At 57.0% G+C, this 57,082-nt stretch carries 50 protein-coding genes and 2 pseudogenes (1 of these 52 cut by a window edge); 21 read left to right on the top strand and 31 right to left on the bottom strand.

Going from position 1 to position 57,082, the window contains the following annotated elements; genetic code table 11:
* The 4 genes from moaC to HMPREF3143_RS06845 all read left to right on the top strand — a co-directional run.
* A protein-coding gene (moaC, locus tag HMPREF3143_RS06860; protein ID WP_070532377.1) for a cyclic pyranopterin monophosphate synthase MoaC crosses the window boundary here: on the top strand, positions 1–368 show its 3' portion. It extends 118 nt beyond the left edge of the window; the window shows 368 of its 486 coding nt (coding positions 119–486); its start codon lies off the left edge, out of view; the stop codon is at positions 366–368.
* Positions 361–606, top strand: a complete 246-nt coding sequence (moaD, locus tag HMPREF3143_RS06855) for a molybdopterin synthase sulfur carrier subunit (RefSeq protein WP_008501143.1) — start codon at positions 361–363, stop codon at positions 604–606. Before moaC ends, moaD begins: the two co-directional genes overlap by 8 nt.
* A gap of 1 nt (position 607) precedes the next feature.
* The gene (gene moaE / locus HMPREF3143_RS06850) at positions 608–1,060 is read left to right on the top strand and encodes a molybdopterin synthase catalytic subunit MoaE (protein ID WP_059362980.1); all 453 of its coding nucleotides are present in this window, start codon (positions 608–610) and stop codon (positions 1,058–1,060) included.
* Between the two features lie 64 nt (positions 1,061–1,124).
* Positions 1,125–1,832 carry a Bax inhibitor-1/YccA family protein gene (locus HMPREF3143_RS06845; RefSeq protein WP_008501145.1) on the top strand — a complete coding sequence of 236 codons (708 nt, stop codon included), beginning with the start codon at positions 1,125–1,127 and terminating at the stop codon, positions 1,830–1,832.
* An 89-nt stretch (positions 1,833–1,921) separates the two neighbouring features.
* On the opposite strand, the gene HMPREF3143_RS06840 is transcribed toward HMPREF3143_RS06845, so the two are convergent.
* From HMPREF3143_RS06840 to HMPREF3143_RS06830, 3 genes are read right to left on the bottom strand one after another with little or no spacing between them, the layout of a single operon-like run.
* Entirely contained in the window at positions 1,922–2,884 is a 963-nt protein-coding gene (locus HMPREF3143_RS06840; protein WP_023292958.1) for a lysylphosphatidylglycerol synthase domain-containing protein, read from the bottom strand.
* Complete coding sequence (clsB, locus tag HMPREF3143_RS06835; RefSeq protein WP_023343620.1) at positions 2,884–4,122, bottom strand: cardiolipin synthase ClsB; 1,239 nt, start codon at positions 4,120–4,122, stop codon at positions 2,884–2,886. Before clsB ends, HMPREF3143_RS06840 begins: the two co-directional genes overlap by 1 nt.
* Positions 4,119–4,880 carry an endonuclease/exonuclease/phosphatase family protein gene (locus HMPREF3143_RS06830; protein ID WP_008501148.1) on the bottom strand — a complete coding sequence of 254 codons (762 nt, stop codon included), beginning with the start codon at positions 4,878–4,880 and terminating at the stop codon, positions 4,119–4,121. The genes clsB and HMPREF3143_RS06830 overlap by 4 nt, the downstream gene beginning before the upstream one ends.
* Before the next feature lie 133 nt (positions 4,881–5,013).
* Between HMPREF3143_RS06830 and HMPREF3143_RS06825 the strand changes: the two genes are divergently transcribed.
* A complete protein-coding gene (locus HMPREF3143_RS06825; RefSeq protein ID WP_008501149.1) occupies positions 5,014–5,424 on the top strand; it encodes a YbhQ family protein in 411 nt (136 codons plus the stop codon).
* On the opposite strand, the gene HMPREF3143_RS06820 is transcribed toward HMPREF3143_RS06825, so the two are convergent.
* The 5 genes and pseudogenes from HMPREF3143_RS06820 to cecR all read right to left on the bottom strand — a co-directional run bounded on the left by HMPREF3143_RS06820 (position 5,386) and on the right by cecR (position 11,026).
* Positions 5,386–6,492: an ABC transporter permease gene (locus tag HMPREF3143_RS06820; protein WP_008501150.1), complete on the bottom strand. Its 1,107-nt coding sequence runs from the start codon at positions 6,490–6,492 to the stop codon at positions 5,386–5,388. The genes HMPREF3143_RS06825 and HMPREF3143_RS06820 overlap by 39 nt on opposite strands.
* 9 nt (positions 6,493–6,501) lie before the next feature.
* Positions 6,502–7,635, bottom strand: coding sequence for an ABC transporter permease (locus HMPREF3143_RS06815; protein ID WP_070532373.1), 1,134 nt, complete (start codon positions 7,633–7,635; stop codon positions 6,502–6,504).
* Positions 7,625–9,364 carry an ATP-binding cassette domain-containing protein gene (locus HMPREF3143_RS06810; protein WP_070532370.1) on the bottom strand — a complete coding sequence of 580 codons (1,740 nt, stop codon included), beginning with the start codon at positions 9,362–9,364 and terminating at the stop codon, positions 7,625–7,627. Before HMPREF3143_RS06810 ends, HMPREF3143_RS06815 begins: the two co-directional genes overlap by 11 nt.
* Positions 9,357–10,352, bottom strand: coding sequence for a secretion protein HlyD (hlyD, locus tag HMPREF3143_RS06805; protein ID WP_047745315.1), 996 nt, complete (start codon positions 10,350–10,352; stop codon positions 9,357–9,359). The genes HMPREF3143_RS06810 and hlyD overlap by 8 nt, the downstream gene beginning before the upstream one ends.
* Positions 10,349–11,026: pseudogene (gene cecR / locus HMPREF3143_RS06800) on the bottom strand (transcriptional regulator CecR). Before cecR ends, hlyD begins: the two are co-directional and overlap by 4 nt.
* A gap of 205 nt (positions 11,027–11,231) precedes the next feature.
* On the opposite strand from cecR, the gene rhlE reads away from it, so the two are divergent.
* Both rhlE and dinG read left to right on the top strand, forming a co-directional pair.
* Positions 11,232–12,611, top strand: coding sequence for an ATP-dependent RNA helicase RhlE (gene rhlE, locus HMPREF3143_RS06795; protein WP_023292954.1), 1,380 nt, complete (start codon positions 11,232–11,234; stop codon positions 12,609–12,611).
* A gap of 97 nt (positions 12,612–12,708) precedes the next feature.
* Entirely contained in the window at positions 12,709–14,886 is a 2,178-nt protein-coding gene (gene dinG, locus HMPREF3143_RS06790; RefSeq protein ID WP_070532363.1) for an ATP-dependent DNA helicase DinG, read from the top strand.
* Here the strand turns inward: dinG and HMPREF3143_RS06785 are convergent.
* From HMPREF3143_RS06785 to HMPREF3143_RS06765, 5 genes are all read right to left on the bottom strand, one after another.
* The gene (locus HMPREF3143_RS06785) at positions 14,873–15,376 is read right to left on the bottom strand and encodes a fimbrial protein (RefSeq protein ID WP_021240983.1); all 504 of its coding nucleotides are present in this window, start codon (positions 15,374–15,376) and stop codon (positions 14,873–14,875) included. The two genes, dinG and HMPREF3143_RS06785, sit on opposite strands and share 14 nt — an antisense overlap.
* A gap of 5 nt (positions 15,377–15,381) precedes the next feature.
* The gene (locus tag HMPREF3143_RS06780; protein ID WP_023292952.1) at positions 15,382–16,371 is read right to left on the bottom strand and encodes a fimbrial protein; all 990 of its coding nucleotides are present in this window, start codon (positions 16,369–16,371) and stop codon (positions 15,382–15,384) included.
* 22 nt (positions 16,372–16,393) lie between these two features.
* On the bottom strand, positions 16,394–18,937 hold the full coding sequence (locus HMPREF3143_RS06775; RefSeq protein ID WP_139145857.1) for a fimbria/pilus outer membrane usher protein: 2,544 nt from the start codon (positions 18,935–18,937) through the stop codon (positions 16,394–16,396).
* Between the two features lie 26 nt (positions 18,938–18,963).
* Positions 18,964–19,638, bottom strand: coding sequence for a fimbrial biogenesis chaperone (locus HMPREF3143_RS06770; protein ID WP_008501161.1), 675 nt, complete (start codon positions 19,636–19,638; stop codon positions 18,964–18,966).
* Positions 19,639–19,707: 69 nt separating this feature from the next.
* The gene (locus HMPREF3143_RS06765) at positions 19,708–20,244 is read right to left on the bottom strand and encodes a fimbrial protein (protein WP_070532360.1); all 537 of its coding nucleotides are present in this window, start codon (positions 20,242–20,244) and stop codon (positions 19,708–19,710) included.
* A 256-nt stretch (positions 20,245–20,500) separates the two neighbouring features.
* On the opposite strand from HMPREF3143_RS06765, the gene ybiB reads away from it, so the two are divergent.
* On the top strand, positions 20,501–21,463 hold the full coding sequence (gene ybiB, locus HMPREF3143_RS06760; protein ID WP_008501163.1) for a DNA-binding protein YbiB: 963 nt from the start codon (positions 20,501–20,503) through the stop codon (positions 21,461–21,463).
* Between the two features lie 119 nt (positions 21,464–21,582).
* On the opposite strand, the gene ybiJ is transcribed toward ybiB, so the two are convergent.
* The 3 genes from ybiJ to mcbA form a co-directional block, all read right to left on the bottom strand.
* On the bottom strand, positions 21,583–21,843 hold the full coding sequence (gene ybiJ, locus HMPREF3143_RS06755; protein ID WP_013097471.1) for a DUF1471 family protein YbiJ: 261 nt from the start codon (positions 21,841–21,843) through the stop codon (positions 21,583–21,585).
* Positions 21,844–22,128: 285 nt separating this feature from the next.
* Positions 22,129–22,395 carry a DksA/TraR family C4-type zinc finger protein gene (locus tag HMPREF3143_RS06750; protein ID WP_021240978.1) on the bottom strand — a complete coding sequence of 89 codons (267 nt, stop codon included), beginning with the start codon at positions 22,393–22,395 and terminating at the stop codon, positions 22,129–22,131.
* A 121-nt stretch (positions 22,396–22,516) separates the two neighbouring features.
* Positions 22,517–22,783, bottom strand: coding sequence for a DUF1471 family periplasmic protein McbA (mcbA, locus tag HMPREF3143_RS06745; protein WP_021240977.1), 267 nt, complete (start codon positions 22,781–22,783; stop codon positions 22,517–22,519).
* Between the two features lie 243 nt (positions 22,784–23,026).
* Here mcbA and rlmF point away from each other — a divergent pair, with 243 nt between their 5' ends.
* Positions 23,027–23,938, top strand: a complete 912-nt coding sequence (gene rlmF, locus HMPREF3143_RS06735; RefSeq protein WP_008501167.1) for a 23S rRNA (adenine(1618)-N(6))-methyltransferase RlmF — start codon at positions 23,027–23,029, stop codon at positions 23,936–23,938.
* Positions 23,939–23,986: 48 nt separating this feature from the next.
* On the opposite strand, the gene ybiO is transcribed toward rlmF, so the two are convergent.
* The 6 genes from ybiO to rhtA form a co-directional block, all read right to left on the bottom strand.
* Entirely contained in the window at positions 23,987–26,200 is a 2,214-nt protein-coding gene (ybiO, locus tag HMPREF3143_RS06730) for a mechanosensitive channel protein (RefSeq protein WP_023292946.1), read from the bottom strand.
* Between the two features lie 124 nt (positions 26,201–26,324).
* A complete protein-coding gene (gene glnQ / locus HMPREF3143_RS06725; protein ID WP_008501169.1) occupies positions 26,325–27,047 on the bottom strand; it encodes a glutamine ABC transporter ATP-binding protein GlnQ in 723 nt (240 codons plus the stop codon).
* Entirely contained in the window at positions 27,044–27,703 is a 660-nt protein-coding gene (glnP, locus tag HMPREF3143_RS06720) for a glutamine ABC transporter permease GlnP (RefSeq protein ID WP_003858462.1), read from the bottom strand. Before glnP ends, glnQ begins: the two co-directional genes overlap by 4 nt.
* Before the next feature lie 93 nt (positions 27,704–27,796).
* Positions 27,797–28,540, bottom strand: coding sequence for a glutamine ABC transporter substrate-binding protein GlnH (gene glnH / locus HMPREF3143_RS06715; RefSeq protein ID WP_008501170.1), 744 nt, complete (start codon positions 28,538–28,540; stop codon positions 27,797–27,799).
* A gap of 362 nt (positions 28,541–28,902) precedes the next feature.
* Positions 28,903–29,406 carry a DNA starvation/stationary phase protection protein Dps gene (dps, locus tag HMPREF3143_RS06710; RefSeq protein WP_008501171.1) on the bottom strand — a complete coding sequence of 168 codons (504 nt, stop codon included), beginning with the start codon at positions 29,404–29,406 and terminating at the stop codon, positions 28,903–28,905.
* A 299-nt stretch (positions 29,407–29,705) separates the two neighbouring features.
* Positions 29,706–30,593, bottom strand: a complete 888-nt coding sequence (rhtA, locus tag HMPREF3143_RS06705) for a threonine/homoserine exporter RhtA (RefSeq protein WP_008501172.1) — start codon at positions 30,591–30,593, stop codon at positions 29,706–29,708.
* A 354-nt stretch (positions 30,594–30,947) separates the two neighbouring features.
* On the opposite strand from rhtA, the gene ompX reads away from it, so the two are divergent.
* A complete protein-coding gene (ompX, locus tag HMPREF3143_RS06700) occupies positions 30,948–31,466 on the top strand; it encodes an outer membrane protein OmpX (RefSeq protein ID WP_008501173.1) in 519 nt (172 codons plus the stop codon).
* A gap of 159 nt (positions 31,467–31,625) precedes the next feature.
* On the opposite strand, the gene HMPREF3143_RS06695 is transcribed toward ompX, so the two are convergent.
* Both HMPREF3143_RS06695 and mntS read right to left on the bottom strand, forming a co-directional pair.
* Entirely contained in the window at positions 31,626–33,209 is a 1,584-nt protein-coding gene (locus tag HMPREF3143_RS06695; RefSeq protein ID WP_070532357.1) for a phosphoethanolamine transferase, read from the bottom strand.
* 283 nt (positions 33,210–33,492) lie between these two features.
* Positions 33,493–33,621, bottom strand: coding sequence for a manganase accumulation protein MntS (gene mntS, locus HMPREF3143_RS06690; RefSeq protein WP_008501175.1), 129 nt, complete (start codon positions 33,619–33,621; stop codon positions 33,493–33,495).
* 183 nt (positions 33,622–33,804) lie between these two features.
* Here mntS and mntR point away from each other — a divergent pair, with 183 nt between their 5' ends.
* The 6 genes from mntR to HMPREF3143_RS06660 all read left to right on the top strand — a co-directional run bounded on the left by mntR (position 33,805) and on the right by HMPREF3143_RS06660 (position 40,816).
* Entirely contained in the window at positions 33,805–34,278 is a 474-nt protein-coding gene (gene mntR, locus HMPREF3143_RS06685) for a manganese-binding transcriptional regulator MntR (protein ID WP_008501176.1), read from the top strand.
* Complete coding sequence (locus HMPREF3143_RS06680; protein ID WP_021240969.1) at positions 34,275–35,384, top strand: anion transporter; 1,110 nt, start codon at positions 34,275–34,277, stop codon at positions 35,382–35,384. The genes mntR and HMPREF3143_RS06680 overlap by 4 nt, the downstream gene beginning before the upstream one ends.
* Positions 35,385–35,485: 101 nt before the next feature.
* Entirely contained in the window at positions 35,486–36,580 is a 1,095-nt protein-coding gene (locus HMPREF3143_RS06675) for an HlyD family secretion protein (protein WP_021240968.1), read from the top strand.
* Positions 36,577–38,148: a DHA2 family efflux MFS transporter permease subunit gene (locus tag HMPREF3143_RS06670; protein ID WP_008501179.1), complete on the top strand. Its 1,572-nt coding sequence runs from the start codon at positions 36,577–36,579 to the stop codon at positions 38,146–38,148. Before HMPREF3143_RS06675 ends, HMPREF3143_RS06670 begins: the two co-directional genes overlap by 4 nt.
* Positions 38,148–39,671, top strand: a complete 1,524-nt coding sequence (locus tag HMPREF3143_RS06665; protein WP_070532354.1) for an efflux transporter outer membrane subunit — start codon at positions 38,148–38,150, stop codon at positions 39,669–39,671. Before HMPREF3143_RS06670 ends, HMPREF3143_RS06665 begins: the two co-directional genes overlap by 1 nt.
* Positions 39,672–39,775: 104 nt before the next feature.
* Positions 39,776–40,816 (top strand): aldo/keto reductase, encoded by a 1,041-nt coding sequence (locus tag HMPREF3143_RS06660; protein ID WP_070532351.1) that lies wholly within the window; start codon positions 39,776–39,778, stop codon positions 40,814–40,816.
* A 114-nt stretch (positions 40,817–40,930) separates the two neighbouring features.
* On the opposite strand, the pseudogene HMPREF3143_RS26230 reads toward HMPREF3143_RS06660, so the two are convergent.
* Positions 40,931–41,824: pseudogene (locus tag HMPREF3143_RS26230) on the bottom strand (succinylglutamate desuccinylase/aspartoacylase family protein).
* Between the two features lie 510 nt (positions 41,825–42,334).
* Here HMPREF3143_RS26230 and HMPREF3143_RS06650 point away from each other — a divergent pair.
* From HMPREF3143_RS06650 to HMPREF3143_RS06640, 3 genes are read left to right on the top strand one after another with little or no spacing between them, the layout of a single operon-like run.
* On the top strand, positions 42,335–43,711 hold the full coding sequence (locus HMPREF3143_RS06650) for a glycoside hydrolase family 1 protein (protein WP_008501183.1): 1,377 nt from the start codon (positions 42,335–42,337) through the stop codon (positions 43,709–43,711).
* A 51-nt stretch (positions 43,712–43,762) separates the two neighbouring features.
* The gene (locus HMPREF3143_RS06645; RefSeq protein WP_070532347.1) at positions 43,763–45,085 is read left to right on the top strand and encodes a PTS sugar transporter subunit IIC; all 1,323 of its coding nucleotides are present in this window, start codon (positions 43,763–43,765) and stop codon (positions 45,083–45,085) included.
* 15 nt (positions 45,086–45,100) lie between these two features.
* Positions 45,101–45,817 (top strand): GntR family transcriptional regulator, encoded by a 717-nt coding sequence (locus tag HMPREF3143_RS06640; RefSeq protein ID WP_045336705.1) that lies wholly within the window; start codon positions 45,101–45,103, stop codon positions 45,815–45,817.
* An 8-nt stretch (positions 45,818–45,825) separates the two neighbouring features.
* Here HMPREF3143_RS06640 and HMPREF3143_RS06635 read toward each other — a convergent pair whose 3' ends face one another.
* Positions 45,826–46,635, bottom strand: coding sequence for a glycosyltransferase (locus tag HMPREF3143_RS06635; protein ID WP_052686633.1), 810 nt, complete (start codon positions 46,633–46,635; stop codon positions 45,826–45,828).
* A 242-nt stretch (positions 46,636–46,877) separates the two neighbouring features.
* Positions 46,878–47,798: a L,D-transpeptidase gene (gene ldtB, locus HMPREF3143_RS06630; RefSeq protein ID WP_008501186.1), complete on the bottom strand. Its 921-nt coding sequence runs from the start codon at positions 47,796–47,798 to the stop codon at positions 46,878–46,880.
* A gap of 222 nt (positions 47,799–48,020) precedes the next feature.
* Here ldtB and HMPREF3143_RS06625 point away from each other — a divergent pair, with 222 nt between their 5' ends.
* A complete protein-coding gene (locus HMPREF3143_RS06625) occupies positions 48,021–49,616 on the top strand; it encodes an ABC-F family ATPase (protein WP_008501187.1) in 1,596 nt (531 codons plus the stop codon).
* 83 nt (positions 49,617–49,699) lie between these two features.
* Here HMPREF3143_RS06625 and HMPREF3143_RS06620 read toward each other — a convergent pair whose 3' ends face one another.
* Positions 49,700–52,063: a glycoside hydrolase family 31 protein gene (locus HMPREF3143_RS06620; RefSeq protein WP_070532344.1), complete on the bottom strand. Its 2,364-nt coding sequence runs from the start codon at positions 52,061–52,063 to the stop codon at positions 49,700–49,702.
* 17 nt (positions 52,064–52,080) lie between these two features.
* Positions 52,081–53,382, bottom strand: coding sequence for an MFS transporter (locus HMPREF3143_RS06615; protein ID WP_008501189.1), 1,302 nt, complete (start codon positions 53,380–53,382; stop codon positions 52,081–52,083).
* Between the two features lie 288 nt (positions 53,383–53,670).
* Here HMPREF3143_RS06615 and HMPREF3143_RS06610 point away from each other — a divergent pair, with 288 nt between their 5' ends.
* Entirely contained in the window at positions 53,671–54,744 is a 1,074-nt protein-coding gene (locus HMPREF3143_RS06610) for a LacI family DNA-binding transcriptional regulator (protein WP_008501190.1), read from the top strand.
* On the opposite strand, the gene HMPREF3143_RS06605 is transcribed toward HMPREF3143_RS06610, so the two are convergent.
* Positions 54,741–55,997, bottom strand: a complete 1,257-nt coding sequence (locus HMPREF3143_RS06605; protein ID WP_070532341.1) for a DUF1479 domain-containing protein — start codon at positions 55,995–55,997, stop codon at positions 54,741–54,743. The two genes, HMPREF3143_RS06610 and HMPREF3143_RS06605, sit on opposite strands and share 4 nt — an antisense overlap.
* A gap of 151 nt (positions 55,998–56,148) precedes the next feature.
* Positions 56,149–56,964 carry a Cof-type HAD-IIB family hydrolase gene (locus HMPREF3143_RS06600; RefSeq protein WP_008501192.1) on the bottom strand — a complete coding sequence of 272 codons (816 nt, stop codon included), beginning with the start codon at positions 56,962–56,964 and terminating at the stop codon, positions 56,149–56,151.
* Positions 56,965–57,082 lie beyond the last annotated feature (118 nt).

Below are 57,082 nucleotides of genomic sequence, written 5' to 3'. Positions count from 1 at the left end.
CGCTGGCGATGATCATCGACGGCAGCCATCACAAGGGAGACGTCTTTGCCACCGCGCGCATCGCAGGGATTCAGGCCGCCAAGCGCACCTGGGATCTCATTCCGCTGTGCCATCCGCTGATGCTGGGCAAGGTGGAAGTGAACCTGCAGGCGCAGCCGGAGCAGAGCCGCGTGCGTATTGAATCGCTGTGCCGCTTAACCGGCAAAACCGGCGTGGAGATGGAGGCGCTGACGGCAGCGTCCGTGGCCGCGCTGACCATCTACGACATGTGCAAAGCGGTGCAGAAAGACATGGTGATTGGCCCGGTTCGCCTGCTGGCAAAAAGCGGCGGCAAATCCGGAGATTTTAAGGTGGACAGCCATGATTAAGGTGCTCTTTTTTGCGCAGGTGCGCGAGCTGGTGAATACCGACAGCCTGACGCTGGATGCGTCTTTTGAAAACGTTGCGGCCCTGCGTGCGCATCTGGCGGCACAGAGCGACCGCTGGGCGCTGGCGCTCGACGAAGGCAAGCTGCTGGCCGCCGTTAACCAGACGCTGGTGGAGCTTACCCATCCGCTGAAGGCCGGGGATGAAGTGGCCTTCTTCCCGCCGGTCACAGGGGGCTAATATGAGTGAAACCCGCATTCTGGTTGGCCCTGAGCGCTTTAACGTAGGGACGGAATACAGCTGGCTGGCGGAACGCGACGAAGACGGTGCGGTCGTGACCTTTACCGGCAAAGTGCGCAATCACAACCTCGGTGACAGCGTGAAGGCGCTGACGCTGGAGCACTATCCCGGCATGACGGAAAAATCGCTGGCGGAGATAGTGGACGAGGCGCGGGACCGCTGGCCGCTCGGGCGCGTCACGGTGATTCACCGTATCGGCGAGATGTGGCCCGGCGAGGAGATTGTCTTTGTCGGGGTGACCAGCGCGCACCGCGGCAGCGCGTTTGCGGCAGGGGAGTTCATTATGGATTACCTTAAAACCAAAGCGCCGTTCTGGAAGCGCGAAGCCACGCCGGAAGGCGACCGCTGGGTGGAATCTCGCGATAGCGATAAACAGGCCGCCAGCCGTTGGTAGTCGGTTTACGTGGATGTGTTACTCTTAACGAGTGTGTCTACTTAATCTTAATCAGGAGTGAATCATGGACCGATTTCCGCGTTCCGATTCAATAGTGCAGCAGACCCGTAGCGGCCTGCAGACGTATATGGCGCAGGTGTACGGCTGGATGACGGTTGGCCTGCTGCTTACCGCGTTTATCGCGTGGTATGCGGCGAATACGCCGGAGCTGATGATGTTTATCTTCTCCAGCAAAATCACCTTCTTTGGGCTGATTATCGCGCAGCTGGCGCTGGTGTTTGTGCTTTCGGGTCTGGTGCATAAGCTAAGTGCCGGCATGGCAACGACTCTGTTTATGCTCTATTCAGCGCTAACGGGGCTGACGCTTTCCAGTATTTTCATCGTTTACACCTACTCATCCATCGCCAGCACCTTCGTGGTCACCGGCGGGATGTTTGGCGCGATGAGTCTGTACGGCTACACCACGAAGCGCGATCTGAGCGGTTTCGGCAGCATGCTGTTTATGGGGCTGATCGGGATTGTGCTGGCGTCACTGGTGAACCTGTGGCTCAAGAGCGACGCGCTGATGTGGGCCGTGACCTATATCGGGGTGGTGCTCTTCGTCGGGTTGACGGCTTATGACACGCAGAAGCTGAAAAACATCGGCGAGCAGATCGACGTGCGCGACAGTTCCAACCTGCGCAAATACTCGATTCTGGGCGCGCTGACGCTCTATCTGGACTTCATCAACCTGTTCCTGATGCTGCTGCGGATTTTAGGCAACCGTCGCTAAGGTTGCTTTGCCGGGTGGCGGCTTCGCCTTACCCGTCCTGCGAATCGCGAACCGTAGGTCGGGTAAGGCGAAGCCGCCACCCGACTTATTCACTTCGCTAGCATCCTCTCATTCTTCGCCCGCAGCTTTTTCGCCCGACTTTCCAGCACCAGATAGCAGATCGTTGCCAGCGCCAGCGGCAGGAAGTAATACAGCATCCTGTACGCCAGCAGGGCGGCGATAATCGTTCCCTGAGAAACATGCTCCCCGGCCAGCAGGGCAATAAACACCGCCTCCAGCACGCCGATCCCCGCCGGAATGTGCACAATCACCCCGGCAATGCTGCTCACCAGCAGCACGCCCAGCACGAAGAAGTAATTGACGTCCTCGCCAATCAGCAGCCAGATGATGGCCCCCATGGCCATCCAGTTGGCGCTGGAGACCGCCATCTGCAGCACCGCAAACTTCCACGAGGGCAGGACCAGCTTTTGCCCTTTGATGGTCATATGGCGGCGCTTTGCAAACGCGCAGGCCCAGAGATAAACGGCGATAATCAGCAGCAGCACGATGCCCAGAATGCGCAGCGTGGCCTCGTCGATATACCAGTGCGCGGGCAGCTGCACGACGCCGATGGTGAAGATCACCCCGCCGAGCAGGATATAGCCCAGCCAGTTGGTGGTAATGCTCAGGGAAAAAATACGCGTGATGGTCCCGCCCGGCAGGCCGAGCCGCGAGTAGAGGCGATAGCGCATGCCAATCCCCCCGACCCAGGTGCTCAGCGTCAGGTTAAAGGCGTAGCAGATAAACGACACCAGCATCACCTGACGTTTGGCCAGCTTGTGGCCGCAGTAGGCCCGACCCAGCAGATCATAGCAGCCGTACATCAGGTAGCTCACGATAACCAGCCCCGTCGCGCCCAGCAGCACCATCCGGTTATAGTTGCGGATGACCTTCCACACCTCTTCCCAGTCCACTTTCTGCGCGTAGACCACCAGCAGCACCGCGACGGCAATAAAAAACACCCAGGTGAGGATCTTTTTTGCCAGTCGCCAGCGTGGATGCGATTTTGACATCAGGGTTTGCCTCCGTCTTCCGCTTCTATGCGGTCCTGGGTTTCCATTTCGGGTTGTACCGGCGGGTCCACCTGCGCCAGCTTCGGCGTATGCGCCGGCAGCCAGCCGACCATCGCCGGGAAATGCCGCAGGAAGTGGAACACCACCACGCTGATGCCCAGGTTCCACCAGGTGCGTTTGGGAACCATAGACTCATCCACGCGCACGCAGTCGTTAACGATCAACGCCTGCAGGTTATCCCGCAGGGTCTGATTAAACTGGCGATCGTGAATGATCAGGTTGGCTTCAAGGTTAAGCGACAGGCTCAGCGGATCGAGGTTGCTGGAGCCCACGGTGGCCCAGTGATCGTCCATCAGCGCGACTTTGCCGTGCAGCGGTCGGCGGCGATATTCGTAGATCTGGACGCCGCCCTTCACCAGGTAGTTGTACAGCAGCCGCGCCCCGACTTTGACGATCGGCATATCCGGCTCGCCCTGGACAATCAGCTTCACGCGCACGCCGCGTCTTGCAGCATTTCGCATGGCATGCAGCAGTCGATAGCCCGGGAAAAAGTAGGCGTTAGCGATGATCACTTCGCGCTTGGCGTTGGCCAGCATCTTGAGATAGTGACGTTCAATGTCGTCCCGGTGCTCGCCGTTGTCGCGCCAGACGAAAAGCGCCTGCGCTTCGCCGGGCTTCCGGTTCTCTTCCGGGCGATGGCGGCGTCGCCACCAGCGGCGTACGGCCTCTTTCCCCGGCAGGTTCTCCAGCTCAAACAGCAAGATATCCTGCACTACCGGGCCTTCAATGCGAATGGCGTAATCCTGCTTCGCTTCCGGGCCGTAGTCGGACATATGTTCCGCCGAGTAGTTAATGCCGCCGACAAACGCTACCGTCTCATCCACCACCACAATTTTGCGGTGCATTCGGCGGAAAAGGTTGGTCCGCATGCCGAACAGGCGAGGGCCGGGATCGTAGTAGCGGAATACCACGCCTGCGGCGGTCAGTTCATTGACGAACGCATCGCTGAGGTCCGGCGAGCCGTAGCCATCCAGCAGTACTTCAATTTTGACGCCGCGCTGTGCGGCGCGCAGGAGCACGCTGTGCAGCTGCTTGCCGACGTTGTCTTCGAACCAGATAAAGGTTTCGAGGATCACTTTCTGCTGGGCGTTATCAATTGCCTTAAACACGGCCGGGTAATACTCGTCCCCGTTGACCAGCAGCGTAATCCGGTTGCCTTCCTGCCAGGAACATTTCATAAGTGGATCTCCGCGCTGAGCGGGGCATGGTCGGAAAGATGCCGCCAGTTGAGAAGCGCCAGGGCGGTCGGGCTGCTGGCGTGGGCATTTTTCACGTAGATGCGGTCAAGCCGCAGCAGCGGGAAACGGACCGGAAAGGTGCGCGCAGGCCTGCCGTTCGCCCGGGTGAAGATCTCCTCCAGCCCGGCATCCACCTTCAACGGATGGTTTGCCCGCTGGCGCCAGTCGTTGAAATCGCCTGCCACGACAACAGGTTCACCGTCAGGCAGCGCGTTGGCCCATTCGGCCAGCATTTTCAGCTGCGCCTGACGATGGGCTTCGCGCAGTCCCAGATGAACGCAGCCGACGTGGATGGGCAGCTCAAGGTCGGGCGGGGTAATGCGGCAGTAGAGCAGGCCGCGTTTTTCGCTCTCCCCGACGGAAACGTCGCGGTTTTCATAATGTTCAATGGGATAACGCGACAGCACCGCGTTGCCGTGATGACCTTCAGGATAGACCGCGTTGCGGCCGTAGGCGTAATCGCTCCACATGGTATCGGCCAGAAATTCATAGTGCGGCGTGTCGGGCCAGTTCTCAAAGTGAAGCGGATGTACTTCGTGCGCGCCCATCACCTCCTGCAGGCAGACAATATCCGCGCTGACGGTGCGCACCGCGTCGCGCAGCTCCGGTAAAATGAAGCGGCGGTTAAATGCTGTGAAGCCCTTATGAATGTTTATCGTCAGCACTTTAAGCGAGAAATGCTGCATTTTTTTCGTCATAAGCTCCTTCCTGAGTGACTATCCCGATGAAAATAAAGTGTAGTCGTCGTCACAAAAAGATGCGGCGTTACGGAATTTTCCGTAAAGTGCGGTAGTCTGATTAAGCAGAGAAAAATCCTTCAGGAGAGAAGCCATGAAGTGGCAACAACGTGTTCGTGTCGCAACTGGCCTGAGTTGCTGGCAGATAATGTTGCATTTACTGGTCGTGGCCGTACTGGTGATGGGCTGGATGAGCGGCACGCTGGTACGTGTTGGCCTGGGGCTATGCGTCCTTTACGGCGTCACCGTGCTGTCGATGCTGTTTTTACAGCGCCACCATGACGCGCGCTGGCGCGAGGTGGGTGACGTGCTCGAAGAGCTCACCACCACATGGTACTTTGGTGCGGCGATGATTGTTCTGTGGCTGCTGTCACGCGTGCTGCAAAACAACCTGCTGCTGGCCCTGGCGGGTCTGGCAATCCTCGCAGGGCCTGCGGTGGTCTCGTTGCTGACCAAAGAGAAAAAGCTACGCGATGTTGCGTCTAAACATCGCATAGGCCACTGAGCCTGTCGTGGCCGCGATGACCAGTAGCGGCCACAAACTTCCCCAGACAATATCCAGACTCGCATCCTTCAGATAGATTTGCTTGGTGATATCCGTAAAGTGCCGTATCGGGTTTATCCACGTCAGATCCTGGAGCCACACCGGCATATTCTCAACCGGCGAGACGTACCCGGAGAGCAGGATCGCGGGCATCATAAAGACGAATACTCCGATAAACGCCTGCTGCTGCGTCGAGCAGAGTGCGGAAATCAGCAGCCCAAACCCCACCAGCGACAGCCCGTAAATCACCATCGTGAAGTAAAACAGCGCCAGCGATCCGGCGAACGGGATCTGGTAAGCCCATATTCCCACGCCCAGCACGATGGTGGCCTGGAAGGTGGCGACAATTAGCGCCGGTACCGCTTTGCCGACGAAAATTTGCCAGGTGGCGAGCGGAGAGACCAGCAGCTGATCCAGCGTGCCCTGTTCGCGCTCGCGGGCGACGGAGAGAGAGGTCACAATCATCACCCCGATGGTGGTGATCATGGCGATCAGCGACGGCACCACAAACCACTTGTAGTCCAGATTCGGGTTATACCAGTTGCGCACCACCAGTTCGCTGTTGTTGGGCTTCGGTTTGCCGTCCATCAGCTCCTGCTGGTAATCCTTCACCACCTGCTGGAGGTAGTTGGCTGCGATCTGGGCGCTGTTGGAGTTACGCCCGTCGAGGATCAGCTGCATCGGCGCGGTCTGGAAGGTATCCAGATTGCGGGAGAAATCCGCCGGGAATCGCACCAGCAGCAGCGCTTTTTGCGTGTCGATGGTGGGCTGAATGTCCTGCGGACTTTTCAGCAGCAGGATGTGGGTAAAGGCCTTCGCACGCGCAAAGCGCTGCGTCAGCTCGACGGAGTGTTTGCCGTTGTCTTCGTTGTAAATGGCAATGGTGGCGTTGGTCACCTCAAGGGTGGCGGCAAACGGGAACAGTAAAACCTGGATCAGCACCGGCAACACCAGAATGGCGCGGGTTTGCGGCTCGCGCAGCAGGGATTGCAGCTCTTTGCGTATTAACGTCCATAAACGGTGAAACATGCGCGCTCCTTAATCTAACCGCCGTTTGGTTTTCATCCACGTCAACCCGATAAACATCACCGCCGACACCATTAAAAACAGCGTGTTGATAATCAGCACTACCGGAATATTCCCCGCCAGGAACAGGCTTTGCAGGGTGCTCACGAAGTAGCGCGCCGGGATAATGTAGGTCACGGCGCGGATGACGGCAGGCATGCTGTCTATCTGGAAGATAAACCCGGACAGCATAATCGACGGCAGGAAAGCGGCGTTCAGCGCCACCTGCGCGGCGTTAAACTGGTTGCGGGTGATGGTGGAGATGAGCAGCCCCATCCCCAGCGTGCTGAGTAAAAACAGGCTGGTGATAAAGAACAGCACCACCAGCGAGCCGCGGTACGGCACGCCGAGGATAAAGACGGACACCAGCATGCAGAGCAGCATCGCCAGCATGCCGAGGAAGTAGTAGGGAATAAGCTTGCACAGCAGCAGCTCGACGCGCGTCACTTCGGTTGAAAGCAGCGCCTCCATGGTGCCGCGCTCCCACTCGCGGGCGATAACCAGCGAGGTCAGAATCGCGCCAATGACCGTCATAATAATCGTCACCGCGCCCGGAATAATAAAGTGCTGGCTGATGGCGGCGGGGTTAAACCAGTAGCGCGTCTGCACGTCGATGAGCGGCTTAAATTCTTCACCCCGATCTTCGGCGCGCTGCATTTGCCAGAGCTGCCAGCTCCCCTCCGCGTAGCCCTGCACGAAGTTCGCGGTGTTTGGCTCGCTGCCGTCAGTGATGACCTGGATCGGCGCATCGGTATTCGCCCGCGCCATGTTGGCGGCAAAATCCACCGGAATGACGATCAGACCGCGAATCTTCCCGGCCTGCATCTTCTGGATCAGCTCCTGGCGGTTGTCGCTGATGGTGGCATCAATGTAGGGCGAACCGGTCATGGCGTGGGTAAAGTCCAGCGCCTCTTCGCTCTGCTGTTCGAGTAAAATCCCGACCCGCAGCTTGCTGGAGTCCAGGTTAATGCCGTAACCAAAGATAAACAGCAGCAGCAGGGGGATCACCACCGCAATCAGCCAGCTGCTGGGATCGCGCACGATCTGCCGCGTCTCTTTAACGCACAGCGCGCGCACCCGGCGCCAGGAAAGGGCGTTACTGCGCATGGGCATTCTCCTTATCCCAGTCGTGGATGAGGGTGATAAACGCCTGCTCCATGGTCGGGTCCGGGACCTCATCGTCGGCGGCCTGGTTTTTCAGGTCGTCCGGCGTGCCGTGGGCAATCAGCTTGCCGCGATACACCAGCCCGATGCGGTCGCAGTACTCCGCCTCGTCCATAAAGTGGGTGGTCACCATGACGGTTACCCCTTTTTCCACCATGCTGTTGATATGCAGCCAGAACTCACGGCGGGTTAGGGGATCAACGCCGGAGGTCGGCTCGTCCAGAAACAGAATATCTGGCTCGTGCATCAGCGAGCAGGCCAGCGCCAGCCGCTGCTTAAAGCCGAGCGGCAGTTCGTCGGTGGCGTGGGAAGCGATAGTTGTTAACCCGAAGGCGTCGCTCATGCGGCGGATTTTCTCGTTCTGCGCCCGTCCGCGCAGGCCGTACACGCCGGAGAAAAAGCGCAGATTCTGCTCGACCGTCAGGTTGCCGTACAGCGAGAACTTCTGCGCCATATAGCCCAGGTGCTGGCGCGCCTTGCCGGAGCTGACTTTGAGATCCATATCCAGCACCAGCGCTTTGCCGGACGTCGGCACCAGCAGGCCGCACATCATCTTAAAGGTGGTTGATTTTCCCGCGCCGTTCGGTCCGAGGAGACCAAAAATCTCGCCGCGCTTCACCGCAAAATTGACGTTGTCGGTAGCGGCGAAATCCCCGAACTTTTTGGTGAGGGATTTGGCTTCGATCACCGTTTCGCCTGGCGTACCTTCCACCGTGTGCAGGATCGCCCCAAGCGGCGACTCGGAGGTCCCCGCGCCGCCCAGCAGGTCGATGAACGCATCTTCAAAACGCGGCGCCGTCTCTTCCATCTCAATCGTCGGCATTCCAGGCGCCCGGCGAATATCGTCGACGGTGGCCTCTTTTTTGAGGATGACCCGCACCGAGCGGCCCTGAATCATCCCGTCGCTGACCTGCGGCAGCCTGAGCACCCGCTGCAGCAGCGAGCGGTTGGACGCCTGCGGGCTGTGCAGCAGGAAGCTGCGCCCGGCCATGCTCTGCGTCAGCGTCGTCGGCTCGCCCTGATAGAGCAGCTCGCCTTCGTTCATCAGCAGCACGTCCCGGCACTGCTCGGCTTCGTCGAGGTAGGAGGTGCTCCAGAGGATCAGCATCCCGTCGCCCGCCAGCTCGTGCACCATCTGCCACAGCTCGCGGCGGGAAATCGGGTCCACGCCGACGCCGGGCTCATCCAGCAGCAGCACCTTCGGCTCGCCCACCAGCGTGCAGGCCAGACCCAGCTTCTGCTTCATCCCGCCGGAGAGCTTGCCCGCCAGCCGGTCGGTGAACGGGCCGAGCGAGGTAAATTCCAGCAGGCGGGCGAAGGTTTTCTCCCGGGTTTCTCCGGTGACGCTGCGCAGGTCGGCGTACAGGTTCAGGTTTTCCATTACCGTCAGGTCTTCATACAGGCCAAACTTCTGCGGCATATAGCCGAGCATGGCGTGGAGCGGGCCGTCGTCCTTAATCGGATCCAGGCCCAGCACGCGGGCCGAGCCTTCATCCGGCTTCAGCAACCCCGCCAGCATCCGCATCAGCGTGGTTTTCCCCGCGCCGTCCGGACCAACCAGCCCGGTCACATAGCCTTTCCGGATGGTGCAGTTCAGCGGCGCGACCGCAGGCTTATCCATCCCCTTAAAGCGTTTAACCAGACTGTTGAGCTGAATAACCGCGTCATTCATGTCGTTCCCCGCTGTTCACTTTTACGGTGACGGGCATGCCCTGGCGCAGGGCGTCGTCCGCATCGGTCACGATGATGCGCAGGCGATACACCAGGTCGGTACGCAGGTCCGGCGTTTCTACCGTTTTCGGCGTGAATTCGGCGGTAGGGGAGACGAAGCCCACCTTGCCGTGATACGGCTTGTCCGGGCGACCGTCGGTATAAAGCAGCAGCTCGCGGCCCGGCTGCATCTGGCCGAGATTAGGCTCATCAATGTAGGCACGTACCCAGACCGGGCGGGTCAGGGAGAGGGTTAACACGGTGCTGCCCGCGCTGAGCATGCTGCCCGGCTCGACGGCGCGGGTCATCAGCGTGCCGTCAGACGGTGCGATGAGCGTGGTGTCGTGCAGATCCAACTCTGCCTGCGCCAGCTGGGCCTGCGCCTGTTCAAGGCTGGCTTTCGCCTGGGCGATATCCTGCGGGCGGTTACCGGTGTGGTACTGGCTTAATTTATCCTGCGCGGACTTCAGGGTTGCCTGCGCCTGGTCGCGGGAGGAGCGCGCATTTTCCAGGTCATTCGCGGAAATGGTGCGGCTTTTCCAGAGCCCCTGCTGGCGAGCGTAGAAGTTCTGCGCGTAGTCATAGGCCGCCTGCGCCTGTTTGACGGCGGCAGCGGCCTGGGCGATCTCTTCGTCGCGATAGCCGGCCAGCATCAGGTCATACTGCGCCTGCGCAACGGAGACGCCCGCTTTGGCCTGCAGCAGCGCGTTCTCATAGGGCGCTTTGTCCAGCATCCCCAGCGTCTGCCCGCTTTTAATGGCATCGCCTTCGTCCACGTTCAGCGAGGCGAGACGTCCGCCGACGCGGAAGCTCATGTTCACCGTGCGAATATCCACGTTACCGTACAGCGTCAGGCCTTTATCCTGATGGCTCTGATACCACAGCCATCCACCGACGCCCGCGGCAAGCAAAACAATGACCACCAGAATGATGGCGACAGGTTTTTTCATGACTTCAGGCTCCTTTGCGTTAAGCCTTGCAGGATCAGATCGAGATGACAGGCGATCACCTCACCGATCTGCGCGGCTTTATCCTCATCAAATTGTGTTCAGCCGGTGCGTAACAGGATGGTTTCCCGGCCCAGACGGAAGGCCAGGATTTCACCCAGCAGGGCGTGGGTATGCAAAATTGTCGCGGTATCGCCGGCATCCCGCCCGGTATAGGCGGCGATCAGCCGGGTCAGGTGGGTATGCATCGGGGCAATCACCCGATCGTGTACCCGCTGGTAGGCGGCAGTGGGGGAGAGCTGCTCGCGGGAGATAAACTTGCTCAGGTTGAGCGTATCGTCGTGCGTCAGCACGCGGATCATGTTGTGGCAGGCACTGAGGATCAGCTGGCGGATGGCCTCGCGATCGGGCGACGGCTGGCCGAGCAGCGCGGTGGCCTCCTCAACGTGCGGGTGAAACTGCGTGCCGATAAAATCGGCGATCCACTCGGCGCAGGCGAGATATAAATCCTCTTTTGAGCCAAAATAGTAGGTAATCGCCGCAATGTTTTGCCCGGCCAGCGCGGCGATATCGCGCGTGGTCGCGTGCAGCCCATACTCACCAAACTGCGCCAGCGCGGCGGCAATAAGCTGGTTTTTGGCCTGTTCACCTTTGGTTGTTGTGGGTGTTGTATTCATGGCGGCATTAAAAATTAATCAATCGATTGATTAAGATTATGCCTGATTCGCATCCCCGTCGAGGGAACGCGGAGGGATATTTTATGCGCCACGTCACAAAAGCTGCTACACTCCGCCCCTTCGCGACATTGTGGTTTTTGTCCTCTCAATTGTTATATCTCCCTGAAAACTACACCTGTGATGGTCGGGGCGGTTCGGAGTTTTTATGTCTTTTGATTCCCTTGGCCTGAACCCGGAAATTCTGCGCGCGATCGCAGAGCAGGGCTACGTTGAGCCAACCCCAATCCAGCAGCAGGCTATTCCTGCCGTTCTTCAGGGCCGTGACCTGATGGCCAGCGCCCAGACCGGCACCGGTAAAACCGCGGGCTTTACGCTGCCGCTGTTAGAGCTGCTGGTAAAAAACCAGCCGCACGCCAAAGGCCGTCGTCCGGTTCGTGCCCTGATCCTCACCCCAACCCGCGAGCTGGCCGCGCAGATTGGCGAGAACGTGCGTGACTACAGCCGCTATCTCAACATTCGCTCGCTGGTGGTGTTCGGCGGGGTCAGCATCAACCCGCAGATGATGAAGCTGCGCGGCGGCGTGGACGTGCTGGTGGCAACGCCGGGCCGTCTGCTGGATCTGGAACACCAGAACGCGGTGAAGCTGGATAACATCGAAATTCTGGTACTGGACGAAGCCGACCGCATGCTCGACATGGGCTTTATTCACGACATTCGTCGCGTGCTGGCCAAGCTGCCGCCGCGTCGTCAGAACCTGCTCTTCTCCGCGACCTTCTCCGACGAGATCAAGGCGCTGGCGGAAAAGCTGCTGCATAACCCGCTGGAAGTGGAAGTGGCGCGCCGCAACACTGCCTCTGAGCAGGTGACGCAGCACGTTCACTTTGTGGATAAAAAGCGCAAGCGCGAACTGCTCTCCCAGATGATCGGTCAGGGTAACTGGCAGCAGGTGCTGGTCTTTACCCGCACCAAGCACGGCGCGAACCACCTGGCGGAACAGCTGAACAAAGACGGCATCCGCAGCGCGGCGATCCACGGCAACAAGAGCCAGGGGGCGCGTACCCGTGCGCTGGCGGACTTCAAGTCTGGCGACATCCGCGTGCTGGTGGCGACCGACATCGCCGCCCGTGGCCTCGACATTGAAGAGCTGCCGCACGTGGTGAACTACGAGCTGCCAAACGTGCCGGAAGACTACGTGCACCGTATCGGCCGTACCGGTCGTGCGGCGGCCACCGGTGAAGCGCTCTCTCTGGTGTGCGTGGACGAGCACAAGCTGCTGCGCGACATCGAACGCCTGCTGAAGAAAGAGATCCCGCGCATCGAAACCCCGGGCTATGAAGTGGATCCGTCGATCAAAGCCGAGCCGATTCAGAACGGTCGTCAGGGCGGTCGCGGTCAGGGCGGCGGTGGTCGCGGCCAGCAGCCGCGCCGTGCTGAAGGTGGCGCGCCGAAGACAGCGGGCAAACCGCCGCGTCGTAGCAACGACAGCAAACCGGCCGGTGACAATCCGTGGCGCAGCGGCGAAGGCAAGCCGGCAGGGGAAGGGCAGCGCCGACGCCGCCCGCGCAAGCCTGCTAACCCGCAGTAATCTGGAAGCCCGGTCGTAAAGCCGGGCTTTTCTTTTTGCGGCAGCGAAGAGAAAGTGCCACAATAGTGGCTGTTTATACAGTATTTCAGGTTTTCCAATGGCTTTAACCGCGGCGCTGAAAGCGCAAATAGGCGCCTGGTATAAGGCGCTACAGCAGCAGATCCCCGATTTTATCCCCCGAGCGCCGCAGCGGCAGATGATTGCCGACGTGGCAAAAACGCTCGCCGGGGACGACGGGCGACATCTGGCGATTGAAGCCCCGACCGGCGTCGGGAAAACCCTGTCGTATCTCATTCCCGGCATCGCCATCGCGCGGGAGGAGGACAAAACGCTGGTGGTCAGCACCGCCAACGTGGCCTTGCAGGACCAGATCTTCAGCAAAGATTTGCCCCTGCTGCGCAAAATCATCCCCGACCTGCGGTTTACGGCCGCCTTTGGCCGCGGGCGCTACGTCTGCCCGCGTAACCTGGCAGGGCTTGCCAGCAGCGAGGCGTCGCAACAGGATCTGCTGGCGTTCCTCGACGACGATCTCACGCCCAACAACAAAGCCGAGCAGGAGCTCTGCGCAACGCTGAAAGGCGATCTTGATGGCTATAAATGGGACGGCCTGCGCGATCACACCGATAAAGCCATCAGCGACGATCTGTGGCGCAGGCTCAGCACCGACAAGGCCAGCTGTCTGAACCGCAACTGCCACTACTACCGCGAATGCCCGTTCTTCGTCGCGCGGCGCGAAATTCAGGAAGCCGAAGTGGTGGTGGCTAACCACGCGCTGGTGATGGCGGCGCTGGAGAGCGAAGCGGTGCTGCCGGAGCCGAAAAACCTGCTGCTGGTGCTCGACGAAGGCCACCATCTGCCCGACGTGGCGCGCGACGCGCTGGAGATGAGCGCAGAAATTACCGCGCCCTGGTTCCGCCTGCAGCTGGATCTCTTCTGCAAGCTTGTCGCCACCTGCATGGAGCAGTTTCGCCCGAAAACCACGCCGCCGCTGGCGGTGCCGGAGCGTCTGAGCGACCACTGCGAAGAGGTTTACAGCCTTATCTCGTCTCTGAACAACATCCTGAATCTTTATCTTCCCGCTACCCAGGAGGCGGAACACCGCTTTGCGATGGGCGCACTGCCGGACGAGGTGATGGAGATTTGCCAGCAGCTGGCGAAGCATCTTGAAAAGCTGCGCGGGCTGGCGGAGATGTTCTTAAACGATCTCAGCGAGAAAACCGGCACCCATGACGTTGTTCGCCTGCACCGTATTCTTTTGCAAATGAACCGTGCGCTCGGCATGTTCGAAGCGCAGAGCAAGCTCTGGCGGCTGGCCTCGATGGCGCAGGCGTCGGGCGCGCCGGTCACCAAATGGGCCACGCGTGAAGTGCGCGACGGCCAGGTCCACCTGTTTTTCCACTGCGTGGGCATCCGCGTGGCCGATCAGCTGGAAAAGCTCATCTGGCGCAGCGTGCCGCACGTGGTCGTGACCTCCGCCACGCTGCGCTCCCTGAACAGCTTCTCGCGGCTGCAGGAGATGAGCGGCCTGAAAGAGAAAGCGGGCGATCGTTTTGTCGCGCTGGATTCGCCGTTTAACCACTGCGAGCAGGGGAAGCTGGTGATCCCGCGCATGAAGTATGAGCCGCTGATCGACAACGAAGAGCAGCACATTGCGGAAATGGCGGCCTACTTCCGCGAACAGGTTGAGAGCAGAAAGTACCCCGGTATGCTGGTGCTGTTTGCCAGCGGACGGGCGATGCAGCGTTTTCTGGAACATGTGACCGACCTGCGCCTGCTTCTGCTGGTCCAGGGCGACCAGCCCCGTTACCGGCTGGTGGAAACCCATCGCAAGCGCATCGATAACGGCGAGCGCAGCGTGCTGGTGGGATTGCAGTCCTTCGCAGAAGGTCTGGATTTGAAGGGCAATTACCTGACGCAGGTGCATATTCATAAAATTGCCTTCCCGCCCATCGACAGCCCGGTCGTTATCACCGAGGGCGAGTGGCTGAAGAGCCTCAACCGCTATCCGTTTGAGGTGCAGAGTTTACCTGCGGCGTCGTTTAACCTTATTCAGCAGGTCGGGCGTCTGATCCGTAGCCACGGCTGCTGGGGGGAGGTGGTGATTTATGACAAGCGTCTGCTCACTAAAAATTACGGCCAACGGTTGTTAAACGCGCTGCCGATCTTTCCGATTGAACAGCCAGAGGTCCCCGAGGTAAAAAAACGCCCGGCAACACTGACCGCCGGGCGCAGGAAAAGCATCCGTGCTAAGGGGCGCGGTCCTACTGGTAAGTGAAGGTCACCTGCACCACGCTGCTGAACGTCCCTGCGCTTACCGGCATGGAGGTGGCGTAGTAGCGTGCGGCGAGTGGGAAGGTGGCCGTGTGATCGTTTTGATTAATCACCGCGTTAAAGCTCGCCTGCGGAGCGATGAGGATATTGTCCTGCCGGTCCGCCAGCTCCAGCGCCAGCCCCTTTGCGCTGCCGATATTGGCGAATTTAGTGGGGTGCGTGCTGTCCGCCTGGCCGTAGAAATAGGCGGTGGCAAGCGCGAGGCTTGGCGGGCAGTGGGATACTGACAGGGAAAAGTCTTTCCACTGGCCGGTATCGCCCACGTCTTTAAAATCACCGGATGCCGCCTGACCTAAATCCACCGTCAGGTTCCGGCTGGCGCTGTCGATGATGCAGGTATTGGCGTAAATGTTGCCCGTCATCTGGATCTGAATATCCTCGGCGTGTGCCTGGGCGATCAGCCCCAGCGCCAGAAACGCAATTATCTTCTTCATGTCAGTTACTTATAAGCAAGCGTGATGGTGGCAACGGTGTTGGCCGGACCGGGAGTGACCACGTCGCTGACCTGCTCGTAGCGCACCTCAAACGGTATGGTCAGCGTTTCGTTGGCAATGGCTTCGCTTCGGGTGTTAACGTAGGTATCAAAGGTGGCGATATTGTCGTCGAACAGCATTCGGACACCGACGCCCGTCGCGACGCCAGTCTGCTGCGTGAGTTTCAGCACCCCTTCGAAGGCCGTTTCATAGCCGTTTGAGCTGGTAATTTTCACTTCAGGCTGTACGGTGCTGTTGCAGTTCACCGTGACGTCAAAGTTTCGTGCCGGGGAAGAGAGCATCCCCACGCTGATAAAATCGCTGACCGGGAAATCCCCCAGATTGACCGTCAGGTTTTTCGGCAGGACGGAGCAGGTGACCTCTTTCAGAATAACGTTGCCAGCATAGGAGATGGTGTTGGGATCGCCCAGCCCTTCGTGGTGATAAACCCCGATCCCAAAACGGGTCTGACTTTGATTCAGCGTGCCTGACGCTACGGTATCGCTGGTTTTGACCAACTCCAGCGTAACGTCGAAATTAAAGGTCTGTTTGCCATCGCTGGAAACATAACCCAACGGCGTTCCTGTGGAAATGCAGTTAACGCCTCCGGCTCCGCTGATGCGCTGCCCCTGATCGTTCATCAGGGCCACACCGATCCCAGGAACTCCCGAATCGTAGACACCCTTCAGGCCTGGAATCTCAGACCCTGTGCCGTAGTAACAAGAGACAATTTCCAGCCCCTTATCTTCCGCATTGTCACAATTACCGGCGATATGGGCGATTTGCTCTGTACCCGGGATCGTTTCGCCAACGGCCAGCGTCGTGGGAACGGAGATAGAGGCCACGTTGATCATTTTCGGCAGGTCTGGCGTAGTACAGGTCGCCTTCGCATGCGGCATAAATAACGCGGCGGTTCCCAGAACCAGTAAGAAAAAGCACTGTTTAATCATTTGCATAATCGTTAGCCTGAACGGTGGATCAGTGACACTGCGCGGCAGCGTTAATGATGCTGGTTTTCTCTTTCTCATCCGTTAGCGCATAGTCAGCGACGCAGTGCTCGTCCGCCCCCTGTCCCCAGGAAACGTAGAGATGCCCTTGCTGCGGCAGACCAGAGAGGTAGGTCTGGCCGTCATTCCCGACAATAAATTCGCTGTCCTTATCCTCGGTGGTGACCGTTGCGCCGAAGGGCAGCGGTTTACCCTTTTGCGTAAGCGTCATCAGGACGCGGTTACCCACGCGGGTGTTAAAGCTGGCGCGCACCACGGCCCCGCGGGTTGGCGTCACGATCTGCGCCGCGTGGGTGACGTCGGCGTTGTCCGGTAGCGTTTCGGTATCCAGCGCGATGGTGTTGTGGCGATACGCGGTAACAAACGGCACGACGGTGTAGCCGCGGAAGTCGGTCTCGACGCCCGTCTGGTTTGTGATATGGGTTCCGTGCGTGCCCGGCGCTTTCACCAGCGCGATGGTGTCACCGAGCGGCTGGCTCAGGGTTATTCCGTTCGCATGGGCAACCACGCCACCCTGCAAACCGACGTTCACGGTCTGCTGATATTTATCCTGACTGACGCCTGCGCTCACTTCACCATAGGTCGCTTTATAATCGGCGTTGATGCTGGTGGAGTTACCGCTGCCGGTGCTGCTCAGCCCTTCCTGGATGTTCCAGTTCAGGTTGTCCTCTTTCAGCGCCGTGCCGTTCAGGCCGATGTTCTGCGTCGTGCCGTCTTTGGAGTTGTTCAGGTTGTAGGTGGCCCAGGTGTTATGCATCCAGCGGTCCAGCGGCACCGAGACGCTCAGCGAGAACTGGTTGTCGTTAGTCACCTCGTTACCGTCTTCATCGCTGTCCTGGGTGTTTTTGTTCATGCTGTAGCTGAGGCTGTAGCTCACCCCGTGCCAGCTATTGTTGTAGCTGACGCTCATCGAGGTCATGTTCTGGCTCTGACTCCAGTACGTCTCTTTCACCATGCTCAGGGTGACGGATCCCCAGCCTTCCGGCAGCGTCTGGTCGATGGTGGCTTCGGTTCGGGCGCGGCGCTGCTGCGGTGCAGACCAGTCGTCGGAGCGGGTATATGACTCCATGGTGTCTTCAAGGGTGTAAAACCCTTTGCTGTTATAGCGATAGCCGGCCAGCGAGAAGTTGGTGCCTGACCGGGCGATGTCTTTGCTATAGCGCACGCGCCACGACTGGCCTTTGCTGGCCTGCTGTTTTTTCAACAGGGCCTTCGCGCGGGTCACGTCAATGGAGAAGGCGCCTAAATCGCCCATGTTTTTCCCGACGCCAGCCGCCTGAGACTGGTAATGGCTGCTCTGCTGCACGCCACCGTAGGCGGTGAAACCGTAGGGTAAACCGTAGATGGCGCTGCCCTGGGCAAACGGGGTCTTCTCGACGTCGTTGTCATAAGAACGGTAGCGTCCGGCAGTCACGCTGTAGCGCAGATTTTTTTCACGCTGCAATACCGGCACGGAGGCAAACGGCACGACGAAATGGCTTTCGCTGCCGTCGGTCTCTTTCACGGTGACCTGGAGATCGCCGCTGCTGCCGGTGGGGTAGAGATCGTTAATTTCGAACGCGCCGGGGGCGACCGTGTTCTGATAAATGATGTAACCGTTCTGGCGTACCACCACCTGCGCGTTACTGTGGGCGGTGCCGCGAATAATGGGGGCGTAGCCTTTTTCACTGTCCGGCAGCATGTCGTTATCGGATTTCAGCTCTACGCCGGTGTAGGGTACGCTGTCAAAAACGTCGGAAGGCGAGGAACTCTGGCCGACGGTGAGGTCGCTTTTCATCGCCACAATATCGCGTTGCGCGTAGGTATATACGGAGGTGAATTTTTGGTCCTCCTCGTTACCCGTGGTGCTGCGATTCCAGGTGGAATAGTTGCGAATGCGCCATGCGCCAATGTTCAAACCCGGACGCAGGTTAACGTACTGGCTGCTGTTATCCTGTTCACCCGGCTGGCGCGCATGGCTTTGGCTGGCATTTGCACTGTAGTTAAGCAGGCCCGCGTTAATTCCTTCGTTAAACTCTTTTGGGTCAATGTAGCCGCGAGGCACCTGACCGAGCGCCGACTGGGGAATGCTCAGCAGCAGTTGCTGGTTGCGAACGCGGAAGGTCGCGGATGCCGCAGGGATGGCGTGTAAATCGGCGCACTGGCCTTTGGCTTTCAGCTGCGGATATTTTTGGGTTTTGATCCCGAGGCTTTTTAAATCGTCCACGGTAAAGCAAGGTTGCAGCGTGCTGTTGTCCTGATCGTCTTTCTGCAGCGTAAAGGTGACATCGCGGGTATCAGTTTTATTATTATTGATAAACACCGTAACCTGATATTTACCCGGCGCCTGGCCTGGGCCTTTTTCGTAGACGGATAAATCGGTTTTTCCCTGCTGGGGATTATCAATATCCAGCAGGGCAGGGTTAAAATAATCATCAGCCATAACCTGATGCGCAAAGATCGCCATCGCCAGGCCAAAAAGAATGACCAGTAATGAAGAAAATCGGCAGGTGAACGGCTTTTTATGGCTGTACATGATTATTTTATTACCGGGGAAAAGTATTAATGAACGGATTTCGACCAGGTATGGCTGATGCTGCCGTAATCAGTAATAATGGAATACGTCACGTTCGAGCCTCTGACATTACCCGGTATGGCAAAATGCGTTTCTGTTTTTGGAACGGCCCAGGTCGCTTTCGTCACTTTCTGACCATTCAGGGTGACCGCCTGGAAATTCATATAAAACGGCGTGGGGTTATTCACCACCAGCTCGTTACCTTCGCGACGCCATTCAAGCTTATCGGCCACGTCTTCTGGTCTGCCTTTTACCGCAGAGGGGCGATACAGCAATTTAATACGGGTATTAATCGCAATTTGCAGCGTATTCACGCCTTCCACCTGCTTTGAGGAAGGGATCGCTTTAATATTCAACCAGTACAGGGATTCCCTGTCTTCAGGCAAATTTCCGCCCGTACGTACCACGCGCAGAACGTTATCTTCTTTCGCATCCAGACGGAAAAGCGGCGGGGTGATGAGGAACGGGGCTTTGGCCAGGTTTTTACCGCCGGAATCAACCCAGGACTGCACCAGATAATCCGTCGCATCTGGATTTGAAAGACCAAGAGATGATTCCTTTTTATCTCCCTGGTAGACCAGACGGGTGCCATTAATAATGACGCCCGCATGTGCAGTGGCGGCTACCAGTAAAAGCGTGCTCAGTAAATAACCGTGGCGCATACAGATTTCTCAATAAATAGATGAGATATTAATGCCCGCAAAAGCATTAATATCTCAGGATTGATAAGATCAGTTATAAATAACGGTGAAGGTCGATACAGAGTTTGCAGGGCCTGCGGTGATCGCAGCGCCGGTTTGGATATAACGGGCACCAAATTCCAGATCGTTAACCGCCGTACCGGAGGTTAATTGATACTGCTGCGATGACGTATACAGGCTGACAGGCTGCTCTGAGGCATCAACCAGCTGAATCGCCACACCGGTCGCCGCATCGCTATCTGGCGTTAAGGCCAGCGTAGCGTTGTTATTCGCATCTGGCGTACCGCCGAAGTTAATGGCTGCGGAGGTGACCGTGTCAGGACAATTCGTTAACTGAATATCAAACTTCGTTAATGTGCTGGTAGAGCCAGCACCGGTAAATACCGTTTTAGACACTTTTCCCAGCTGAACATTTAATGGATTACTTAATCCATTCACGACCTGACAAGCAGAATCGATAATTTCACCGGTGAAATTGATCTGACCTTCACCGTTTGTTGCCGCAAACGTGGATGCAGAACATCCCACCGCTGCGGCGATGATTAAACCTAAAGCAACCTTGTTCATAACAAATCCTGATATGTTTCTGGTGAGAGCGTTGCCTGGACGTTTTCACCGTTGACCCTTAATGACTTTCCGCTGGTTATTTAAACAAATAATGGTGCATTAAGAATCTTCTGCGGGAATCACAAATAATTGAAATAATGCTTGAGTTTCATTTTTATCCTTAAAAACAGAACGTTGATGATGTAGAAAAAAACTAACGTCCGAACGTTTAACAGGGCTATATTGTTACCAGAAGGATATTTTCAGGAGAGATGTCGTGGATTATCGCAAGATTATCAAAGAGGTAGGCAGGGGCAAAAACCACGCCCGCGATCTGGACCATGAAACTGCTCGCGCCCTGTATACCCGAATGCTCGATGGCGAGGTACCTGACCTGGAGATGGGCGGCATCCTGATTGCGCTGCGTATCAAAGGCGAAGGCGAAGCGGAGATGCGCGGTTTTTACGAGGCGATGCAGGCACAAACGCTGCGCCTGACGCCGCCGGTGGCAAAACCGATGCCGATTGTCATCCCGAGCTATAACGGCGCGCGCAAGCAGGCAAACCTCACTCCGCTGCTGGCGATCTTATTGCATAAGCTGGGGTTCCCGGTGGTGGTTCACGGGGTCAGCGAAGATCCCACCCGCGTATTGACGGAGACCATTTTCGGCATGTTGGGGATTGAGCCAACGCGTCATGCAGGACAGGCGCAGGCGAAGCTGGATGGCCATCAGCCGGTTTACATCCCCGTCGGAGCCCTGTGCCCGCCGCTGGAAAAGCAGCTGGATATGCGCTGGCGGATGGGCGTGCGCAACAGCGCCCACACCCTGGCGAAGCTGGCGACGCCGTTTGCAGAAGATGCTGCGTTGCGCCTTTCCAGCGTATCGCACCCGGAATACGTGGGGCGTGTCGGGAAATTTTTTGAGGAGATTGGCGGCAGGGCGCTGCTGATGCACGGTACAGAAGGTGAGGTGTATGCCAATCCACTGCGCTGCCCTCAGCTGATGCTGATCGATTCTGCCGGTACGCGCGCTGTTCTGGCGCGCGGGGAAGAGAATACGGACGTCATTCTCCCTGAAGCGAAAGACCCGCACACCACCGCGCACTGGATTGAACAGTGCCTCGCCGGAAACGTGCCTGTGCCGCAGTCCATTAAGCTACAGATGGCCTGCTGCCTGCTGGCAACCGGGGAAGTTGATACGGTCGAGGCCGGTCTCAAACGCGTGGACGCGGCGTTTTAGGCAAAAAAAAAGCCCGTCCAGTGGCGGACGGGCAAGCAAGGGTAACAAACAACAGGGTCAATGAGGGTTGGAGCAGCTCACCAGAGGGTTTGGCGAGGGGACAGCATTCATTCAGGCGATTATTTGTAGATAACCGCGGTACCGCTCAGCTTGTTATTGCCGTTAGCGGAGGTAATGGTGTATCCGCTTGCACCGGCAGCAGCCGCTTTCTCAGCCAGTTTGGCTTCCAGACCGTCCAGGGTGGTCGCGCCATCAGCACTCACCACACCGACTTTGTTCATGTTCTGTGCCTGAGCAGAAGAGACTGGCTCTACGGCGAAAGCGCCGAAAGACAGAGCGGACAGGGCAACAGCAGCTACAGCATATTTGATGGTTTTCATAAGTAATCTCTCGCAGGTGTTTCTGTTAAGGGGACGATGTTCCGTCGATGTGATGAGTATCACGTTTTTTCTTGAGAGATAAAATCGAAGAGAATTGACGTGGTCAATCAAAAAAATTGAATGACAAATAACTTATTGATTACTAATAAATTCAAAGTGGCGCTTTACACTTCTTGTGGATGCGCTTTACAGAACAAAAATGAAGGGCACATTTTGCTACGCGGTTCGCTAAAAATCGTGAGCGTAAAGGTAAGCGCCCCGGCGGTTAACTTAGGTAAAGGAAAGTCAACGTAACTGGCTGTCTTTCGAACCTCTGCGATTATAACCTGAATGTGAAGCATTTTTTGAATCTTTATTCTGCTGACAGGTAATGCATAACCTTACGCCTGGCATGGCTTTTCGCCGCGCCTCCGGGATAGGTTCTCCACACTCTTCGCACTCCTCCAGGCTTTCGCCGCGCGGGATTTCACCGCGAGCGCGCGCAACCGCATCTTCAATCGTACTGTTGATCTGTTCGTTTACGGCGTCATCATTCGCCCAACCGGAAGCCATAGCATCCTCCTGAAATGGTGTTATGCCCTGCTTTTAATATGGGGTTAAAAAATGAACAATCAAGGCGAGGAAGAGAGCAAACTGCATCTGGCAGGCAGATGCAGTCATGGGGTGGGGCAGATTATTTATAGATGGTCGCTGTGCCGTACATATGGTTATCTCCGCCCGCGGAATTCACCACGAAGCCTTTTGCACCTTCCTGGCGGGCTTTTTCCGCCAGTTTATTCTGCAGATCGTCCAGGTTACTTGCGCGGCTTACGGAGACGGTGCCTGCAGGCTGAAGCTGGCTGGTGTCGGTACTCTGGGTCAGCGACTGAACGGCCATCGCAGAAAATGACGCGGTCGTCAGGGCGGCGGCGATAACAACAAGGGTCAGGTACTTTTTCATAATCACATCCTCATGAGGAAACAACAGGTGATTCCCCTTAAGTTTAGAAGCCTGACGAGTGTGACTTAGCGCAAATATTTGATGATGATCTGCTTATTTTTTGAACGATAAAAATTGACATTACGCTGACAGATCATAGACATAAAGGTGTTTGATTTATGGCGGCTTTTTCAGCGCCGCAGAGAAAGATTTACCGTTGGGCCAGCAAAGGGTATCTTACGCCGCTGTTTAAAGGAGAACGCCATGACTTCCCAAAAGCCGGGATTGCACCCACGAAACCGCCACCGCAGCCGCTACGACATGAATGCGTTATGCCTGAGCTGCCCGCCGTTAAAGGACTATATTGTCCAGACCCCCGCGGGTGAACCTTCGGTCAACTTTGCTGACCCCCAGGCGGTTAAAATGTTGAACAAAGCGCTGCTCGCACATTACTACGGTGTGGCGAACTGGGATATTCCGGAAGGCTTTCTCTGCCCACCCGTTCCGGGCCGCGCGGATTACCTTCATCACCTTGCCGATCTTCTGGCTGAAGACCGTGATGGCATTATTCCTCAGCAGGCGACCGTGCTGGATATCGGCACCGGGGCGAACCTGATTTACCCGCTGATCGGCGCGCATGAGTATCACTGGCGCTTTACCGGAAGCGAAATCGGTGCCGAGGCCTTCGCCAGCGCCCAGGCGATTATCAACGCGAACCCGGGATTAAGCCGCGCCATTCGCCTGCGTCGTCAGAAAGAGGCCGCCTCAATCTTCAACGGCATTATTCATAAAAATGAAACCTATGACGCCACGATGTGCAACCCGCCGTTCCACGATTCGGCGGCAGCGGCCCGCGCGGGCAGCGAGCGCAAGCGCCGCAACCTGGGTCAGGCTGAAGACGCCGCGCTGAACTTCGGCGGTCAGCAGCAGGAGCTGTGGTGTGAAGGCGGCGAGGTGGCCTTTATCCTGCGCATGATTGCGGAAAGCAAACAGTTTGGCCGTCAGGTGAAGTGGTTTACGACGCTGGTTTCCCGCGGAGATAACCTGCCGCCACTTTACCGCGCGCTCACCGAAGCGGGCGCGGTGAAAGTAGTGAAAAAAGAGATGGCGCAGGGCCAGAAGCAGAGCCGCTTTATTGCCTGGTCCTTTATGGACGATAACAAACGCCGCAAATAGCGCTGCGTCGCAGGCCGGGTCAGGCGAAGCCGCCACCCGGCAATCCGGCTACAGCGTCGGCTCCTGCGGAGGGAGCGGCGCTGCGGGCGGCGGCAGGACCTGATACGTCTGTACCGGCATCCGCACGTTCGCCAGATCGAAGTGCTTTTTCACCATGCTGTCGAGCGCAAAGCGCACCGTCCACTGCTTCAGCGGCTGGGTGGTGAACGACACGCGCAGGGTAAAGGCCGTGTTCGTCAGCCCGACAATGCCGGCAAATGACGGCTCGCCAATCACCAGCCCGCGAATATCCTCCATCTGCATCAGCTCTTCTACCGCATCGCGCAGCGCCTGCTTCGCTTTATCGGCATCCTCATGACGATCCACATCGTAGTTCGCCACCACGGAACCAATGCCGCGCACAAAGTTGGCAAAGGTGGTGATCGAGGACCAGGGGATGATGTGGTACGCCCCGGTATCCTGACGCACGCCCACCGAGCGAATCGACATCCGCTCCACCGTGCCGGTCAGCGGCCCGATGGTCACCAGATCGCCCGTGTTCATCCCGTTCTCAAACTGGATAAAGATGCCGGTAATAATATCCTTCACCAGCGTTTGCGACCCGAAGGAGATCGCCAGCCCCAGGGCACCTGCACCGGCCAGCAGCGGGGCGATATTCACCCCGATTTCTGACAGCACAATCATGATGGTGATGGTACTGATGATGACCGCCAGCGCGTTGCGGAACAGCGTCAGTAAGGTGCGGGCCCGCGCGCTGGGCAGGGGCCTGCCGTGAATATCCGACACCAGACGGTTCTCGATGAGGCTCGCCAGCAGCGTCCAGCCGACGGCAGAGAAGAACAAAATCAGCGCGATGCGAATCAGAATGTCGACCGTTTTTTCACCTGCGCCGTTGTGCAGCCAGTTCCAGAAATCAAACAGGCTCCACGCGTTAAGGAGCAGCATGATCGCCACGCAGACGGTGAGAATGCGCGCCACCTTGAGGGATACCGACATCCAGCCGTTCACCCGTTTTTGCAGTTCCGGGTAATTACGCTGTACCTGCGGCGACAGGGTGATGGTTTTCGAGATCCAGCGCGACAGCAGCCCCGAGACAAATGCCGCGATGCCGATAATGGCCAGGCTTTTGAATGTTGCCCCCATCATAAATTTCAGGCTGTTTCCCGGGTCGAACAGCGAGAAGAAGCACAATACGATGAAGTAGGCGCTTGCCAGCCAGTGCCACACCAGGGCGAATGCGCGAATAAACAGGCTGAAGAACGAGAGGGAACGATCGGCCAGATGCAGCAGGCTCTCAGTGATGGTCTTTTTATTGTGGAAGATAAGGTACAGCGACCAGACGGTAATGCAGAGCATGATAATGACGTTTGCCAGCGCGCCAAACTGCACGTTCACCTGGTTGGAGATGATCGGCACGGCAACCAGCAGACCGTAGCCAATCAGCCCGCTGAGCACGCTCAGGCGCAGCGCCCAGTATGTTGCGCTCTCGTCCCGAATGGAGAAGGGACGCAGCGCCGGCACGTGAGGGCAAAAGAGTAACCGCAGCAGCGCCTTGAAGAACTCAATCAGGGCAAAGGCATTCAGGAAAAGCGACTGCTGGAAGGCGATGGTTTTGTTGCCCGCGTTCAGCCTGTCGGCCAGCATCTGGCCTAAGAACAGCGTCAGCGCCAGCAGCAGTAAATCGATGATAAAGGCTGAGGCGATCATCAGCGGCAGGTGCAGCCAGCTGCTTTTCTGCTGATTCTTTCTGCGTCCCCATTGCCCCATTTTGCGGTACAGCGGCCACGCGCACAGGCGCACCAGCCAGTAAAAAAGGAAGACTGCACCGGCCAGCATCAGGAACTGCATGGCGGCGGCGGTAAACGTTTGTGGGTTAAACGGCTTATGCGGTGAGCCAATCAGGTTGCGGTAGAGCTGGGCAAAGCGCGAGGAGAGCGCTTCTCCATAGTGGCGGCTCACGTCGGTGACATTTTCCAGCACCGTTTTTTGCTCCTCCACCTGCGGAGGGGTGAGGGTCGGAACGGTTTCCTGGGGCGGCGTGGCGGCGGCTTTGCGCAACTGCTCGATTAATTCCTTTCGGGAGGTGTCGTTCTCAAGAACGTCGGCAAGCGCGCCGTAAGCCGCTTTCTTCTGTTCAACATCCGGTTCCGGCGGGGGCGTACTTTGCTGGCTGGCGGTTGTTCCGGTGGTCACACCGGGGATCGCGACGGCGAACGATGGCGCACTAAACAGGCTAATCAACAGCAACAGGATCCACGGCACGGCGTCCTCCGGTGAAAATGTCGAACAAAATGATAAGTATAGAAGTCGGGACGCGGAGGGGGATTTTTGGGAACAATCTGGCGTAAAAAAGCCGGGCAGGCCCGGCTTAGCGTAACGCGAGGGATCAGGAGACGTGCTGCAGGAACTCCTGCAAACGCGGGCTCGGCGGATTCGCAATCAACTCCTGCGGGTTACCGTCTTCCGCGATACGGCCTTTATCAATGAAGATAAGGCGGGACGCCACTTTCTCCGCGAAGCCGATTTCGTGGGTCACGATAACCATCGTCATCCCTTCTTCCGCCAGATCCTGCATGACCTTCAGTACCTCGTGACGCAGCTCCGGGTCGAGTGCGGACGTAGGTTCATCAAACAGCATTAACTTCGGCTTGACCGCCAGCGCACGGGCAATCGCCACGCGCTGCTGTTGACCACCGGACAGCTCGGAGGGGTAGTGATGGGCGCGTTCTGCGAGGCCGACTTTCGCCAGCAGATCTTTGGCCAGCGCTTCTGCCGCCGCTTTGTTGGCACCGCGCACGCGCAGCGGGCCAAACATCACGTTCTCCAGCGCCGTCAGGTGCGGGAACAGGTAGAACTGCTGGAACACCATGCCCGCTTCCTGACGAATCAGACGGTCATCCACTTTCGGGTCATTCACCTTCAGACCGTCGACAATCAGATCGCCGCTGGTGATCTCTTCCAGCTTGTTGATGCAGCGCAGCAGGGTCGACTTACCGGAGCCGGATGGCCCGATAATCACCACCACTTCACCCTGTTTGATGTTCAGATCGATATTGTGCAGCACCTGGGTTGGGCCAAAGTGCTTGGAAACGTTTTTAAATTCAATCACAGGATTTTCATCCTTCTTTCAAGACGACGCAGAACGAAGCTCAGAACCAGAGTAATGATCAGGTAGACAACGGCCACCGCACTCCAGATTTCCAGCGCGCGGAAGTTGCCAGCAATGATCTCCTGCCCCTGACGGGTCAGTTCGGCCACGCCGATAACAATAAACAGCGACGTATCTTTAATGCTGATGATCCACTGGTTACCCAGCGGTGGCAGCATGCGACGCAGCGCCAGCGGCAGAATAACGTGGCGGATCGTTTCGCGACGTGAAAGGCCTAATGCCAGACCGGCTTCACTGAACCCTTTATGAATCGACAGCACCGCACCGCGGGTAATTTCCGCAATGTAGGCGCCCGAGTTAATCATAATGGTGACGACGGCGGCGCTGAACGGGTCGATGCGCAGGTCGGTGAATGCCATAGGCAGGGCGAAGTAGATGAACATGACCTGCACGACAATGGGGGTGCCGCGGATCACTTCGATGAAAACCAGTGCGATGTGGTTTGCAATCCAGCCACCGTAGGTGCGGGCGAAACCGGCGACAAGACCGATAATCAACCCGCCAACCAGACCCAGGACCGAAATCCACAGGGTCATTTTAGCGCCTTCAAGCAAGAGTGGAATGGCAGGCCAGATGGCGCTCCAGTCAAACTGCATGATGTATTCCTGTATACCGTGGTGAAAAACGAAAAACGTAGGCCCGGTAAGCGGCAGCGCCACCGGGCGTTACAAACCTGAATTCAGGTGAAATTATTTAGGCTCGGTACCGAACCATTTTTTGTAGATTTCGTTATAGGTGCCGTTCTCTTTCAGCGTTTTCAGCGCGCCGTTAACTTTCGTGCGCAGGTCGTCGCTGCCTTTCGGGAAGGCGATGCCGTACTGCTGAGCTTCCAGAGATTCGCCCACAGATTTGAACTTGCCGTTGCCCGCGGTTTTGATGAAGTACAGGATGTTTGGCGTGTCGTGCAGCACTGCGTCAGCGCGGCCGGTACCCAGCTCCATGTACGCATTGTCGATGTTCGGGAACTGGCGCAGGTCTTTGGTTTTGATATTCGCTTTCGCGTAATCAACTGACCCGGTGCCGCTCTTCACTGCCACCACTTTGCCGTCGAGATCTTTCACGCTTTTTACGTCGTTATTATCGGCTTTGACCATCACCAGCAGGCCGCTTTTGTAGTAGCCGTCAGAGAAGTCGATCGCTTTTTTACGCTCGTCGGTAATGGTGATACCCGCCAGCGCCAGATCAACGTTCTTGGTTTGCAGTGCCGGGATGATGCCGCTGAAGTCCATCGGCTTCAGGGTATAATCCAGCTTGAGTTCTTTTGCGACTGCGGCCCACAGATCCACATCAAAACCAACGTATTTATCACCCTGTTTGAATTCAAACGGAACGAACGCCGTGTCGGTCGCCACAACCAGTTTGTCGGCAGCCTGAGAGGACACCGCAAAAGCGAGGGTAAGTGCAGCCAGTGAAACTTTTAATACAGACTTCATAGCATTTCCTTTTATATCCACGGGGCGATCCCCTGCGAGAACAGGTGGCACAATGAAAAAATCGTGCCAACTTTACAAGCTGTTGTTTTGCAAAGGGGATGATGTCATGCATTGCACAATAAATGGGGCAATGAGGTTTTATTGCACCAAAGTGGAGCACTGTTTTGGTGCGCCTCGTTTGGCTCAACTGACGGGGAGATATTTAGCGTAAATTCTGACGAAAAAACAATCTTCCGTTAACGGTTGTGTGAGGTGATTATTACAATTTCTTCACTTTTGCACGTTCTCAGGCAAAAAACGTGCACCATAGATGTGCAAAACCCTCACCGGAAGGCGAGGGTTTGATAGAAAATTCGTATGAATTATTCGATGTTAGATTCGATGAACCACAGGAACTGATCCAGATCGCGGGACGCGGCGGTGAAGATATCTGCGGTATCTTCGTCTTTCGCTTCGCTAATCGCTTTGCGCACATCGTTCGCCACAATCGCGTAGCGGTCCGCCAGCTCTTTCAGGTGATCCTGAACGGTATGGATATCCAGCGGATAGCTTTTCAGCGGGGTTTTGCTGTTGATCACCTGTGTGGTACCCAGCGCCACGCCGCCTAACTGAACGGCACGTTCAGCCATCGTATCGAGGTGGGTAACCAGTGCTGTGCGGAAGCCATCCAGCATTTCATGAACGGCAATAAAGTTTGCACCGCGCATATTCCAGTGGGCCTGTTTGGTGATCAGCGAAAGATCGATGAACTGGATCACCTGGCGATTCAGCAACTCAATGGTCGCTTTTTTGTCGCTGTCCGATACATCGTTACGGGTATAAAGCAGATTAGACGCTTTCGTTTTCACCAGTTTAGCGGTACTCATAATCTCATATCCTCTTGATGTTTATGTCCCAGGTAATTACGGAACTAAGTATAGCACCGGATTTTTTCTCTGCGGTTTGGCTGTGCCTATCGGTTTAATAGCGAGAAGGAGGTTGAGAAATTAATATATTGAAAATATTGAATAATTTTTAAATTGATACAGATCAATCTTAATTGCTGAATGAGGAAGTCAGCGCAGAGGGATATTTAGCTGGCAGGAATCAGAGTGTAAGAAATTATAACGACTGTCTTTTGGGCCTTTATTCTGCATGGCGCGGAAGCCATGCAGAATATATGGCCTTAGTTGATATCCACTTTCTCAACTTTAGGTTCGGGGCGCATGGTGAGCGTCGATCCCATTGATGCCGCGATAATCGAGCAGAGCGCCAGCGTCTGGGTCAATGTCAGGGTTTCACCGAGAAACACCATCCCGGAAATGGCTGCAAGCGCAGGCTCCATGCTCATCAGGGTGCCAAATATGCGCGTCGGCAGACGCGTAAGGGCAATCATCTCCAGAGAGTAGGGGAGTGCGGTAGAGAGAATCGCAACCGCCAGCCCGATGGGCATGACGGACCATTGCCAGATCGATTCTGTCGCCTGCGCCATGCCGATGGGCACAAACACGATGGCCGCAATCAGGGAACCCAGCGCCACCGTTGCCGGTCCGTGCTCTTCCCCTGCGCGCTGGCCGGTGAGGATATAGACAGCCCAGCAGGCACCTGCGCCCAGCGCCAGCGCTGCGCCCGTCAGGTCAATCTCAGAAACACTCTGGCCCAGCGGCAGCAGGAACCATAAGCCCAGTACGGCCAACACAACCCAGATAAAATCGACCGGACGTCGGGAGGAGAACAGCGCCACCGCCAGCGGGCCGGTAAACTCCAGCGCGACGGCAATACCCAGCGGTATCGTCTGGATGGAGAGGTAGAACAGGTAGTTCATCGCCCCCAGGGAGAGTCCATAAAACAGCAGCGGTAAACGCTGCTCCTTTTTAAAGCGCAGTCGCCACGGTTTGAAAATGACCACCAGTATCGCCGTGCCCAGAACAATACGCAGGGCGGTCACCCCGGGCGCGCCAACCAGTGGAAAAAGCGATTTTGCCAGCGAGGCGCCGCTTTGAATGGACAACATGGCAATGAGTATGACTGCAACCGGCAACCAGACCGACGACGTGCGGGATAACCCAGGCATCCTTTCTCCTGTCAGCTTATGTCAAATGAGGTAAAGGTTGCAGTGTAAAGGAAATATGCGGCGACGGTTGAGGCGCTGTTGAAAAAAAAGCAGGTGAAATCCGTAAAATGGATAAGCGCTGGTGGATTTATCGCCTGTCAGATTAGGAATAATCTGGATGAATGTAACGGCGCAGACGCGCACTATGCGCATTTAGTAGTGAAAATTGCATGTGATTTGAAAGAGATAGCTTACGCTGGAAACGTTCTGTTACAGGAAAGGCTTCATTAGACATCACGAATCACAAAGAGTTTCGCAAATTTTTTTGATATATTTAAAACTTACGGACTTACTTGGATCACATTTGAGGTGGTTATGAAAAAAATTGCATGTCTTTCAGCACTGGCCGCTGTACTGGCTGTTTCCGCAGGTACCGCTGTAGCTGCTACTTCTACTGTTACCGGTGGTTACGCTCAGAGCGACTATCAGGGCGTGATGAACAAAGCTAACGGTTTCAACCTGAAGTATCGTTACGAGCAGGATAACAACCCACTGGGCGTGATCGGTTCTTTCACCTACACCGAGAAAGATCGTTCTGAAAACGGCGCATACAACAAAGGCCAGTACTACGGTATCACTGCTGGTCCAGCTTACCGTCTGAACGACTGGGCAAGCATCTACGGTGTTGTAGGTGTTGGCTACGGTAAATTCCAGCAGACCGAAAACGAAGGTCTGAACCGCACTGCAAGCAACAGCGACTACGGCTTCTCCTATGGCGCAGGCCTGCAGTTCAACCCAATCCAGGACGTTGCTCTGGACTTCTCCTATGAGCAGAGCCGTATCCGCAACGTTGACGTTGGCACCTGGATCGCGGGCGTAGGTTACCGCTTCTAATCACTTCGGTGATTAAATAAAAAATCCGCCCACTGTGGCGGATTTTTTTTGTCGAAGATAAAAGCAAAACGGCAACCTGAGGTTGCCGTTTTGAGTGTTGCTTCCCTCTCCCCGTGGGAGAGGGCCAGGGTGAGGGCATCGGTCCGCACGAGACGGCAATTACTTATTCTTAATATCAAAAATATCCGTACCCAGATGGTTGTAGTCAACTTTCTGTAACTTGAAGTTGGTAACGTACACTGGGGGAGCTTTCTTGTTAGAGACAAACGGATAAACATTTTTTATCTGCCCGGCGGTAATCCCCGTCCACTGCGAGAAAAACTGCAGGAAATCATTTGCTGAACGGCGTGCTTTAATGACGCGATGCGTTTTATCGTCACTCGACAGCACCATAAATGGCACCTGGAAGTTCTGCTGGAACTTGTCATCGTGCGCCAGATATTGCACCTCTTTACCGCGCTCTTTAAACGCCAGCCCGTGATCCGAGAAATAGACCATGGAGAAGCTGTCGCCCGTATTGCGCAGCTGATCGTACAGCTTGCTCAGCAGGTCGTCGGTTTGCGTCATGGTGTAGAGATAGCAGGAGGTCTCTTTGGACTGCACAAACTCCGCGTACTTTCCGCCTGTCCGATCGCAGGCCTGTGGGTGCGACCCCATGAGGTGCAGGACGATCAGCTGCGGCTGGGTGCGCGGGGTGGCGAAGACCTGCGCCGTCATTTTCAGCAGCGCTTCGTCTTTAGTGTTTTTGTCAGCTTCAAAGTCGCCGTTTTTCAGGAACTGCACTTCGTCAGCCCGCTTGGCGATGCTGGCTATCGCCGTATCGTATTCGCCAATTTGCCCCTGATTAGAGAACCACCACGTCTGAAAACCCGCGCGGTTTGCCAGGGTGACGAAATTATCCTGATACTGCGGTTTGCCATCCACCACCCGGTTAAGGGTCAGACCGAGTGATTTCTGCGTCGAGCCGCTGGCCGCGACATAATCGGTAAACAGGGTGCCTTTGACCGAACTGGCAAACGGGGTGTTATCCCAGTGGCCGCCAAACGCGCCCATTGCATCGCGACGCGCGCTTTCACCAATCACCACTACATAGGTGTGATATTTCGGCTTCACGGCCAGCACGTTCCAGGTATCTTTCATATTGGAAAGCTCAGCCATGCGGGCCTGTTCGTCGAGAACCTCTTTATTGTTAACAACGACGTCTTTCACGAAGCGGAAAACCGGGTAGCCGATATTGGTGAGCCTTAGCTTACCGTCCCAGGGAATGTTCTGGATGGGGGCGACAAACGCCACGGCAACGCTGAATACCAGACAGAGTATGTCGATCTTACCCCAGGATTTTTTCTCGCCCGGCTGACGACGGATGGCGATAACGCCCAACGCGAAGATAAAGAGCCCGACCACGTAGCTGTACCACGGGAAGATCGTCAGGATCTCCGTCGACTCTTCCATATTGGTCGAGTGCAGCGCCAGCAGGGTATTAAAGTTTGGCGAGCCGTACGCCTGACCAAACGGGAAATAGAGTGCCGCAACCAGCGAACAGATGCCGATTAACGCTTTTTGCGCGCGCGGGGCGGCGCGCCATAGCACATGCAGAATGCAGGTGAAGGCCACCGCGTAGAGCAGACTAAAGGGATAACCCAGCGCAAAGTTAATCAGTAATGACTGCAAAAAGTAAAAACCCGTCCACGGGCTTAAGTCCCGGCTGCGGGTCACAACGGTATCTATCAGGGTTACATTCATAGGTCACTATCATGGATGAAAACGCCATGTGCTCACCCTGGCGTCAAGGGTCATAACCTGCCTGACAGTGCGTGGAGAGGGAATGAGGGTCCGCTTCAGCGAGCCGCAAATTGTGCAGGGCTGCAAGAAGATAGTGCGAGCGCTAAATAATATCAACAGTTGCTAAGCAGATGTTTTGCGAAGGGGATTGCAAATCCGTAAAAAAGATCGGGAATAAGGCGGCTGGAAGCCAGTTTAGAGCGAGATTGTGACGGGAAAATGAAGCGGCGTACCGCAACGCCGCTTAGTGGGAAGGTTTGTCATCCTGATGCGGTTTGCCGTTAAACATATCGCACAGCATGTTCAGCAGCATTAAGCGCACTTTAAAGGGGGAGTGGGTAAACACGGTCATGCACCTCTTGAATTCGTTCATAAGACCTCCTGATTTTTGATCCCTTCGATCCGTGAAGGGTGACTGCATTACATACAGATATAGCACAGGCTATATTGTATAGCTATGGCTATTTCGTTAATTTTTTGTGCTTGTGGAGGGATGGTTTACAATGTGCGCTCTCGATACCGGGCGCTGGAAGCGTCACCCCACTGAGGAAGTACAATGAACCGTCGCGCAGGTAAGCCAACCATTAAAAAAACGACGCAACTGGTGAATGTTGAAGAGCATGTCGAAGGTTTTCGCCAGGTCCGAGAAGCGCACCGGCGTGAACTGATTGATGATTATGTTGAACTCATTTCCGATCTGATTCGTGAGGTCGGGGAAGCGCGTCAGGTCGATATGGCCGCCAGGCTGGGGGTATCGCAGCCAACTGTCGCAAAAATGTTAAAACGTCTCGCCTCCGTGGGCCTAATTGAAATGATCCCCTGGCGCGGGGTCTTTCTGACGCCAGAAGGGGAGAAACTCGCGCAGGAGAGCCGCGAGCGCCACCAGCTTGTCGAGAATTTTTTACTGGTGCTGGGCGTCAGCCCGGAGATTGCCCGCCGGGATGCGGAAGGCATGGAACACCACGTCAGCGAAGAGACGCTGGTGAAGTTTCGCGAATTTACCCTTAAATATGGTCCCTCCGCTGAATGAAAATCCCTGGACTGCAGGCTCTGGCACGCGATCGTTTCTTCCATCTCTTATTACTCATTGGCGCAGGGTTAAGCCTCTTTGTGCCGTTTGCGCCGCAGGCCTGGCCCGCTGCCATTGACTGGCGCACCATCATTACCCTGAGCGGCCTGATGATGCTCACCAAAGGGGTTGAGCTGAGCGGCTATTTTGACGTTCTGGGCCGTAAAATGGTGCGCCGCTTTGCCACCGAGCGCAGGTTGTCCCTGTTTATGGTGTTTTCCGCCGCGGTGCTGTCGACGTTTCTGACCAACGACGTGGCGCTGTTTATCATCGTGCCCCTCACCCTCACGCTGCGTAAGCTTTGCGAGATCCCGGTAAGCCGGCTGATCATCTTCGAAGCGCTCGCCGTTAACGCCGGTTCTCTGTTAACGCCCATCGGTAACCCGCAAAATATCCTCCTCTGGGGCCGTTCCGGGCTATCGTTCGCCGCTTTTACCTGGCAGATGGCGCCGCTGGCGCTGGTGATGATGCTGTCGCTGCTGGCGGTCTGCTGGTTTGCCTTTCCGGATAAAAAACTGCAGTACCACAGCGGCACCACGGGCCCGCAGTGGCAGCCGCGTCTGGTCTGGAGCTGCCTCGGGTTATATATCGTCTTTCTGTTCGCGCTGGAGCTGAAGTATGAAGTGGCGGGCGTGTTGCTTGTCGCCGCGGGCTTTGTCGTCCTGGCGCGGCGCGTGCTGGTCAGCGTGGACTGGACGCTGCTGCTGGTCTTTATGGTGATGTTTATTGATGTGCATCTGCTTATCCAGCTTCCGGTGCTGCAAAACGTGCTCCACAGCGTCAGCACGCTGTCTCAGCCGGGACTGTGGCTGACGGCGATTGGCCTGTCGCAGTTTATCAGCAACGTGCCTTCCACCATTCTGCTGCTCAACTATGTTCCGCCGGACACGCTGCTGGCCTGGGCGGTGAATATCGGCGGGTTTGGGCTGCTGCCCGGCTCGCTGGCCAACCTGATTGCCCTGCGCATGGCCAACGATCGCCGCATCTGGTGGCGCTTCCATCTCTGGTCAATCCCGATGCTGGTTTGGGCCGCGGCGATCGGTTTCGGAATATTCCTTCTCATATAGTGCGCAATTTGTCAGTTTTTCCTGGCAAACGTATAGCAACGTCCTAGCTTTAGTGAACGGCATAGTGTGATGCCGCTCACTGACAGGACTGTTGCTGAACTATGGCTGAAGATCAAAATCCGCCTGCTGACGAGCAGGACAAAAACAATAATGAGCGTAAGCGCCCGGGCAAAAAACCGTTAATTATCCTCGGCATTGTCGTGGTGGTGATGGTCGTCGTGGCGCTGGTCTGGTGGTTTTTAACCCGTAACGAAGAGACGACTGACGACGCCTTTACCGACGGCGACGTGGTGACGATTGCCCCGAAAACGGCAGGCTACGTCACCGAGCTGCGGGTGCGCGATAACCAGCGCGTGAAAAAAGGCGATCTGCTGGTGGTCATCGATCCGCGTGATACCACCGCGCAGCGCGATCAGGCTCAGGCCCAGCTTGGGCTGGCTATCGCGCAGCTGCACCAGGCCCAGGCGCAGCTCGCACTCTCCAAAGTGCAGTATCCCGCCCAGCGTGACGAAGCCAAAGCGCAGGTGCTGAAAGCGCAGGCCGATCTGGCGAACGCGCAGGCGGAGTATCGCCGCCAGCGCGGCGTCGATCCGCGGGCGACCACCCAGCAAAGTATTGATTCTGCGAATGCGCAACTGCGCAGCGCCCAGGCGGGTCTGGCCAGCGCTCAGGCGCAGCTGGAAGTGGCAGAGCAGGTACAGCTGCAAATCCGCCAGCAGGAAACCAACGTTGAAGCGCGCGAGCGTCAGGTCGAACAGGCCAAAGCGCAGCTGGAAACGGCCAATCTGAACCTCTCTTACACCGAAGTCCGCGCCCCGTTCGACGGGTTTGTCACCAAACGCAACGTGCAGCCCGGTACGCTGGTGCAGGCGGGAACGGCGCTGTTCTCACTGGTTTCGCCGAACGTGTGGGTGGTGGCGAACTTCAAAGAGTCCCAGCTTGAGCGCATGAAGCCCGGCGATAAAGTCACCGTGTCGGTCGACGCGTGGCCGGATATGGCGCTTGAGGGCCACGTTGACAGTATCCAGCAGGGCAGCGGCTCGCGCTTCTCCGCCTTCCCGGCTGAAAATGCCACCGGTAACTTTGTCAAAATTGTGCAGCGCGTGCCGGTGAAAATCGTGATTGATAAGGGGCTCGATCCGAACAAACCGCTGCCGCTGGGGCTGTCGGTCGCGCCGAAGGTGACGGTGGAATGACGGATCACAGCCACGACAGCTGGAAGCCCGCCAGCAATCCGTGGGCGGTGGCGATTGTCGTCACCCTGGCGGTGTTTATGGAAATTCTGGACACCACCATCGTGAACGTGGCGCTGCCGCACGTTGCAGGTTCGCTCTCGTCCAGCTATGACGAATCCACCTGGGTGTTAACCAGCTACCTGGTCGCGAACGGCATCGTGCTGCCCATCTCGGCGTTTCTGAGCCGGGTGTTTGGCCGCAAGCAGTTCTTCCTGATCTGCATCGTCATGTTCACCGTCTGCTCGTTCCTCTGCGGCATCGCCACCGAGCTGTGGCAGATCATCCTGTTCCGCGTGATGCAGGGCTTTTTTGGCGGCGGGCTGCAGCCCACCCAGCAGTCGGTACTGCTCGACTACTTCAAGCCGGAGGACAGGGGCAAAGCGTTCGGCCTCTCCTCCATCGCGATTATTGTTGCACCGGTCCTCGGCCCGACGCTGGGGGGCTGGATCACCGACAACTACTCCTGGCGCTGGGTGTTCTTCATCAATATCCCGGTGGGGATTGTCACGGTGCTGGCGATCTACCAGCTGCTGGAAGATCCGCCGTGGGAGAGCAAGTCTAAAGAGAAGCTGACCATCGACTGGACGGGGATCGGCCTGATCGCCTTAGGGCTTGGCTGCCTGCAGGTGATGCTTGACCGGGGAGAAGATGAGGACTGGTTCTACTCGAACTTTATCCGTACCTTCGCGGTGTTAACGCTAATCGGCATTATCGGTGCCATTTACTGGCTGGTGTATGCCAAAAAACCGGTGGTGGATCTGCACTGCATGAAGGACCGCAACTTTGCGATTTCCAGCCTGCTGATGGCGGGGATGGCGATGATTTTGTACGGCAGCTCGGTGGTGATCCCCCAGCTGGCGCAGCAGGATTTAGGCTATACCGCCACCTGGTCCGGGCTGGTGCTGTCGCCCGGGGCGGTGCTGATTGTATTAACGATCCCGCTGGTGCTGAAGCTGATGCCGGTGGTGCAGACGCGCTGGATTATTGCCTTTGGCTTTACCTGCCTGGCGGTGTCGTTCTTCTGGTCGCGCACGCTGACCCCGGATATCGACTTTGAAACCCTGGTGCTGTTCCGCAGCGCCCAGTCGCTGGGGCTGGGGTTCCTGTTTGTGCCCCTGACCACCATTGCCTTTATTTCGATTCCAAGACGGCTGAATGCCGACGCGGCAGCGCTGTTCACCATGTTCCGTAACGTCGCGGGCTCGGTCGGGATCTCGCTGTCGACGGCGGCCATCACCGAACGGTCTCAGGCGCATAGCGCGCACCTTGCGTACCACGCCTCGCCGTTTAACGAACAGTTTCAGCAGGCAATACGCGAAAGCGCCCAGGCAATCCAGAACTTCACCACTCAGGTAGGGGACCCCACCGGGATTGCCACCGGACGCCTGTACCAGACCATGATCGAGCAGTCGCGCTTTTTGGCCTACATCGACGTCTTCACCCTTCTGAGCGCCGTGGCCTTGCTATTGATTCCGTTTTGTTTGTTGCTCTCGCCGGTTAAGAGCGAGGGGAGTGCAGGAGCACATTGATGATACACAGACGTTTACACCCCCTGATTATAATGATGCTGCTGGCAGGCTGCGCCGTCGGGCCGGACTATCAGCCGCCCGCGCCGCCTGCCGTGACGCACTGGAACGATAAGGGCGACAGCGGGGTAAAATCGCAGACGACCTCCGCCGCGACCAACCCGCGCTGGTGGAAGACCTTCGGCTCGCCGCAGCTCGACAGCCTGGTTGAGCGCGCCATCGCCGGAAACCTGACGCTGCAGCAAACGGTGCTGCGCATCGCGGGAGCGCGCGAGCAGATTAACCAGGCGGGCGGGGCGTTTTACCCGTCGGTGAACGGCAATCTGCAGGCGACGCGCCAGCAGCTCGGCCTGGAAGGGGAGCTGAAATCCCACGGCGTGTATGACCAGCTGGATAATGTCGATCCTGAGCTGCGGGGCGCGTTAGGCCCCCTGACGCAGCCGATCAACCTCTACCAGGGCAGCTTCGACGCCCAGTGGGAAATTGACCTCTGGGGCAAGGTGCGCCGACAGGTGGAAGCCGCCGAAGCGCAGCAGAAAGCGGCTATCGAGCAGCGTAACGACGCGCTGGTGTCGCTGGAGGCGGAAGTGGCGCGCGCGTGGCTCCAGCTGCGCGGGGCGCAGAGCATTATCGCCACGCTGAACACCCAGATTAAAAGCGCGCAGCAGACGCTGGATCTGACCGAGAGCCGCCAGCGCGGCGGGCTGTCGCCGCAGATGGACGTGGAGAATGCGCGGGCGCAACTGGGTAACCTGGAGGCGCAGCTGCCGCAGTACCAGGCGCAGGAGCGGCAGGCGATGAATGGCCTGGCGATCCTCCTTGGCAAGCCGCCGGGTGCGCTCGATGCGGAGTTACAAAGCGTGCAGCCGATGCCCGAATTGCCGGATATCGTGCAAACCGGCATTCCGTCTACGCTCGCGCGACGCCGTCCGGACGTGCGCGAAGCGGAGGCGAATCTTCATGCCGCCACGGCGCAGATTGGCGTATCGGTGGCCCAGCTGTTCCCGAGTTTTACCCTCTCCGGGCAGTTTGGCCTGCGCAACAGCGAAACCAACTGGCTGACCGACTGGAGCAGCCACTTCTACAGCTTTGGCCCGCAGGTCTCCATCCCCATCTTCCAGGGCGGTCGACTGGTCTCCAGCGTGAAGGTGGCGCGCGCGCAGCAGGGAGCCGCGGTGCTGGACTATCGGCAGACGGTGCTCACCGCGCTTGGCGATGTCGAAAATGCGCTGGTGAGCTATCGCACCGACCAGCAGCGTGAAGCGGGCCTGGCGAAAACCATTGATGCCCTGCAAAACGCCTTTGACCTGGCGAGCGACAGCTATCGTCAGGGGATCGCCAGCTTTATCGACGTGCTGGACGCCCAGCGGCAGCTGGCGCAGGCCGAGCAGCAGCGCGCACAGGCGCAGGTGCAAAGCGCGCTCGATCTGGTGGCGCTCTACAAGGCGCTCGGCGGCGGCTGGGAGCCGTATCAGCAGGTGCAATTACCGGACTACAGCGTCTTTGGCGACGCCCCGCGCGGATAAATTTTCAGAGGATTGGGCAAGAAACGGACAGGAACGCCACATTCGCGATGGCAGAGGGGCGGGTATAACTAACAGACACCCAATCGACATGCGAGGAAAGCGTTATGCGTTATCAAAAACTGGGCAACACCGGACTGTTCGTTTCTGAACTCTGCCTCGGCACCATGACCTTCGGCGGTGAAGGCGGCATGTGGGGCAAGATAGGTCAGCTCCAGCAAAGTGAAGCAGAACAGCTGGTGGGCCGCGCGCTGGATGCCGGGATCAACTTTATCGACACCGCGGACGTTTACTCGGAAGGGCGTTCGGAGGCGATCGTCGGGCAGGCGCTGAAAAACCTGAAAATTCCGCGCGAGAACGTGGTAGTCGCCACTAAAGTATTTGGCGAAACGGGAACGGCAGGAGTGAACTCGCGCGGCAGCTCGCGCTATCACATCATCAGCAGCGTGAAGGAGAGCCTGCGCCGCCTGCAGCTCGATCATATCGATCTCTATCAGCTGCACGGCTTCGACCCGGCCACGCCGATTGAAGAGACGCTGTATGCGCTGGATAACCTGGTGCAGCACGGCCACGTGCGCTATATCGGCGTCTCGAACTGGGCGGCGTGGCAGATTGCCAAAGCGCTGGGCATTTCCGAGCGCCTCGGGCTGGCGCGCTTCGCATCCCTCCAGGCGTATTACACCATCGCCGGACGCGATCTTGAGCGCGAGCTGGTTCCCATGATACAGAGCGAAGGCGTCGGGCTGATGGTCTGGAGCCCGCTGGCGGGCGGCCTGCTGAGCGGGAAATATGGCCGCGACGGGCAGAGCGAAGCCGGTAGCCGCCGTCTGGAGTTTGACTTCCCGCCGGTGAACAAAGAGCGCGCCTTTGACTGCGTGGACGTGATGCGCGTGATTGCCGAAAGTAAGGGCGTCTCCGTCGCGCAAATCGCGCTGGCGTGGCTGCTGCACCAGAAGGCGGTGACCAGCGTCATCATTGGCGCGAAGCGCGTTGAGCAGCTGGACGACAACATTGCCGCCACCGGGCTCCGCTTAAGCGAAGACGAGCTCAAACAGCTGGATGCGGTGAGCGCACTGCCGCGCGAGTATCCCGGCTGGATGCTGGAGCGGCAGGGAGAGTATCGCCGTAATCAGCTCGCGCAACAGTAACTCTCCGCATCAGGTATTTTTTAAATTTGTTTGCCCATCGGTACAGAAATCGGCGAAAGCGGCTTATTTCACTGAGCACGCTTTTGCCGATTCAACGATGGGCTGTGGCGGGAATCAGCAACCGTCTTTGCAGGTTGCCGCTGGGTTTTGCTCAAGGATTCTTACCAGCAGGGCTCGGGGTTCTCTCACGACATCTGTTCCAACTGACAGTACTTTGCCGTCCCGCTCTGCTGAATACTTCGCGACAACATCACCGAATGCATTTCGCTGCAGGGCGACCTCTTGTCCTGCTTTTACCGTGTCGCCGGGTTTAACGAAAACTTCCGCAAACCCGCCCGTGGTTGCTCGTATTGAACTGATCGCATTACCAATATACGTTTTATTGCTGCTGGCGGTTGCGCCGATTTTGCCTTCAATCACCTTGTAATGAATCAGTACATTGAGGGCACCCTCTACACCCCGGGCAATCATATCCTGCTGGTAAATCCTCGGCTCTCCCGTCTCGGCCGTTATCGCCGGGATACCATTTTGAATAAAGGTTGTCTCCATTTAGCCGGCTTCGCCGGGATCTTTCTTAATTTGATCGGCCGGAAAAAGTTCTGCAATCGTCCGGGCATCCGCATTGCGGTAGTCGGCATAAATGAACAGCGGATAAGCCGTTCCGGTAGACTGGGTGTGATAGTCAATCGCCAGGTCGACATTTCCTTTGTAAACCTTATTCCACATCATCCATGCCTGACGCTCGGCAGGGTTACCCGTTTCTTTTCCTGGATGCACGCGGTTGTAGTCGATCGTCTCGCCCCCATCGGTTGAAACGGACCATGTCCGGGAGACCCTTTCAAGTCCAGAACGGTTTGGACCTATAATGCCAATAACGCTGCCGTTCATTTTTGCGGGGTCCAGTTGTTCCATCACTTTTTGTACGATGCGCACTCCGTTTAGCTCATCGCCATGGACGCCCGCCTGCAGAAGGACTTTCTTCCCGTCCGTTTTGCCTTTTGCCACCATGATGGGGACATACCAGCGCTGTCCTGTTCCTGTCTCAACCCCCTCGAACATGAAGCGATGTTGTCCTGCTGTCAGGTCTGATACATCCAGAGTCGAGATAACCGGCACTCCTTGCACCTTATCACCCGTATACACCGTTGCCGCGTGAGTCATTGAGCATGGCAACGCTAAGCTGAGAGCGAATGCGATACGGCTAGTAAATATCTTCATGAGCGTCATTTTCCATTTGATAGGGTTGAGATTTTTATTTTTCGGCCTGGGCCGTGGTTCGTGCTCATTAAGTTAATAGTGATTTTATGAGGCCAGCCAGCGGCACGATCGGGAAATGTGATTTTGCATAGGCTAACGCACCGGCCTCAATAACAGGGTTTGCGCGAATCATTTTTCCTGCCCGGCGTCTTCTTTCTAATCTACCTCACAAAAAACGATCCTCCGCTTTGATCGACATGCCATCTTCGCCTATATGACTAGTCATGGAATTTTAAATGACTAGTCATATGGGGAGGAAACATGAGCAATCAGCTGCCGGCCAACTTTTTATGGGGCAACTCGGTATCGAGCATGCAGACGGAAGGGGCCTGGAACGAGGGCGGGAAGGGGATGTCGGTGTACGACATTCGCGAAGCTGGGGAGAACATCTCCGACTGGAAAGTGGCGACCGACTCCTACCATCGCTACCGGGAAGATTTCGACCTGATGCAGGATCTGGGCATGAACTGCTATCGCTTCCAGATCTCCTGGAGCCGCGTCTGTCCGCAGGGTGACGGCGCGTTCAACGACGAGGGCATCGCGTTTTACGACCGCTTTATTGACGATCTCATCGCCCGCGGTATTGAGCCGATGATCTGCCTCTACCACTTCGATATGCCGCTGGCGCTGGCGCAGGAGTACAACGGCTTCAATGACCGCCGGGTAATGGACGCCTTTATCCGCTACGGTAAAAAGATGATCGACTGCTTTGGCGACCGCGTGAAGTACTGGCTGACCTTCAACGAGCAGAACATCTTCCATATGCCGGAAGCATTCCGCATTTCTGGCTACATGAAAGGCGATCAAACCCTGCGCGAGCTGTACGAGCTGCAGCACCATACCATGGTGGCGCACATGGCGCTGACCGAGTATCTGCACCAGACGAAACCGGGCCAGCTGATGGGCGGCATGCTGGCGCACCAGCTGGTTTACCCGGCCACCTGCAAACCGCGCGATATCTTCTGCGCCCAGCAGTACGACGAGTTCCTCAACCAGAACCTGCTGCGCGTCTTTGCCGGGCAGGGCTACAGCCCGGCGGTGATGGCGGTGGTTGAGCAGGAAGGCTTTGGTGATATCTACCGTGCCGAAGATTTAGCGCTACTGGCGCGCACCAGAAACGACTATATGGCCTTCAGCTACTACGCCAGCAAAACGCTGGACAGCGATGCGATCCCGGAAGGCACGCCGGTCAACTATTACCTGCTGCACGGCGAGAAAAATAACCCCTACCTGAAAGCCACCGAGTGGAACTGGCAGATCGACCCGCTCGGTTTTCGCACCATCATTACCCGCTACGCCAACGACTGGCGCATGCCGGTCTTCCCGATTGAAAACGGCATTGGCGTGATTGAGTCCTGGGATGGCGTCAACCCCATCGAGGATACCTACCGCATCGACTACCACCGGGCGCACATCGAGGCGATGAAAGCGGCGATATTCGAGGATGGGGCAGAGGTCATGGGCTACCTCGGCTGGGGGTTAATCGACATTCTCAGCTCCCAGGGCGACATGCGTAAGCGCTACGGCGTGGTCTACGTCAACCGGGAAAACCACGACCTGAAAGACCTCAGGCGCGTGCCGAAGAAGAGCTACGCGTGGTTAAAACAGGTTATCCATACCAACGGACGCGAGATGTAAGCCGTACGCAGCCGGGCCGTTTTTGTGACTGATTGATGGGAACACTCCGCTATGTCTGAAACAAAAATCACACCGCACATGCAGTCCTTTGTCGATAAGTTTGTCGAGTTCTCGGCGCGCCTGGCAAACCAGGTGCACCTGCGCTCCCTGCGCGACGCCTTCGCCACGGTGATGCCGATTTTCATCCTCGCCGGCCTGGCGGTGCTGGTGAACAACGTGGTGTTCCCGTGGATTTTTCACGGCGATACGCTGGCACACTTCAAAGTGTGGGGCGAGGCGATTATCAACGGCACGCTTAACATCGCCGCGCTGCTGCTGGCCCCGATGATCGCCTGGTCACTGGCGCGCAACAAAGATTTCGACAACCCGGTCTCGGCAGTGGTTATCGCCGTCAGCAGTTTTATCATCATGATGCCGATGCGCTTACAGGTTACGCCCGTTGGCAGCGACGCCGCGGTGAACGTCACGCAGGTGCTGACCTTCGCCAATATCGGCTCCACCGGGATTTTCGCCGGGGTGCTGATTGGGCTGCTCTCAACGGAAGTGTTTATCGCGATTTCGCGCCTGAAGGCGCTGCACATATCGCTCGGGGAAAATGTGCCCCCAGCGGTCAGCAAATCCTTTACCGCGCTGATCCCGACGATCCTCACGCTCTCCCTGTTCGCGGTGCTGGCGGCCATACTGGCAAACGTGCTGCACACGGATCTGATTCATCTCATTACGACCTTTATCCAGCAGCCGCTGCGGCTGATCAACACCAGCCTGCCGGGGACGATTTTCATCTACAGCTTCGGCAACTTCCTGTTCACGCTCGGTATTCATCAGTCGGTGGTCAACAGCGTGGTGCTGGAGCCGTTTCTGCTGATCAACACCAACGAGAACATGCTGGCCTTCGCCAACGGCCAGCCCATTCCGCACATCATCAACAACATCTTCGTGCCGACGTTTGGCATGGTGGGCGGAACCGGCAGCACGATCTCGCTGCTGATCGCCATCTTTATCTTCTCACGACAACAGTCGGCGAAGCAGGTGGCGCGTCTGTCGCTGGCGCCCGGCTTATTCAACATCAACGAGCCGGTGATCTTCGGCCTGCCGATTGTCTTTAACCTGCCGCTAATGATCCCGTTTGTGCTGTTGCCCGCGATAGGCATTTACTTCGCCTGGCTCTGTACCACGCTGGGATTCATGTCGCGCTGCGTGGTGATGATCCCGTGGACCACGCCGCCGATTCTCAGCGCCTGGCTGGCGACGGCAGGGGACTGGCGGGCGGTGGGGGGGCAGTTGGCAATCATTGTATTTGGTGTATTCTTCTACCTGCCTTTCCTCAAGATTGCCGAGCGAGTGGCGTTGAAAAACAGCGGGATAGAAAACTAACTGTAAGGAAGGACGATGGCGGCGAAGTACATCACCATAGCGCGGGAAATCAAGAAACGCATTATCAGCCAGCAGTACGCCGCCAATGAACCGCTCCCGGACCAGTTTGCGCTGGCGGCGGAGTTCAGCACCAGCCGGATGACCATCCAGCAGGCGATGCGCCAGCTGATCGTCGAAGGGCTGGTCTACACCCGTCAGGGGCAAGGGACGTTCATCCGCAAAAACTTCCTCCAGCTCTCGCAGTGGGATCTCTCCGGCAGCGACTATTTCGGTGCCACCAAAACCTGGGAACATCTGGGCACGGTTACCAGCCAGGTGGTGCATTTTGAACTGCGCTTCCCGAACGAAAAAGAGCAGGCGTCGCTGATGATTAACGCCGATGCGCCCGTCTATGACTTTATTCGTCTGCGCTTATTAAACGGCGAACCCATGTCGCTGGATTCCACGGTGATGCCGATGAATCTGGTGCCGGGCCTGACGAAAAGCCATCTTGAAGGGTCAGTGTTCCAGTACGTGCAGGAGACCCTGGGGCTGAAAATTATGGGGTCATATCGGGTGGTGCGGGCGCTTAAGCCCAGCGCGCTGGACAGGGAGCATCTGGTCTGCGAGCATACCGATCCGGTGCTGGAAGTGGAGCAGGTGATTTATCTGGAGGACGGCACTGCGCTGGAGTATGCCCACTGCCACTATCGGTACGACCACGGCGGGATTGTTATCGTGAATAACGGATAGTCCGTCCTTCAGGCACACGACTCGAAATAGCTGTCTGTATCTTTTATGTAAAGATCGTTCTGACACAGATGCTGAATATGACCCGGCTTAAATGTAAAACGGATTTTTTGGATCCAGGATCGTTTTATTTTGCTGGTATTGTCGCGTGATAATCCATAATCATGAATTATCTCATGAACAAAACGAATGCTCTTTGCTGAAACATAGACCGGTGTTTTGGTGAGCTGAATCAGTTTGCTGATCCAAATATCATCTGCGCGAGGACAAACCCGAATAAAATCCTCGTTAAAATGGAAATACTCCGGAATCATGTTTTTCTTGAGGACAACGCCACCAAGACCGGTGATGATATAGTTTTGCTTAACAACTTTTGGCACGGTGATAAGCGGGAAATTACGATAGGTATCAAGAAGTTCTTTCTTCTTCTTTACTGTTTCGCGCACGCGCGCAGCAACCACATATTCCTGATTGTGGTGGTAAAAATCATCTAGTAGGGTTTCTGCCCACATTTCGTTATAAATGGCGTCATCGTCGGCATAAATCAGAATATCCTCTTCCGTTGCCGCTTGTAACGCAGGAAACAATTTACGATAAGGCCCGGTGTTTTTAACCCATTTAAAAACCAGGTTTGTACCTGTCTGGCGAATTTTCTGCGCCCATTCAGGCTCTTCAGTGATGCCTTCATCACTGAGATAAGGTGTACTGGAGACCCATACAACAATTCGATCGACTTTTTTTCTCTGGTTCGCTAGTGACCACACTGTCTGCGAACAGAGATAAAGGCGCGATTTTGTTGTTGTTAAGTTAATACTGATCATTGTACTAAGTGTGCTCCAGGAAATAAAAAGACCCTATAAATACAGATTAAACTGATGTTATAAGTAGGCGCATCATAACACTTAGAGGATCAGATGTAACCACGCCGGGTTGGCAGAAAATGGCAAGAATGGGACTTACGGCAATAATTGCTGTTCAGAAACGATGAGTGCAGTGGGTATCGCGGAGTAATAAGACCCCGAGATTTCGAGGTCTTATAAGGTACTTTAAAGATTCAGAAAGATCAGTTCAGACGCACCGGCATACCGGAACGGTTCTGAATCGCCTGGTCGACGATGGTGGTTTCCACGTCAGGCTGAGAGGTCACGGACTGCACCGCGCTGTTCAGCGTAATCGGCACGATCTCGTTGTTGTTGATCTGGTCTTCGCTGGTGGACAGCGGGTTGTGCACTTCGATGTAGCGGCTGCCGTCTGGCTCAGACGTCGCTTTCACCGGTTCGTTGATGAACTGCACGCGCGTACCGACCGGCACGTTTTCGAACAGGAACTTGATGTCGTCGTTACGCAGACGCACGCAGCCGTGACTTACGCGCAGACCGATACCGAAGTTGGCGTTGGTGCCGTGAATCGCGTACAGACGACCAATGTACAGGGCATACAGACCCATCGGGTTATCCGGGCCGGCTGGCACCACGGCTGGCAGCGGTTCGCCCGCAGCGATGTATTCCGCGTGCATTTTGGCGGTTGGGGTCCAGGTTGGGCCCGCTTTCTTACGTTCAACTTTGGTGGTCCAGTTCAGCGGGGTGTCTTTACCCAGCTGGCCGATACCGATTGGCAGCACGATAACGGTATTGGTGCCTTTCGGGTAGTAATACAGACGCATTTCGGCGCTGTTGATCACGATACCTTCATGAACGGTATCCGGCAGGATCAGCTGCTGAGGAATATTCAGCACGGTACCTGCTTTTGGCAGATACGGGTCAACGCCCGGGTTCGCTTCCAGCATGTTAGACAGGCCCAGCTGGTACTGCGCGGCGAAATACTCCAGCGGCTGAGAGTTACCCTCAGGCACCGTCACCACCTGGTTTTGACCCACCAGACGGCTTCCGTCGGTCGGCAGGGGATACGTCACCGCAGACGCGGTCTTACAAAAACCTACTACGGCTAACGCCGCCGCAAAAAGCGTTGTTAATTTCATGTTCATGTTGTGCGAGGTATCTAAGCCATTCAGGCGATGAGTTGATAAGTCTGAATCTGTGATGGGAGCGCATTATATGTGCATTCCCGCTAACAGGGAATTCAGATGTGTACGAAATCACATTTTTTTCGATTTTGTTAAAGTTTAGTGGATTGCCGCAACACGGGATCTCAATTCGGAATTGTGGCATAATGCCGTGTTTATCACACTTTTCGCAGGAATCTCCCCGTGTTAGTTACCAGCAACGTCACTATGCAGTTTGGCAGTAAGCCGCTGTTCGAAAACATTTCCGTCAAATTTGGCGGCGGCAACCGTTACGGCCTGATTGGCGCCAACGGTAGCGGAAAATCCACCTTCATGAAGATCCTCGGCGGCGATCTGGAGCCGACCCTCGGCAACGTCTCGCTCGACCCTAACGAGCGTATCGGTAAGCTGCGTCAGGATCAGTTCGCCTTCGAAGAGTTCACCGTGCTGGACACCGTGATCATGGGGCACGCGGAGCTGTGGGAAGTGAAGCAGGAGCGCGATCGCATCTACGCGCTGGCCGAAATGAGCGAAGAAGATGGCTATAAGGTGGCCGATCTGGAAACGCAGTACGGCGAGATGGACGGTTACTCTGCGGAAGCGCGTGCGGGCGAGCTGCTGCTGGGCGTCGGCATTCCGGTTGAACAGCATTACGGCCCGATGAGCGAAGTTGCGCCAGGCTGGAAGCTGCGCGTGCTGCTGGCTCAGGCGCTGTTCTCTAACCCGGACATCCTGCTGCTCGACGAACCAACGAACAACCTGGACATCGACACCATCCGCTGGCTGGAGCAGACGCTCAACGACCGCGACAGCACCATGATCATCATCTCGCACGACCGTCACTTCCTGAACATGGTCTGTACGCACATGGCGGATCTGGACTACGGCGAGCTGCGCGTCTATCCGGGCAACTATGACGAGTACATGACCGCCGCCACCCAGGCGCGCGAGCGTCTGCTTGCGGACAACGCCAAGAAGAAAGCGCAGATTGCGGACCTGCAGTCCTTCGTTAGCCGCTTCAGCGCCAACGCCTCTAAGTCGCGTCAGGCGACCTCGCGTGCGCGTCAGATCGACAAAATCAAGCTGGAAGAGGTTAAAGCCTCCAGCCGTCAGAACCCGTTCATCCGCTTCGAGCAGGACAAGAAGCTGTTCCGTAACGCGCTGGAAGTGGAAGCCCTTACCAAAGGCTTCGATGAAGGCCCGCTGTTTAAAAACTTCAACCTGCTGCTGGAAGTGGGCGAGAAGATTGCCATTCTGGGCGCCAACGGCGTGGGTAAATCCACCATGCTGAAAACCCTGGTCGGCGAACTGCAGCCGGACAACGGCACCGTGAAATGGTCCGAGAATGCGCAGATTGGCTACTACGCGCAGGATCATGAGTACGAATTCGAAAATGACCTCACCGTCTTCGACTGGATGAGCCAGTGGAAGCAGGAAGGCGACGACGAGCAGGCGGTGCGCAGCATCCTGGGCCGTCTGCTGTTCAGCCAGGACGACATCAAAAAGCCGGCTAAAGTGCTCTCCGGTGGCGAGAAAGGCCGCATGCTGTTCGGCAAGCTGATGATGGAAAAACCGAACATTCTGGTGATGGACGAACCGACTAACCACCTGGACATGGAATCGATCGAATCCCTGAACATGGCGCTGGAGATGTATCAGGGCACCCTGATCTTCGTCTCTCACGACCGCGAGTTCGTCAGCTCGCTGGCAACCCGCGTGATCGAGATTACGCCAGAGCGCGTGGTGGACTTCACCGGTAACTACGAAGATTACCTGCGCAGCAAAGGTATCGACGGCTAAAAAAAAGCCCGGTGGCGCTTCGCTTACCGGGCCTACGGGTGACTTTGTAGGCCGGGTAAGGCGAAGCCGCCACCCGGCAATGTTCAGAGCACCCACTCACTCCTTTCAACCCCGTTCACCCGCAGCGTACGTTTTTCCCCCGCCGGTAATGATACCTTCAGCGCCTTCCACGCCGGACGATAGTCGCCGCGCGCGTTCACCTTCAGGTTGATGGTTGCGCCGTCGCACACCATCTCCCATTCCACCCACAGCGCATTGCCGTTCAGGTAGCCCCAGCTTTCACCGTCGTCTTCAAACAGCAGCCCCGAGGTTGTGCCCACGCCTTTCACCGGGAACAGCTTCAGCTCGCGGGTCGTATCTTTTTCGGCACTCACATGCGTGATGCGCTCGCTGAGCGGCAGACCGGCCCCGGCGCGCACCAGCAGCGGCAGTTTTTCGAGCGGCGCATCGAGGACGATGGATTGTCCGCCCGCATACCACGCGTGAGTGTAAAAATCGTACCAGCCCGTTTCGTTATCCGGCAGCCAGACGCGGCGCTCGCGCTGCCCGGCTTCGACGACGCTGGCGACCAGCAGGTCGCGGACCAGCAGGAAGTCGTCGCACTCTTTGAAGGTTTGCGCGTCGTGCTCGTGGTCGAGGAAGGTCGGGCGCAGCATCGGCTCGTCGTCGGCGTGCGCCTGCCAGAGCAGGGTGTAGAGATACGGCAGCAGGCGGTAGCGCAGCTCAATCGCGCCGCGAATGGCAGGCGTGACGCCCGGATACATCCACGGCTCGTTCACCGTGTGGTCATCGTTCCACGAGTGAATGGTAAAGCGCGGGTGCATCACGCCGTTCTGCACCCAGCGCACGAACAGCTCGGCGTCCGGCTTGTCGCCGGAGAAACCGCCGACGTCATGGCCGACGTTGAACAGCCCGGACAGGCTCATGCCCAGCCCCATGCGGATGTTATAGCGCAGGGTGTCCCAGTTGGTGCGGTTGTCGCCGCTCCAGGTCTGGACGTAGCGCTGCATCCCGGCGCAGCCGGAGCGGGAGATCAGATACGGACGCTTTTCCGGCGCAAAGCGCTGCTGCGCTTCCAGCGAGGCGCGCATCATCAGCAGCGGCATCACCGGGCGAATATGCTTGATGGCGATCTCCTTGCCGAAACCATAGCAGCGGGCTTCCCCGTCCCACACTTCGTACTCGTTGTTGTCGTTCCAGGTGGAGTCGATGCCCATCTCCAGCAGCTGCGTGGTGACGCCGTTCTGCCACCACTGCACCGTCTGCGGGTTGGTAAAGTCGAGGTGCGAGCCTTCGTCATCCCAGAAGCTGGAGCGTTCGGGTGCATCGGTTTCTGAATCGCGAATGAACAGGCCGCTCTCCGCCACTTCGCTGTAGCGCGGATGATCCTGCAGCAGGCACGGCTTGATGTTTGCGGCCAACTTCAATCCCGCGTCGTGGAACGCCTGGCTCATCACCTTCGGCTGCGGCACCTTGTCATAGTTCCAGTTGAAGACGTAGCGCTTGCCGTTTATGGAGGTATAGCCAGACGAAAGCTGGAACGAGTCGCACGGAATGGCGTGCTCTTCGCACAGGCGGATGAAGTTCATCAGCTGATTCTGCGCGTCCGGCGCGTCGGTGTAGTGCATGGTTGAGCCGCTGTAGCCCAGGCTCCATTTCGGTCCGAACAGCGTTTTTCCGGTCAGGCGAACAAAGGCTTTGGTGACGTCCAGCACGCGTCTGCCGGTAAAGAGGTAATAATCGATATCGCCCGCTTCCGCCTGCCAGCGGCGATAGGCGGTGTGGTAGTTGTCGATTTCGTTACCGAGATCCAGCCAGCAGCTGCTCAGGTTGTCGTAGAACAGGCCGTAGCTCACGTCGTCGCGGCGGGCGATAGTGAACGGAATGTGCTTGTACAGCGGGTCGGTGCTGGCGGCGTTGTAGCCCATGGCGTCGAGGTTGCGCATCTCGTAGCGTTTACCGTTGCGCTGCAGATCGCCCGCTTTCTCACCCAGGCCGTAGAAACGCTCGTCCTTGCGGCGGCTGAGGTAGTGCGCCACGCCGTCGCCGTGGGCGTTCAGCAGGTAGGCGCTGGTGGGGCGGTCGTTGACCAGCGGCTGCCACTCGCCCGCGTCATTGCGGTAGTGCCACTCCAGCCACAGCGGCTGGTGGACGGTGACGCGCAGCTGCTCGGTTGCCACGGTTAACGTATCGTCCTGCTGCGTCAGCGTCCAGGCGGGGCAGGAGAAGCCGCTCAGATCGTCGCGACGGCGACCTTCCCACGGCACGTCTTTTTCCGGTGCGATGCTCCAGGTGCGGTCCAGCGCCAGCTCGCCCTTGCGTTTGATCAGCACGCGGAACAGGTTCTCTTCCAGCACATACAGGCACAGGCGGTGCTGGCTATCGACCAGCAGTTCCAGATGGTTTGCCGACTGCGTATCAAGGGTCCAGTTTTTCAGGGTTTTCATATGCAATACATCCACTATCAGGCGCGCTTCGCGCGACGTTCAGCAATAAATGCTACCAGGAAGAGAGCGCCAATCAGGTCAAAGAAGCCCATGGCAATAAAGAGCGGGTTAAAGCCGATTTTGTCGGCGGTTACACCGATTAACAGCGAGAACAGGAAGCTGGCGATCCACGCCGCCGAGCCGCGCATGCCGTTGACGGTCGCCATCTGGCCTTTGTCGAACGACTCCACGACCAGGGCGCTGAGCATGCAGGAGATGATCTGGTGCCCGAAGCCGCCGATGGAGATCAGCACAATGGTGATATACGGGTCGCGGGTAATGGCCACGATGGCCAGCGAGATCATCAGGAACGCGCCGGTCACGGAGCTGGCGACAACCGAGTTAACGCGTGAGCAGCCGAACAGGCGGGTGTACAGACGCGTCAGGTAGCCGCTTGCCACGCTGCCGAGGTCGGCGGCGAGGAACGGCAGCCAGGCAAACATCGCAATCTGCTTCAGGTCCATGCCGTGCTCTTTGGCAAGGTACAGCGGCACCCAGAAGCTCAGCACCGCCCAGGCGGGTTCTGCCATAAAGGCCGGAATGGCGATACCGTAGAAACGTTTGTTTTTTGAAACGGTTTTCAGAGCGGTCAGGAAAGGCAGTTTGACCGGCGCCGGTTCGTTATCCTGCTTGATAAACGCCAGCTCGTCCTTGCTCAGGTTCGGGTGCTGCTCGGGATTGTGGTAGAACGCCCACCAGAGGATCACCCACAGCAGCGCCAGCACGCCGGTAAACATAAACGCCCCCTGCCAGCCGAACGAGGCGTGAGCAAAGTAGATGATAGGCGGAGCCAGCATTGCGCCGATGGAGAAGCCCACGCCCGCCCAGCCGGCGGCAACGGGACGCTCTGATTTCGGGAACCATTCGCCGATGGTTTTGGCGTTCGCCGGGGTGGCGGCGGCTTCGGAAGCTCCCATAAAGAAGCGCAGTATGGCCAGGTGCAGCCAGCTTCCGGCGCCCGCGTGGAAAATACACATCAGCGCCCAGATCCCGGCGCAGACCATAAAGCCAATCTTCAGGCCAATGACGTCAATCAGCCAGCCGCACAGGGGCTGGAAAATGGTATAGGCGATCTGGAAGGCGCCAACGATCCAGGAGTACTGCTCGGTGGTGATCCCGAGGCTCTCTTTTAGCTCCGGAGCGAGAATACCTAAGGAATTTCGGGTGATGTAGTTAACGGTGACGCCCAGCAAAAACAGCACCAGCACGTACCAGCGCAGGTTCTTGATGACGCGACGGGTTTTGCTTGTCGCAATGGTGTTATTGATGTCCTGACTCATTTTACTCTCCACAAGACGGACGGTAAGGGGACGGAGGTTCAGGTGTCACACAGATTGTTATGCCTTTGATTTCTATCCGCTTATAATGCTTAAGTTGCTATACAACTAGTATGGAAGCTGTGTGACAAGTTCACCTTAAGGAAGAAAATGATTGGGCAAAAGTGGATTTTGTGCAAAATTTCTCATAACCGACGAAAACACTCTGGCATGATGGCATTCATGCCAGTTATTGCCTGACAAACACGCTATGAAAATTTTTTCATTTCGCAAATGGAGCCAGATCACAAAATGGACAAAAGGCTAAAAATCACCGAAATCGCGGCCCGCACGCAGCTCTCCATCAGCACCGTTTCGCGGGTGCTGGCGGGGAAAGCGAATACCAGCGAAAAAGCGCGCGCAAAGGTGCTGGCGTGCGCGCGCGAGCTGGGGGTAATGGACGGCATGGCGGCAGGGCGTCTGCTGCTTAACAGCCTGGTGGTTTTTGCCCCGCAGCGCGCCTTCGACGAGCGGTCCGACATCTTCTACTACCGCGTGATCCAGAGCGTGAGCAAAGCACTTGCCTCCCACGAGGTCCGGTTGCGCTACTGCGCGCTGGAGGAGAACGACAGCGACGCCCAGCTGTTTCTGGCGCGGATGAACGAGCCGGATACGCAGGCGGCCATTCTTCTCGGTATTGACGATCCGCATATCCACGATCTGGCTGTGGACGTGGGCAAACCCTGCATGCTGATTAACTGCCGCGACCGGCACATGCGTCTGCCTGCCGTTGCGCCGGATCACCGCGCCATCGGCGAGCGGGCGGCGGAGTACCTGTTCGAGATGGGACACCGCGAGGTGATGAACGTGCTGTGCCTGCGGCGCTACACCATGGAGCTGCGCCTGTCGGGGATCCGCGACGCGTGGCAGTCCCACAACCTGGCGTTCAACGACAAGCGCGATCTGCTGGTGGTGCCGAGCTTCAGCGCCAGAGAGACGGAGCAGCTGGTGAGCGATTGGCTAAATCAGCAGCAGGGAAAAGACCTGCCGACGGCGTTCCTGGTTGGCGGCGACTTTATGGCGGCGGGCACCATCAGCGCATTACAAAACCACGGCCTGCGCGTGCCGCAGGACGTTTCGGTGATGAGCATCGACGGCTTTAACCTGGCGGCGATTCAGGATGTTCCATTAACGGCCGTGCATGTTCCCCGCGATGAGCTGGGAACGGAAGCGGTACATATGCTCCAGCAGCGGCTCATGCGCCTGGACGCGCCGGTAGGCACATTGCTGCTGAACGGCACGCTGGCCGTGCGGGAATCGGTACGGCGGATACGTCAGGGGAAACGACGCACCGCCGTGGAGCGGGAAGGGCTGTACGACAGCTAGACCATGCCCAGCGCGCGTTTGCCGTGGATGTTGAGATCGTTCACGGTAAAGCGGTCCTGCCAGGTTTTTTCATAATCCTCGCGCGGAAAGTCTCCCGGCGACGCGCCGGTTTCCAGCGCTTCCTTGACCTTCTTCGCATAGGCGAGGTTTTTCTCGCACATCGGTGCGGCGGGGATGTACATCACGTTGCCCCAGCCTTGCTGATCTTCCACCGGCGCGACGGAGTGGATCACATCGCAGTGCCACCACACCGAATCACCCGCCTCCAGCGCAGGAATGCTGGTCAGCGCATCGATAAGCAGCGGGTGCCACTTCTCGGAAACCGGCAGCACGCGCCCAGGCGCCACGCCGCACAGCTCGTCCTCCGGCACGTCGTCCAGCAGCGGACGCAGCAGAATATAGGCCATTGCTTCCGGGATCGGCACCACGTGCAGCAGCCCCTGGCCGGGGATCATATCCGACAGCGCCGTCCAGCCCTGGAAGGTGCGGAACACCGAGCATTTGGTGGTGTTATCCACGGTATACTCTTCCACTTCGGTACGGTGCGCGGCGTTCCACGGATCGTACTTGTCGACGTTGCCGTCAAACACGCGGGCGAAAACCTGCTGGTATGCCGGCAGCAGCCAGCGCTCCAGCGCGCCGGAGTCGGTATGCGCGCCGAGTCCTTTCGAGGTGGTTCCCGGCGGACGGCGGCGGATACGATCCGGGTAAATCACGCTCACGTCCGGGTCGAACCACTGCTTGCCGTTGCTCTCGAACGTCCATAAGCGGTTCAGGAACGACTGCACCTGCGCCATTTCTTCGCTCTGGCGCGCCTGCATTTGCGCCTGCGACCAGTAGATCGGGTAAATCTCCGGACGGGAAGCGCTCAGGGTGCCGAAGAAGTTATCGCCTGGCCCTTTGTACACCTCGTCAAACTTGTTCAGATCGAGGTAGTCGAGCATCGACTGATCCCACGCCAGCGCCTGCTCGCGCGGGAAGTGACCTTTAATCACCGCGCAGCCGCGGCGCTTAACGGCCTCGCGCTGCGCGTCGGTAATCGTGCCGTTTTTCACATCGTTAAACGGAATCACCGGCCAGACGGATTCACCTTTATTTTTAAGGGCGTTAATTTCCGCCACGCGGGTGGCAATGCTGTCGCTGAGCTTGTCGAACACCGCCTGCACGTCGCCGATCTGCGCGCGTAACTCACGTTTCAACTGACGGATTGCCGCTTTGTGATCCGCCGGCAAGGTTTCACTGGTAAAGGTCATAACTGCCTCGCATCTTTCATTCGAAAGTAAAAGTGTCTACAAGTGATACTTTAAGTTAAAAATAAGTTAATGCAAGTTTAAAAACTTGACCTGCGCCACAGGACGGGAAAATGAGTGGGGGTGCCGGAGCAGGGCTCCGGCGAGAAGAGGATCAGGCGTCGAACGGGGAATGGTTGTCGAGCACGGCCTGAATGACGTTAAGCGCGCCGTGATGGTTGTTGTCGTCAGTGCTGTAGCGGCTGATTTCTTTGATGCTCTCTGCCGCGTTACCCATCGCAAAGGAATATTTCACCAGCTTCAGCATCTCGGCATCGTTGCCGCTGTCGCCAATCGCCACGCACTCTTGCGGAGAAATTTTCCAGCGCTTCAGCAGACGGCTGATGCCGTTCGCTTTGTGCAGGCCGGGGATAATTAAATCCACAAAGCCAAAGCCGCTGGTGACCGGCTTCATGATGCCGTCCAGGGAGACGTGGAGTTTATCCACCAGATTAGGAATATCGCTGTCCGGCAGGTTCAGGGAGAACTTAAACAGCACGTCGTCAATGTCGCGGTAATCGCTGATGCGCTTTAAGCGGTGGTAGTGCTTTGACATTAGCGCCACGAACGCGTCGGGCGCTTTATCGCTGACGTAGGCGCTCTCCAGCCCGCAGGCCACGAAGTTCAGCCCTTTGTCTTTCAGCAGTTCGCCAATCACGATCTGCGATTCATGGCGGGTCAGTTCGCCGTGAAAAATCTGCTCGCCGCGATCGAACACCAGCGCGCCGTTTTCCGCCACGAAGGAGATCCGATCTTTAAGCTCCGGAAAGAAGGAGATGAGCTGGTAATACTGGTTGCCGCTGGCGACAACAAATTCAATGTCGCGGGCTTTAAGCTGTTCAAACTGTGCCTGGAAGCGGTCACGATCGTACTGCTTGGCATCATCAAGGAAAGTTCCGTCCATATCGGTGACGATAACTTTAACGGTCATACTGTGCTCCTGGGTCACTGCGTTTTGAAACATTCTAATAACAAGGTGACGAGGAGCACAAATTTAATTTCGAATGAAAGTCAGAAAGCCGGGTGGCGGCTTCGCCTTACCCGGCCTA

Source organism: Enterobacter sp. HMSC16D10, assembly GCF_001807145.1.
Lineage (GTDB): Bacteria > Pseudomonadota > Gammaproteobacteria > Enterobacterales > Enterobacteriaceae > Enterobacter > Enterobacter roggenkampii.
Note: the sequence above shows the minus strand (reverse complement) of the source record. Positions and strands in the feature narration are given on the sequence as shown.

Bases quoted from the DNA above. Each gene is read 5' to 3' on its own strand.
- moaD (WP_008501143.1), top strand. From the start codon at position 361: ATGATTAAGGTGCTCTTTTTTGCGCAGGTGCGCGAGCTGGTGAATACC.
- moaE (WP_059362980.1), top strand. From the start codon at position 608: ATGAGTGAAACCCGCATTCTGGTTGGCCCTGAGCGCTTTAACGTAGGG.
- HMPREF3143_RS06845 (WP_008501145.1), top strand. From the start codon at position 1,125: ATGGACCGATTTCCGCGTTCCGATTCAATAGTGCAGCAGACCCGTAGC.
- HMPREF3143_RS06840 (WP_023292958.1), bottom strand. From the start codon at position 2,884: ATGTCAAAATCGCATCCACGCTGGCGACTGGCAAAAAAGATCCTCACC.
- clsB (WP_023343620.1), bottom strand. From the start codon at position 4,122: ATGAAATGTTCCTGGCAGGAAGGCAACCGGATTACGCTGCTGGTCAAC.
- HMPREF3143_RS06830 (WP_008501148.1), bottom strand. From the start codon at position 4,880: ATGACGAAAAAAATGCAGCATTTCTCGCTTAAAGTGCTGACGATAAAC.
- HMPREF3143_RS06825 (WP_008501149.1), top strand. From the start codon at position 5,014: ATGAAGTGGCAACAACGTGTTCGTGTCGCAACTGGCCTGAGTTGCTGG.
- HMPREF3143_RS06820 (WP_008501150.1), bottom strand. From the start codon at position 6,492: ATGTTTCACCGTTTATGGACGTTAATACGCAAAGAGCTGCAATCCCTG.
- HMPREF3143_RS06815 (WP_070532373.1), bottom strand. From the start codon at position 7,635: ATGCGCAGTAACGCCCTTTCCTGGCGCCGGGTGCGCGCGCTGTGCGTT.
- HMPREF3143_RS06810 (WP_070532370.1), bottom strand. From the start codon at position 9,364: ATGAATGACGCGGTTATTCAGCTCAACAGTCTGGTTAAACGCTTTAAG.
- hlyD (WP_047745315.1), bottom strand. From the start codon at position 10,352: ATGAAAAAACCTGTCGCCATCATTCTGGTGGTCATTGTTTTGCTTGCC.
- rhlE (WP_023292954.1), top strand. From the start codon at position 11,232: ATGTCTTTTGATTCCCTTGGCCTGAACCCGGAAATTCTGCGCGCGATC.
- dinG (WP_070532363.1), top strand. From the start codon at position 12,709: ATGGCTTTAACCGCGGCGCTGAAAGCGCAAATAGGCGCCTGGTATAAG.
- HMPREF3143_RS06785 (WP_021240983.1), bottom strand. From the start codon at position 15,376: ATGAAGAAGATAATTGCGTTTCTGGCGCTGGGGCTGATCGCCCAGGCA.
- HMPREF3143_RS06780 (WP_023292952.1), bottom strand. From the start codon at position 16,371: ATGCAAATGATTAAACAGTGCTTTTTCTTACTGGTTCTGGGAACCGCC.
- HMPREF3143_RS06775 (WP_139145857.1), bottom strand. From the start codon at position 18,937: ATGTACAGCCATAAAAAGCCGTTCACCTGCCGATTTTCTTCATTACTG.
- HMPREF3143_RS06770 (WP_008501161.1), bottom strand. From the start codon at position 19,638: ATGCGCCACGGTTATTTACTGAGCACGCTTTTACTGGTAGCCGCCACT.
- HMPREF3143_RS06765 (WP_070532360.1), bottom strand. From the start codon at position 20,244: ATGAACAAGGTTGCTTTAGGTTTAATCATCGCCGCAGCGGTGGGATGT.
- ybiJ (WP_013097471.1), bottom strand. From the start codon at position 21,843: ATGAAAACCATCAAATATGCTGTAGCTGCTGTTGCCCTGTCCGCTCTG.
- HMPREF3143_RS06750 (WP_021240978.1), bottom strand. From the start codon at position 22,395: ATGGCTTCCGGTTGGGCGAATGATGACGCCGTAAACGAACAGATCAAC.
- mcbA (WP_021240977.1), bottom strand. From the start codon at position 22,783: ATGAAAAAGTACCTGACCCTTGTTGTTATCGCCGCCGCCCTGACGACC.
- rlmF (WP_008501167.1), top strand. From the start codon at position 23,027: ATGACTTCCCAAAAGCCGGGATTGCACCCACGAAACCGCCACCGCAGC.
- glnP (WP_003858462.1), bottom strand. From the start codon at position 27,703: ATGCAGTTTGACTGGAGCGCCATCTGGCCTGCCATTCCACTCTTGCTT.
- glnH (WP_008501170.1), bottom strand. From the start codon at position 28,540: ATGAAGTCTGTATTAAAAGTTTCACTGGCTGCACTTACCCTCGCTTTT.
- dps (WP_008501171.1), bottom strand. From the start codon at position 29,406: ATGAGTACCGCTAAACTGGTGAAAACGAAAGCGTCTAATCTGCTTTAT.
- rhtA (WP_008501172.1), bottom strand. From the start codon at position 30,593: ATGCCTGGGTTATCCCGCACGTCGTCGGTCTGGTTGCCGGTTGCAGTC.
- ompX (WP_008501173.1), top strand. From the start codon at position 30,948: ATGAAAAAAATTGCATGTCTTTCAGCACTGGCCGCTGTACTGGCTGTT.
- HMPREF3143_RS06695 (WP_070532357.1), bottom strand. From the start codon at position 33,209: ATGAATGTAACCCTGATAGATACCGTTGTGACCCGCAGCCGGGACTTA.
- mntS (WP_008501175.1), bottom strand. From the start codon at position 33,621: ATGAACGAATTCAAGAGGTGCATGACCGTGTTTACCCACTCCCCCTTT.
- mntR (WP_008501176.1), top strand. From the start codon at position 33,805: ATGAACCGTCGCGCAGGTAAGCCAACCATTAAAAAAACGACGCAACTG.
- HMPREF3143_RS06680 (WP_021240969.1), top strand. From the start codon at position 34,275: ATGAAAATCCCTGGACTGCAGGCTCTGGCACGCGATCGTTTCTTCCAT.
- HMPREF3143_RS06675 (WP_021240968.1), top strand. From the start codon at position 35,486: ATGGCTGAAGATCAAAATCCGCCTGCTGACGAGCAGGACAAAAACAAT.
- HMPREF3143_RS06670 (WP_008501179.1), top strand. From the start codon at position 36,577: ATGACGGATCACAGCCACGACAGCTGGAAGCCCGCCAGCAATCCGTGG.
- HMPREF3143_RS06665 (WP_070532354.1), top strand. From the start codon at position 38,148: ATGATACACAGACGTTTACACCCCCTGATTATAATGATGCTGCTGGCA.
- HMPREF3143_RS06660 (WP_070532351.1), top strand. From the start codon at position 39,776: ATGCGTTATCAAAAACTGGGCAACACCGGACTGTTCGTTTCTGAACTC.
- HMPREF3143_RS06650 (WP_008501183.1), top strand. From the start codon at position 42,335: ATGAGCAATCAGCTGCCGGCCAACTTTTTATGGGGCAACTCGGTATCG.
- HMPREF3143_RS06645 (WP_070532347.1), top strand. From the start codon at position 43,763: ATGTCTGAAACAAAAATCACACCGCACATGCAGTCCTTTGTCGATAAG.
- HMPREF3143_RS06640 (WP_045336705.1), top strand. From the start codon at position 45,101: ATGGCGGCGAAGTACATCACCATAGCGCGGGAAATCAAGAAACGCATT.
- HMPREF3143_RS06635 (WP_052686633.1), bottom strand. From the start codon at position 46,635: ATGATCAGTATTAACTTAACAACAACAAAATCGCGCCTTTATCTCTGT.
- ldtB (WP_008501186.1), bottom strand. From the start codon at position 47,798: ATGAACATGAAATTAACAACGCTTTTTGCGGCGGCGTTAGCCGTAGTA.
- HMPREF3143_RS06620 (WP_070532344.1), bottom strand. From the start codon at position 52,063: ATGAAAACCCTGAAAAACTGGACCCTTGATACGCAGTCGGCAAACCAT.
- HMPREF3143_RS06615 (WP_008501189.1), bottom strand. From the start codon at position 53,382: ATGAGTCAGGACATCAATAACACCATTGCGACAAGCAAAACCCGTCGC.
- HMPREF3143_RS06610 (WP_008501190.1), top strand. From the start codon at position 53,671: ATGGACAAAAGGCTAAAAATCACCGAAATCGCGGCCCGCACGCAGCTC.
- HMPREF3143_RS06605 (WP_070532341.1), bottom strand. From the start codon at position 55,997: ATGACCTTTACCAGTGAAACCTTGCCGGCGGATCACAAAGCGGCAATC.
- HMPREF3143_RS06600 (WP_008501192.1), bottom strand. From the start codon at position 56,964: ATGACCGTTAAAGTTATCGTCACCGATATGGACGGAACTTTCCTTGAT.